The organism is Phreatobacter sp. (genome assembly GCF_051860605.1).
In the GTDB taxonomy this organism is placed as follows: Bacteria; Pseudomonadota; Alphaproteobacteria; order Rhizobiales; family Phreatobacteraceae; genus Phreatobacter.
In genome coordinates this window covers 1-57,671 of record NZ_JBHYDR010000004.1, presented here as the reverse complement: position 1 = coordinate 57,671, position 57,671 = coordinate 1, and the positions used below count along the sequence as shown (strand labels likewise).

Sequence of the window (57,671 nt, the reverse complement as noted above, 5' to 3'; positions counted from 1 at the left end):
CCATCGCCTCGTCGACCACGGCGCGATCGCCATAGGCCTGCCCGACCGGATCGGCGACTCGGGCGCGCGTGGCCGGCAGGGCCACGGCGACGTTCTCGAAAACCGAGAACTCGTCGAACAGGTTCATCAGCTGGAACGAGCGCGCGATCCCCCGCCGGGCGATCTCATGCGGCTTCAGGCCGGTAATGTCCTCGCCATCGAAGATCACCTGGCCACGCTCCGGGCGGTAACGGCCGGTCAGGACATTGAAGCAGGTGGTCTTGCCGGCGCCGTTCGGCCCCATGATGCCGGACAGGCGGCCAGCCTCGAAGGCCAGCGAGACATTCTCCAGTACCACCTGCCGGCCGAACCGCAGATGCAGGTTGCGGGCCTCGAACAAAGCCATGGCTCACCCTCCCTTCGTCTCGGTGGCGGGCGCCGGCAGAGGCTCGGCGGCGGCCTTCTTCCTCAGGCTGTCGAAGAAGCCGGCAATGCCGTCCGGACGGAACATGACGAGCAGGACGAAGAGCAGCCCGAACCACAGCATCCAGCTGGTGGTCCAGGCGCCGATCAGATCGCGGGCAAGCAGGAACGCCACGACGCCGATGACCGGCCCCCAATAGGAGACCAGACCACCGCCGACGAGCGTCATCATGACGATGTAGCCGGAGAAATGCAGGCTCATGACATCGGGGAAGGCCGACCGCTGGGCCATGGCGAAGAGCCCACCGGCAAGGCCGGACAGCCCGGCGGAGATGACGATGGTGGCGAATTTCACCCGCCAGACGTCGTAGCCGATGAAGCGGGCGCGCTCCTCGTTCTGCTTGATCGCCCGCACCACCCGGCCGAACGGCGAGTGGACGAGCCGCCAGAGCCCGAGCGAGACGACGACGAACACGGCAAGGACCGCATAATAGAGAGCGACATTACTGTCGGTCGGAAGCGCCACAAACACCAGATCGACCGGCAGGCGCGCGATCTTCAGGAGGCCGTCCTCGCCCCCGGTGATGGCATGCGCCTTGATGGAGATGAACCAGAAGACCTGGCCGAAGGCGATGGTCATCAGCGCGAAATAGATGCCGCGTCGGTGCGAGATGAACAGCGCCACCAGCGCACCGGCAAGGGCCGCGCCAAGCAGGGCTGCCCCCATGCAGACCCACAGGTTCGGCGCGATATTGAACTGGGCGAGGCCGAAGGCATAGGCGCCGATGCCGAAGAAGGCACCGTGGCCGAAGGACGGCAGGCCGGCATGGCCGAGGACCAGATTGAAGGCGAGCGCATAGGTCGCCCAGATCAGGATCTCCACGCCGAGATACTGATAGAGACCGACCTTCTCGATCCAGAGCGGCAGGCTCGCCAGCAGTGCCCAGGTCACCAGCATCGCGGGCGTGAAGGTCTGCACGACCGTCGGCAGGGCCGGTGCGTTGACGTTCGGCGCGGTCATGTCAGGCCTCCAGAACGCTTTTCTTGCCGAACAGGCCGCGCGCCCGGAACGTGACCACGGCGATCAGCAGCAGGTACATCGAGAGCAGCGACCATTCGGAGGCATAGGCACCCGACAGGCCGACGACCATGCCGACCAGCAGGCCGGCCATAACCGCCCCCCAGAACGAACCGACACCGCCGAGGACGATGACCAGGAAGGCCGGCACCACCGCATCCACGCCCATATGCGGGCGGATGCCCCAGATGGGCGCCATGATGACGCCTGCGAGCGCCGCCAGCATGGTTCCGAACATGAAGACCCCGGAGCGCAGCTTGCGGATGTCGATTCCGAGCGCCTGAACGATCTCGGTGTCGTGTGCGCCGGCCTTGACCATGGCGCCGAAGCGGGTGCGCTCGACCACCACCCACACGGCGGCGATGGCGAGGATCGCGAAGGCCGCCGCCCAGAAGCGGTAGCGGGACCAGATCAGGTCGAGAAAGAAGAACCCGCCGGAAATCTCGCGCGGGACGGGCAGCAGGTAGTCACGGGAGCCCCATACGGTGCGGATCAGGTCCTCCAGGACCAGCGCCAGGCCGAAGGTGAGCAACAGGCCGTAGAGCGGATCCTTGCCATAGGTGCGCCGCATCATGCGCTCGATCAGCAGGCCGAAGGGGGCAACCAGGACGGGAGCCAGCACCATCGCCGCCGTGTAGCGCCAGCCGAGAGGAACCGCGGCCCAGGCCGCCAGCATGTCGGGCGGCAGCGGCAGCCGGGGCGTGGCAATGGCATAGGCAAAATAGGCTCCCAGCGCGAAAAGCGAGCCATGCGCGAGGTTGATCTGCTCCATCAGCCCGAGGATCAGCATGAAGCCGAGCGCGATCAGGGCGAACAGAAGGCCAAGCGTCAGGCCGTTCACCAGATGCGGCAGGAGATCGAGAAACATCGGCCCGAAGCCCGTCTGCGATGGAAAAGCTGCGACAAGGGAAGCTGCGAGAAGGAAGCGGGGACGGCATTGGCGCCGTCCTCAGGATCAGGCGCCCCTGGTGCTACATCTCGTAGGTCGGCAATTGCTCGAACGGCGTCAGCTTGCACTTGCCCGGAGCGGCATCGTCGAGCGCATTCTCCGGCGCCGTCTGGGTGAGGATCTCGAACAGGTCGGTCGGGTCCGCCGGCTTGGTGTTGCGGCGAGCGAGGTAGATGGTCTGCTGGACCTGATGGGTGACCGGGTCGATATAGGCGTCGTGGTGCTGCATCCGGTCGGCCGCGCTCATCTTCAGCCCCTCGAGCGCCCGGATGATCCTCGTGTTGTTGGTCGAGCCCACCTTCTCCACGGTGCGCAGGAGTTCGCGCGTCGCCATGTAGCCGTTGTAGGAGACGTTGCCCGGCACGGGGATCGGCGAGCGCGGGAAAGCCGCCTGCCAGCGCTTGATGAAGTCCTCGACGCCCGGCAGTTGCAGCTTGTGGTACCAGGTCGTGCCGAACACGCCGAACAGCGTTTCCGGGGCGCCCCAGACATCCGGCCAGTCCTGCTGGTTGTTGATCCAGGCGGCGCGCTCCTCCAGGCGGAGGTCGGCGACCTGCTGGCGCAGCGCCTTGAGGTCGTCCCCGCCGATGGCGGTCGCGATGACATCGGGGCGCAATTGCTGGACCTTCAACAGGTAGGACGTGAAGTCACGCGTGTTCTGCGGCACCAGCAGGTTGTCGACGACCTGCCCGCCAGCGGCCTCGACCAGGGCCTTTGTGGATGCCGATGTCGAATGCCCCCAGACATAGTCGTTGGTCAGCAGCAGCCAGCGCTTGCCGATCCGCTCGACGGCGTTGCGAACCGCTGCCTTGGAGAAATTCGTGCCGTTGCCGTCCCAGACAAACTTGATGCGCGAGCAGTTCTCGCCGGCCTCGCTGGGGGCCGAGGAATTGGTGTTCATGTAGATCGTGCCGGTCTTGGCAGCGACCTGCGTGATCGCGTTCGCAACGCCCGAATGGACCGCACCAATCAGGAACGCGCACTGTTCCTGCGCTATGAACCGCTCGGCGACGCGGGTGGCGGTTGCCGGGTTGGTCTCGGTGTCGGCCGTGATCCATTCGACCTTGCGGCCGAGCACGCCGCCCCTGGCGTTGAACTCGCCGATGGCGAGCTGCATGCCGAGCAGGTCGTCGCGGCCGCTGGCGCCGAACTGCCCCGATGCGTCGCAGGTCAGGCCGAGCTTGATGGGCCTGGCGCCCTGTGCCCAGACGCGATTGTGCTTCCAGGGCCCGAAAAACGCTCCCGTGCCCGCCAGCACGGACGCCATCAGACTGCCCTGCACGATCTGGCGTCGCGAAATTCGCCGTCCGCTCATGGTCTCCTCCCTTGAGACTGGTCCTGTGACCTGAGGGCGGTTGGCCGCCCGTTCTTCTGTTCAGAATGAACATTCCATTTGACATTGTAAAGTGGAATAGTTGATCCATATCGCGAAACATGGTTTGCGCTGGGGCGGCGCCGCCCCGTCGGCGCGATGCCTGGAGACCCGACCTGATGGACCACGTCGCGCAGGGCTCGATGAGCTACGACGAGTTGCGCAGCCTCATCGCGCACCGTCATCGCGCGCTGCCGGGCCGCCTGCGCCAGATCGCCGAATTCGTGCTGGACCACCCGACCGACATTGCGCTGGGCACGGTCGCCGAAGTGGCGGAACGCACGGGCGCACAGCCCTCGGCCATCGTCCGTTTCGCGCGGGCCATCGGCTTCAACGGCTTTACCGAGATGCAGCAGGTGTTCCGGGCGCGGCTGGTGGAGGGTGTGGCGCCCAGCTACAAGGCCCGCCTCGCCCGCATGAAGGCCGACGAGCGATCAACGCTCGGGCGCAAGCCCGCTGCGGTTCTGACGCGCTTCGTGACCGAGGCGCACACCGCGCTGGACACGCTGGTTCAGTCGATCTCGGAGCGCGACCTCGAAACGGCCATCGGCATCCTCGCCAAGGCCCGCGACATCTATCTTCTCGGCCTCGGCGGCTCCTATCCGGTCGTCGCCCATCTCGCCTATGTGCTGCGCAAGCTCGGACGGCGGGTGGTGGTGCTCGACGGCATCGGCGGCAGTATCGGCGAGCAGTGCCATGCGGCGACCCCCGAGGACGCGCTGGTGGCGGTCTCCTTCCGCAACTACTATCCCGACACGGCGCGGCTGTTCCCGGAACTGGTGGCGCGCGGCATACCCGCCATCGCCATCACCGACAGCCTGCTCGGCCCCATCGTCGAGGGCGCAGACGTCGTCTTCGAGATCCATGACATGCCCGAGCCGGCGCTCAGGACGCTGGTCGCGCCGATGTGCCTCGTCCAGGCCCTTGCCGTCGGGCTCGACCTGTCCGAAGGCTGAGAGCATGTGGGGGATGATGCGATGACGGAACCGGATCAACGACCGCTCGCGGGCAAGGTGGCGCTGGTCACCGGCGCGGGGCGTGGCCTTGGCCGCGCCTTTGCCGAGCGGCTGGCGAGCCTCGGTGCGGACGTGGCGCTCCACGGCATGCGCGAGAACGGTCCGGCCGAGTATGGCGAGGGCACGACCCTGACGGCGGTCGCAGGCGAGGTCGGGGCGCTGCATGGCGTGCGGACGGTTCGTCTGCTGGGAGACCTGACGCTGGACGACAGCATCCGGTCGGTTGTTTCGGGCACCGAGGCCGCCCTCGGCCCCATCGACATCCTCGTCCACAATGCCGGCGGTGACATTGCGGCGGCCGGGGGCAAGCCGGATCCGAACGATGCGGTAGCGATCAGGCCCGACGATGTGCGGGCCGTCCTCGAGCGCAACCTCCTGTCGACGATCCTCGTCTGCCAGGCCGTAGCCCGCGGCATGATGGAGCGTCGCGTGGGGCGCATCGTCACGCTCGGATCGGTCGCGGCCTTCAAGGGGCGGACCAATGGCGCCATCTATGCGACGGCCAAGGCCGGCGTGGTGCATTTCACCCGCTGCCTCGCCGACCAGCTTCGCCCCTACGACGTTACGGTCAACTGCATCGCGCCCGGCGATACCCGCACCGGCCGGTTTCTCGGCACCCGCGCGGTCGATCCCGGACGTCTCGCCGAGACCGGCACGCTCGACCGTGTCGCGACGGTCGACGAGGTCGCCCGGGTCGTGGAAATCTTCGCCGGCCCGCTCGGCGCCTTCGTGTCGGGCCAGGTGCTCCGTGTCGATGGCGGCGGCCAGGCCTGGCCCGCCTGAGGGCCCGGCGTCACGCCAAACGAACACGACAGACAAACGGGAGAGAACGTCATGAGCTACGCCACGCTGAAGCACTATATCGACGGCCAGTGGGTCGAACCGACCGGCGGGCGGGAGCAGGATGTGGTCAATCCTGCCACAAACCAGCCGATCGGCCGGCTGGGACTTGCCTCCCGCGCCGATCTCGACAAGGCGATCGCGGCCGCCGAGCGCGGCTTCCGCCAGTGGCGGAGCGTGTCCGCCTTCGAGCGTGGCAAGATCCTGCGCAAGGCCGCCGAACTGGTGCGGGCACGCGCCGAGGAGATCGCGACCATCCTGACGCAGGAACAGGGCAAGGTCATCGCCGAGGCACGGCTGGAAGTGCTCAGCGCGGCCGACATCATCGACTGGTTCGCCGGCGAGGGACAGCGCGCCTATGGCCGCCTCATCCCCGCGCGCGCCGACGGCGTGCGCAACATGGTGATCCTGGAGCCGATCGGTCCGGTTGCCGGCTTCGCACCATGGAACTTCCCGGTCACCCAGGCGGTGCGCAAGATCGCCGCGGCGCTCGCGGCCGGCTGCTCGATCATCCTGAAATGCCCGGAGGAGACGCCGGGCTCGCCCATCGGCCTGGTCGGCTGCTTCCACGATGCCGGAGTGCCGGCGGGCGTCATCAACCTTGTCTACGGCGTTCCCGCCGAGATTTCCGAGTATCTGATCCCGCACCCGTCCATCCGTAAGGTCTCGTTCACGGGCTCGGTCTCCGTCGGCAAGCACCTCAACGCGCTGGCCGCCAGTCACATGAAGCGCGCGACGATGGAGCTTGGCGGCCACGCACCGGTCCTCGTCTTCGACGATGCGGATGTCGCCCATGCGGCCAAGCTGATGGCGGCCTTCAAGTACCGCAATGCCGGACAGGTCTGCGTCTCGCCGACCCGCTTCTTCGTCCACGAGAAGGTCTATGACAATTTCGTCGCGGACTTCACCGGCATCGCGTCGGGCCTGAAGGTCGGAGCTGGCCTCGACCCGACGACCAATATGGGGCCGCTGGCCAATCCGCGGCGCGTCAATGCGATGGAGGCCTTCGTCGCCGATGCCGAGGAGAAGGGCGCGCGGATTGCAACCGGCGGCAGCCGCGTCGGCAACGAGGGCAACTTCTTCCAGCCGACCGTCCTGACCGACATCCCCGAGAATGCCCGTGTCCTGTCCGAGGAGCCCTTCGGCCCGCTCGCCCTGATGCTGCGCTTCAAGGACACGGACGAGGTGCTGTCGCGTGCCAACGCGCTGCCCTTCGGCCTTGCCAGCTATGCCTTCACGAAGAACGGCAACACGGCAACCAAGGTCGCCGATGCGCTTGAGAGCGGCATGGTCACGATCAACCATTTCGGCATCGCGCTGCCCGAGACGCCGTTCGGGGGTGTCAAGGATTCCGGCTTCGGTCACGAGGGCGGGATCGAGGGGTTGCAGGTCTATATGCAGGCGAAATTCGTCAGCCATATGGGATAGCCGGCGCCCGGACGGGGCCCGAACCGCCTGCGATGATTTGGCGCAAGCGCCCGGCCGGAATGATGTCCGGTTTCGTGGGTTGTCTCCGTCGGTTGCTGAAACCGCCGGAGGCGTCTTGGTCCCGCTTCGCGTTGTCGTGGCCCCGTCGGGCTTCAAGGAATGCCTTGGCGCCGAGGCAGTCACGCGCGCGATCGCGCGCGGCATCCTGAGCGCCTGCCCGACGGCCGATGTTGTCGAGGTGCCGCTCATCGATGGCGGCGAGGGCTTTGCAAGGGCCCTTGTCGGCATGACGGCTGGCACATTGCGCTCGTCGCAGGTGGATGGCCCGCTGGGCTCGCCTGTCGAGGCGGTCTGGGGCTTTGTCGGCGGCACAGACCAGAGAACGGCCGTCATCGACATGGCGTCCGCAGCGGGGCTTTCCCTGGTGCCTCGGGATCGTCGCGACCCGCTCTCGACCTGCACATTCGGCGTTGGCCAGTTGATCAGGGCCGCTCTCGATGCGGGCGCACGCCACATCATCGTCGGGTGCGGCGATTCCGGGACGAATGATGCCGGTGCCGGAATGGCGGCGGCGCTCGGCGTCAGGCTGCTGGACCGCCGGGGCCAGCCCATTCGCAGGGGCGCACAGGGGCTGCTCGACCTTGCCGACATCGACATGACCGGCCTCGACCCGCGCATCGCCGAAACACTGATCGAGGTGTCCTGCAACCTGGACAACCTGCTGCTTGGCCCGCGGGGCGTGGCACGCATCTATGGCCCCCAGAAGGGTGCACCAGCCGATGCGGTGGGACATCTGGAAATCGGTCTCGGCCGGTTCGCGGCGGTCGCCCGGCAGGCGCTCGGCATCGACTTGGCAGCGCTCGCCGGCGCCGGAGCCTCAGGCGGCCTCGGAGCAGGCCTTGCGGCCTTTCTCGGCGCCCGCCTGGTCTCCCGCTACGACATCCTGTCCCGGTTCCTCGATATCGATCGCCATATCGAGGGAGCCGACCTGGTCTTCACCGCGGAGGGCGGACTGGATGCCGGCAGCGCCGCCGGCAAGATTCCCGGCGAGGTCGGCCGCCGGGCCCGCAGCATGGGCATTCCCGTTATCGCACTTGTCGGCACGATCGGCGCCGAGGCGGAGATCGTGCGCGACCACGGCATCGGTGCCTATTTCACGACCGTTCAGGCGCCGTGCGCGCTCGACGAGGCCATGGCCGGGGCCGAGGACCAGATCGAGCGCTGCGCAGACAATGTCATGCGCACCGTCATGATGGCGTTCCAGGTCGCGGCATCTGCGACCGCGCGCAGCAAAGCCTCGGCCGGACGGCTTGCCGCCGGTCCAGCTCAGTAGAGATTGGTCGTATAGGCGATCTCGAGGCGCTGGTTTGCCGCCTCCGCGTCGATGCCCTGAATCTGGTCGGCAAGCACCGTGCCGAGCCGCGGGAAGGCGTCCCGAGCGATCCGTTTGTCCGGATTCCACAGATCGGCGCGCAGCAACGAGCGGCCGCAATGGAAATAGGCCTGCTCGACCGTGACCTCGAGCGCCGAGTCAGGCACGATCCGGTCCCTGATCGCCATGGACTGGAGCACGGCCGGGTCGGTGACGATGCGGGCCTTGCCATTGACGCGAAGGGTCTCGTTGAGCCCCGGAACCAGAAACAGCAGGCCGACATCCGGCCGCTCCAGCACGTTCTGCAGCGTATCCAGGATGTTGTTGCCGCGCCGGTCGGGCAGAAGAAGCGTGTGGTCGTCCACGACATGGACGAAGCCCGGTGCGTCGCCGCGGGGAGAGCAATCCGTGCCAGCCGGGCCGGTGCTCGCGATGGTCAGGAACGGCGACAGCGCAATGAACCGGCGGCAATGGGCATCCAGCCGGTCGAGGACCTTTTTCTGCGTCACCTCGGCCGGCTGGTCATAGACCCGGCGCAGGGCTTCGGTGTCGTCGATCGTGCCCGCCAGAGCGGTCGATCCGTCGCTGCAATTGCCATCGCCCATGACACCTCCCCTTCAAATCTCTTGCCCCACCGAGGGCAGCACAGGCGGGCAAGGCCGGTCAACGTGGCGGGGCCAACATCCGAAGCGGAGCGGCCTGCCGCCAGCCGCCCCCGCCAGGGTGTGCGGCAAGGCGTGATCGGCGAGCCTTAGCATGCGACCGACCGTCGCGCAGCGTGCGGTGCAACACGCTGCAGCCGGACCGCCCGTGCGGCCTGCATGTCGGCTGCTGCCAAACCAGGCCTCCCGCCGGGCCGCGCGGATGCCTAAGTTCCGCGCCATGTCCGCGATCATCTCCGTCCGAAATCTGTCAAAGCGCTACAGCTCCGGCTTCGAGGCGCTGAAAGGTGTCGATCTCGACATCGAGAAGGGCGAGATCTTCGCTCTTCTCGGTCCGAATGGCGCCGGCAAGACCACCCTGATTTCCGCGATCTGCGGCATCGTCAGGCCGAGCGGCGGCTCGGTCGCGGTCAGCGGCCACGACATTGCCCGCGACTATCGGGCTGCACGGGCGCTGATCGGGCTCGTGCCGCAGGAACTGACGACCGACGCTTTCGAATCGGTCTGGGCAACGGTCAGTTTTTCCCGGGGTCTGTTCGGCAAGGCCGCCGATCCGGCGCTGATCGAGCGAATCCTGAAAGACCTGTCCCTCTGGGACAAGAAGGACTCAAAGATCATGACGCTGTCGGGCGGCATGAAGCGGCGCGTCATGATCGCGAAGGCCCTCTCGCACGAACCCTCCATCCTGTTTCTCGACGAGCCGACGGCAGGGGTCGATGTCGAACTCCGGCGCGACATGTGGCAACTGGTCCGGCGTCTGCGCGAAGGCGGTGCGACCATCATCCTCACCACCCACTACATCGAGGAGGCCGAGGAAATGGCCGACCGAGTGGGGGTGATCTCGAAGGGTGAGATCATTCTGGTGGAGCAGAAGACCGAGCTGATGCGCAAGCTCGGCAAGAAACAGTTGGCCGTCGATCTTCAGTCTGCGATCGGGACGATCCCCGAAACCCTGTCCGGCTATGACCTGACCCTGTCTGAAGATGGACGAAAGCTCGTCTATACATACGATACCATGGCCGAGCGCACCGGCATCACGGCGCTTCTGCAGGCCCTGGCGGCCGCGGGCCTGCGCCTCAGGGACCTGCAGACGAGCCAGAACTCGCTGGAGGACATTTTCGTCAGCCTCGTGAGCGAGCGGTCATGAATCTCCACGCCGTCAAGGCCATCTACCTGTTCGAGATGGCGCGCACCTGGCGCACGCTCTGGCAGAGCATCGTTTCGCCGGTCATCTCGACATCGCTCTATTTCGTGGTCTTCGGCGCGGCCATCGGCTCGCGCATGGCCGAGATCGATGGCGTCGCCTATGGCGCCTTCATCGTTCCGGGCCTGATCATGCTGTCGCTGCTGACCCAGAGCATTTCGAACGCCTCGTTCGGCATTTATTTCCCGCGCTTCACGGGCACGATCTACGAAGTGCTGTCGGCGCCGGTCTCCGCCGCGGAGGTCGTCATCGCCTATGTCGGCGCTGCCGCCACCAAATCGGTGCTGCTGGGTCTCATCATCCTGGCCACTGCGGCGCTTTTCGTGCCGCTGAGGATCGAGCATCCCGTGTGGATGATCGGCTTTCTGGTGCTCACCGCCGTGACCTTCAGCCTGTTCGGATTCATCATCGGAATCTGGGCCGAGGGCTTTGAACAGCTTCAGTTCATTCCCATGCTGGTGGTGACGCCGCTGACGTTCCTTGGCGGAACCTTCTATTCCATCGACATGCTGCCGCCGGTCTGGCGCACGGTCAGCCTGCTCAACCCGGTGGTCTATCTGGTCTCGGGATTCCGCTGGAGCTTCTACGGCACATCGGAGGTTGGCATTGCCGTCAGCCTCGCCATGACGCTCGCGCTTCTTGGCCTGTGCGTTGCCGTCACCGCCTGGATCTTCCGCACCGGCTATCGCCTGAAGGCCTGAGTCGCGGATCGCGCTACCGCACTGCAGCAGCGTTTCTGGTCTTGACAAGACCCGTCGGCGCAATGGACCGTCGCTCTGTAGAATAACCGATTAAGAACCGCGAGATTGCGGCTGGTCGGGAACGCCAGGGGGAATGCCAAATGAAGATCAAGGGTTTGATCGCCGCAATTGCGGCGATAGCGCTGACGTTTGCGGTCACCACCGCGGATGCGCAGGATCGCAGGGTCAGATTGCAGGTGGCGGGAGCCTTCCCGTCGTCGACAGGACTTCTGGGCCCGACGCAGCAATATCTCGTCAACACGCTCCGGGCGATCTCCGGAAATTCGATCGACGCGCGCTTCTTCGAGCCGGGCGCTCTCGTCCCGGCCGGACAATATCTCGATGCGGTCGCCAACGGCTCGCTCGATTCGGCGTGGACGGTCGGCGGTTTCTGGACGGGCAAGGACATCACCTTCGCGCTCTTTGCGTCGGTGCCGTTCGGTCCGGAGGCCGGCGAATACCTCGCCTGGATGCGCCATGGCGGCGGCAACCAGCTGATGGAGGAGCTCTACACCAAGTACGGCATCGGCAAGGTGCTGCTCTGCGGCCTGATCTCCCCGGAGGCATCCGGCTGGTTCCGGCGAGCCATCAATGGACCCGAGGATCTGCGCGGCCTGAAAATGCGCTTCTTCGGCCTCGGCGCCAACGTCATGCAGCGGCTCGGGGTTGCCACCCAGCTCCTGCAGGCGGGCGAGATCTTCCAGGCCCTTCAGCTTGGGACGATCGATGCGACCGAGTTCTCCATGCCGGTCATGGACCTGACGCTCGGCTTCCACCAGGTGGCGAAGTTCTACTACTTCCCCGGCTGGCACCAGATGTCGACGCTGAACACGCTGATCATCTCCAAGCAGAAGTGGGCCGAATTCTCGGACACGCAGAAGCGCCAGATCGAGGTGGCCTGCGATTCCACCATGCTGCGCCAGTTCGCCGAGGGCGAGGCGGTGCAGGGTGCGGCCATGCGCGAAATCCAGTCCAAGGGCGTGGAGATCCGCTACTGGTCGAAGGACATGCTCGACCTGTTCCGCAAGACCTGGGAGCAGGTTGCAGCCGAACTCGTCAACACCAATCCGGAGTTCAAGCGGGCCTGGGAGAGCTACACCCGGTTCCGCGCCGAATATGCCATCTGGAAGCAGCACGGCTATCTGAGGGATTGATCCCTCGGGTCCTTGCGGGGGCGGCACGACTGCCCCCGCACCTGCCCTTCTTGCCGAACCTTGCATCGCAGGACAGTCCCTGAGCGCGCCACGCCAGCGGACGCCCGTGCCAGCGTGGCCATTCCGGGAGTGATGAGATGCGCCGCCTGCTTGGCGTCAGCAATGCTATTGATGCGGTCCTGAAGTCGGTTGCCCATGTCGGGGCCTGGTTCTTCATCGCCTGTATCGTCACGATCTGCTTTGACGTCATCACGCGCAAGGCAGGCTTCCAGCTCAATCTGTTCGGCATCGACCTGGGCTCCACGCGCCTGCAGGAACTGGAATGGCATTTCCACGCCGTCCTGTTCCTCACCTGGCTGGGCTACGCCTATATCCGCAATGCCCATGTGCGCATCGACGTGTTCACCGGTCATCTCGACCAGCGCCGGCAAGCCCGGCTTGAGCTGATCGGCTGCATCATCTTTGCCCTGCCCTATCTGTTCGTCGCTCTGCCTTTCGCCCACGAGTTCTTCGTGCAGTCGTTCCGCCAGATGGAAGGTTCGAATGCGCCGAACGGGCTGCCCTACCGGTTCGTCATCAAGGGCTTCCTCTATTACGGGTTCCTGTCGGTCCTGGCCGCCGTCATTTCGGTGATGCTCCGCCGCATCGTCTTCCTGTGGGGACCGCCGCCGCTCGCCGATGAGGCGCTCCACATCCCGGCGAAGGCGTGAGGCAGGACCATGTGGGACTTCTTCATCGACCACCTCGCCATCCTGATGTTCTTCACGCTCATCGGGGTCATGTTCGTCGGCTATCCGGTTGCCTTCGTGCTCGGTGCCACCGGTGTCTTCTTCGCCCTGCTGGGCATCTGGGGCGGCGTGTTCCGCCCCGTCCAGTTCGCCTCGCTGCTGCCGCGGGTCTATTCACAGGCGGTCGAGAACCAGGTTCTGGTCGCCATTCCCATGTTCATCTTCATGGGGACGATGCTCGAACGATCACGGGTCGCCGAGCAACTCCTGCACACGCTGCAGGTGCTGCTCCGGCGCGTGCCGGGCGGGCTTGCCCTGTCGGTTACCCTGCTCGGCACGATCATGGCGGCCACCACCGGCATTGTCGGCGCCTCGGTGGTGATGCTCACCCTCATCGCCCTGCCGGTCATGCTGGAGCGCGGCTACCAGAAGGAACTGTCGGTCGGCACCATCGCCTCGGCCGGAACCCTCGGCATCCTGATCCCGCCCTCGATCATGCTCGTCATCATGGGCGACCTGATGTCGATCCCCGTGGGCACGCTGTTCGCCGGCGCCTTCCTGCCGGGCCTGCTGCTCTCGGCGCTCTATGTCATCTACATCATCGCCCTTGCCTGGTGGCGGCCGCACCTTGCTCCGCCGCTCGGCGCGAACGAGGGACCGCAGACGGCAGGCGAGCTGTGGTCGCTGACCTGGCGCACCTTCATCCCGCCGGCGGCTTTGATCTGTCTCGTGCTCGGCTCCATCTTCGCCGGCTGGGCCACGCCGACGGAAGCCTCCGGTGTCGGCTGCGCGGGCGCCATTCTGCTGGCCATCTTCAACAAGCAGTTCAGCCTGAAGATCCTGCGCGAGGTGATGCATTCCTCGGCGCTGACCAATGCCATGGTCTTCTTCATCATCTTCGGCGCCACCCTGTTCGCCTATGTCTTCCGGGCACTCGGCGGCGACGATATCGTCGTGGACGTGCTCAAGGCCGTGGGCATCACGACCGGTTGGGAGATCCTGATCTTCGTGATGATCCTCGTGTTCATCATGGGCTTCTTCTTCGACTGGATCGAGATCTGCCTCATCGTCCTGCCGATCTTCGGACCGATCATCGGCAATGCCGATTTCGGCACCTTCGTGCAGGGCAAGCAGGTGGTGCTGGCCTGGTTTGCCATCCTGATGTCGATCAACATGCAGTCGGCCTTCCTCACACCGCCGTTCGGATTTGCCCTGTTCTACATGAAGGGGGCGGTGCCGGCGGGCGTGACGATGGGCCACATCTACCGCGGCATCATCCCCTTCGTGGCGATCCAGATGCTGGGTGTCGCGATCTGCATCGCATTCCCCGATTTCGTGCTGTGGCTGCCACGCTACTGGGGCTTCCTGCAATGAGCACGGCTCCCATGCCGCCTGACGCGCTTGCGCGATTTCGCACATAGTGGATTCATCTCTCTGAAAGTGGAGAGACGGGATTCACCATGGCGGGCAGGCGAAGGCGGGCGACGGGCCCGGTCGGGATCGGCCACAATGGCGGGCCGCCGCTGGAAGAGAAGCGGAGCCCGCCCTGGGGCAAGGGCGACCCGCATCGCTTCCTGACCTGGAGCCGGGCCTCCAAGGCAGCCTGGAAGCCGAAGTCCCGCGACGTCGCGCTGTTCCGCCTGGGCCGGGCTGAAAAGCTCGGCCTGACCTATGAGGAATACACGCTCGAAGTGCTCGAACGCGGGCGTTTCCTGCAGGAAGAGGACGGCGAGCAGATCGCCGCCATCAAGGCCGGGCGCCGCAGCCGCAGACCGCGCATGTCGGCTCCCCGCAAGCGGGACTTAACCTGACCCCCGGCGGCGTGGCAGGTTGGCCGGAAGGGGAGCCCTTGCATGACCGTCCTGTCCGAACTCGATGCCTTCGCCCTTGGGGCCGCCTTTCGCCGGCGCACATTGTCGCCGGTCGATGTGGCAACCGATGCTCTCGACCGGGCCGAGGCGAGCCAGGCCACGATCAACGCCTTCGTCACGATCGACCGCGAGCGCACGCTCGGCTGGGCGCGCGAATCGGAAGCCCGCTGGATGCGCGGGGACCCGCTGGGGCCCTTCGACGGCGTTGGCGTGACCATCAAGGACAATATGGCGGTTGCCGGCTGGCCGAGCCTCAAGGGATCGGCCGTCACGCCGAAGGAGCCGGTGACGTTCGATGCGCCCGTGACGGCGCGCTGCCGGGAGGCGGGTCTTGTCATCCTCGGCACCACGACCATGCCGGAGTTCGGCTGGATCGGCCTGTCGACATCACCGCTCACCGGCCATACCCGCAATCCCTGGAACCTTGAGCGGACGGCCGGCGGCTCGACCTCCGGCGGCGCGGCGGCAGCGGCGCTCGGCATCGGCCGCTTCCATCTCGGCTCCGACGGCCTCGGCTCCATCCGCATTCCGGCCGCCTATTGCGGCGTTTCGGGCATCAAGCCGAGCTTCGGGCGGGTACCGGCCTACCCCATCTCGGTGATGGGCGAACTCGCCCATCTCGGCCCGATCGCCCGCGATGTCCGGGAGGTCGCGGCCCTGCTCTCCATCCTGTCGGGACCGGATGCGCGCGACCCGATGGCGTGGAACACGCCGGCCCCCGACTACACGATCGGGACGGCGGACGGGGTCAGGGGTCTGCGCATCGCCTATTCGCCCCGCCTTGGCTTCGCGACCAAGGTCGACCCGGCCGTCGAGAAGGCCGTGGCCGAGGCGGCCCGGGTGTTCGAGAATCTCGGCGCCACCGTGGACCAGGTCGATCCGCCCGTAGAGGACCCGGCGCCCATCGCCTGGGACATCTGGAACGCCGGCGCAGCACTTGCGCTGGCCGCGTTCACGCCCGTGCAGCGGGCCCAGATGGATCCGGGTCTGGTGGCCTGTGCCCAGACGGGCGCGGCCATGCCGGCCACCGCCCTGATCGAGGCCCTGCTCTACCGCCGCACCCAGGTTGTCGTCGCGATGGCCGCCTTCCACGAGCGCTACGACCTCCTCCTCTCCCCGACCATGCCGACGGGCGCGATCCCGCTCGGCGCGGACCTGCCGCCACCCGGCTTCGCCGGCCAGGACGCCTGGGGACCCCTGTGGACCGACTGGTGTCCGTTCACGCCGCCCTTCAACGTCACCCAGCAGCCGGCGGGTACCGTCCCCTGCGGCCTCGATGCCGATGGACTGCCCGTCGGCCTGCAGATCGTCGGGCCGAAGCGCCGCGACGACCTCGTTCTGAGGGCGATGCGGGCTTTTGAGGCCGCGCGCCCGCCCGCGCGCGTCCACATGTCGCACAGCCGGTCCTAACCCGCGGGCAAATGCTCGGAAAATGCGCGACCGTTGCCCGTGCAACGGGATTGACACCGCTTCGTCAGGCGTCGTCTGATCCAGCCTTCCGACGGCCGGGCCGGACCCGGCGCGTGGAGTTCCAGGGGAGAGTCGTCATGAAATCCGTCAAATTGTCCCGCCGCACCGTGATGGCCGGCGCTGCCGCCGCCGGTGCCATGGCGAGCACCTCGGGCGCCTCGGCCCAGGGCGCGGCAAATGTCCTGCGCGTGGTGATGCACTCGGACCTGCGCATCGTCGATCCGATCTGGACGACCGCCTACATCGTCCGCAACCACGGCTACATGATCTACGACACGCTCTTCGCGCTCGACGCCAAGGGCGAGGTGCAGCCGCAGATGGTCGATCGCTACACCGTCAGCGACGACAAGCTGACCTACACGTTCACCCTGCGCGACGGCCTGATGTGGCATGACAACCAGCCCGTCACCACCGCGGACATCATTCCCTCCATCCGCCGCTGGGCGGCGCGCGACCCGCTCGGCCAGACCGTGAACGGCTTCATCGCCACCATGGAGGCAAAGGATCCCAAGACTTTCGAGATCAAGCTGAAGGAGCCGACCGGCCTGCTCGTCTTCGCGCTCGGCAAGCCGTCCTCGAACGTGCCCTTCATGATGCCGAAGCGCGTCGCCGAGACCGACCCGAACAGCCAGATCACCGAGTTCGTCGGCTCGGGACCTTTCGTGTTCCAGCGCGATGAGTGGAAGCCCGGCGACCGTGCCGTCTACACCAAGTTTGCGGGCTACAAGCCGCGTTCGGAGCCGGCCTCGAGCCTCGCCGGCGGCAAGGTGGTCAAGGTCGACCGCGTCGAGTGGCGGGTCATCAGCGACCAGCAGCAGGCCGTCAACGCCCTGCTCGCCGGCGAGATCGACATCATCGAATCGCCCAGCCACGACCTCTATCCGCTGCTGAAGGCGGACAGCAACGTGAAGATCGTGAACTGGAACCCGCTGGGCAACCAGTACACGATGCGCTTCAACCACACGACCGCTCCTTTCAACAACCAGAAGATCCGCCAGGCGGTGCTCTATGCACTGAACCAGGAGGACTTCCTGAAGGCGACCATCGGCGACCCCGAATACTACAAGGTCTGCAAGGGCATGTTCATCTGCGGCACGCCGCTGGAGTCGACCGCCGGCATGGAGGACAAGCTGGAATCGAACTTCGCGAAGGCGCGCCAGCTCCTCCAGGAGGCCGGCTACAACCGCGAGCCGGTGGTGCTGCTGCACTCGACCGACCTGCAGGTGCTGACCAACCTGGCGCCGGTGGCCAAGTCGCTGCTGGAGCGCGCCGGCTTCGTCGTCGACATGCAGTCCATGGACTGGCAGACGGTGGTTGCCCGCCGCGTGAAGCGCGACCCGCCGACGCAGGGCGGCTGGAGCGCCATGCTCACCTCGTGGGTTGCGGCCGACATTCTCAACCCGGTCATGGCCGGCTTCTTCAATGCCTCGGGCGACAAGGCGGCCTTCGGCTGGCCGAACGATCCGGAGATGGAGGCGCTGCGTGCCCGCTTTGCCCGCGCCGGCACCCCGGCCGAGCAGAAGCAGATCGCCGAGGCGGTCCAGCGGCGTGCTTCCGAAAATCCGACCCACATCCATCTTGGACAGTGGTACGGAGCGGGCGCCACGCGCTCCAACATCTCGGGCTGGCTGGAAACCCCTGCTCCGGTGTTCTGGAACATCGAGAAGTCTCGCGGCGCGTAAGCCCGTAAACCAAACGGCGGCCGGACGTCCGGCCGCCGTTTCCTTTTGCTTGGGGACCAGATCGGCCCAACCATGCTGTCGTATATTCTCAGACGTCTCGCGGCGACCGTGCCGGTGCTGTTCACCGTCGCCGTGATGGTGTTCCTCATGCTGCGGCTGACGCCCGGCGACCCCGCCGCGATCATCGCCGGCGACAATGCCTCGACCCAGCAGATTCTGGAGATTCGCCAGAAGCTCGGCCTCGAGCAGCCCATTCTCCAGCAGTTCTTCATCTGGCTGGGCAACCTTTTCCGCGGCGATCTCGGCGAGAGCTTCTTCTTCCGCAAGACGATCGTCGAGCTGATCTCGGAGCGGATCGAGCCGACGCTGTCGCTCGCCGTTCTGACCATCGTCCTGGCGGTGGTCATCGCCATCCCGCTCGGGGTGCTGGCCGCCTACAAGCAGGGCACGTGGATCGACCGCGTGGTCATGGGCTTCTCGGTGATCGGCTTCTCGGTGCCGGTCTTCGTCATCGGCTACCTGCTCGTCTATGTCTTTGCCATCAAGCTCGGCTGGTTCCCCGTCCAGGGCTACCAGCGGATCGGCAATGGCGTCGGACCGTGGTTCCGCAGCCTGGTCCTGCCGGCGCTCACGCTTTCGGTGATCTACGTGGCACTGATCGCGCGCATGACCCGCACCAGCGTGCTGGAGGTCCTGTCCGAGGATTACATCCGCACTGCGCGCGCCAAGGGCCAGACCGAGATGAAGGTGCTGTTCGCCCATGCGCTGAAAAACGCCGCCGTGCCGATCGCCACCGTGGTCGGCATCGGCGTCGCCCTGCTCATCGGCGGCGTCGTGGTGACGGAGAGCGTGTTCTCGATCCCCGGGCTCGGCCGTCTGACGGTCGATGCCGTGCTCGCCCGGGACTTCCCCGTCATCCAGGCGATCATCCTCGCCTTTTCCTTCGTCTATGTCCTGATCAACCTGATCGTCGATCTGTCCTACACGATCTTCGATCCGAGGATCCGCTATTGACCGCCCCCGCATCCACCACGCCGATTCCCGAAGCCGTCGACGCTCCGGCACCGGCCAAGCCGACCGTCTGGAAGAAGATCCGGCGCAATCCGGCCGTCGTCACCGGCTCGATCATCGTGCTGATCATGGTGTTCATCGGCCTGATCGCGCCGCTGATCGCCACATCCGACCCGTCGGCGATCAATCCGGGCGCGCGCAACCGCCTGCCGATGATGGAGAGCACCTCGCGCGCAGACGACGGCACGCGCGTGACGACGACGCATTACATGGGCACCGATACGCTCGGTCGCGATGTGTTCTCACGCGTTATCTACGGCGCACGGGTCTCCATCTTCATCGGCATCGCCGTGGCGGTCCTGTCGATCAGCATCGGCCTGGTCGTCGGCCTGCTCGCCGGCTATTTCCGGATGCTCGACAGCATCATCATGCGGGTCATGGATGGCTTGATGGCGATTCCGGCCATCCTGCTCGCAATCGCCGTCGTGTCTCTGTCGAGAGCCGGGCTGCTCTCCGTCATCATAGCCATCGTGGTCCCGGAGGTGCCGCGCGTCGTGCGGCTTGTGCGCTCGGTCGTGCTGTCCGTCCGCGAAGAGCCCTATGTCGAGGCTGCCATCATGTCCGGCACCCCGACACCGCTCCTGCTGATCCGCCACATCCTGCCCAACACGATCGCTCCGCTGATCGTGCAGGGAACCTTCATCTGCGCCTCGGCGATCCTGGTGGAAGCCATCCTGTCCTTCCTCGGCATCGGTATCCCGCCGGAAATCCCGACCTGGGGCAACATCATGGCAGAGGGCCGGCAGTTGTTCCGCGTCTTCCCGCACAACATCCTCTATCCGGGCATTTTCCTCGCCCTCACCGTGCTTGCCGTGAACATGCTGGGCGATGGCCTGCGCGACACGCTCGATCCGAAAATGGAGAAGCGCGGATGAGCGTTCCGATCCTCGATATCCGCAACCTGACGGTGGACCTGCCGAAGGGTGCGGACCGCCGCCATGCGGTGGAGAATGTCTCCTTCTCGGTCAGTCCGGGCGAGATCGTCTGCGTGGTCGGCGAATCCGGCTCGGGAAAGTCGGTCACCGCCCATTCGGTCATGGGGCTGCTGCCCAAGGGCCAACTCGCGGCGACCGGTGGCGAGATCCTGCTGGCCGGCGAGGACATGCTGAAAGCCTCGGCCAGCCGCCTCAGGGCGCTGCGCGGCACGCGCATGTCAATGATCTTCCAGGAGCCGATGACGGCTCTCAACCCGGTCGTCACCTGCGGCGCGCAGATCGACGAGGTCCTGCAGATCCATACCGGTCTCGGCGTTTCCGAGCGCAAGGAAAAGGTGCTGGCGGTGATGGATTCGGTCCGCCTGCCGGACCCGTCCAAGATCTTCGACGCCTATCCGCACCAGCTGTCCGGCGGCCAGCGCCAGCGCATCATGATCGCCCAGGCGCTGGTGCTCGATCCGGCGCTGCTGATCGCCGACGAACCGACCACGGCCCTCGACGTGACCACGCAGGCCCAGATCCTGAAGCTGGTGGCCGAGATGCAGGAGCGGCGCGGCACGGGCGTGCTGTTCATCACCCACGATTTCGGCGTCGTCGCCGAGATTGCCCATCGGGTGGTGGTCATGCAGCACGGCCATGTGGTGGAAACCGGCACGGCCGAGGAGGTGCTGAAGCACCCGCAGCATCCCTATACCCAGATGCTCATCAATGCCGTGCCGACGCTCACCCCTCCGGTCCGCGAGACCCTGACCGGCACGGTCGCGCTGGAAACGGTGAAGCTGACCAAGATTTATGGCGGCGGCGGCTTCTTCCAGAAGGTCCGCGAGGTCAAGGCGGCGACCGATGTCGATATCCAGATCCGCCGCGGCGAGACGCTCGGCATCGTCGGCGAATCGGGTTCGGGCAAGTCGACGGTTGCCCGCTGCATCGCCCGGCTGATCGACCCGACATCCGGCACGATCCGCGTGGGCGACCTTGATGTGGCGACCTTGTCCCAGCGCGAATTGCGGCCGCATCGCAAACATTGCCAGATCGTCTTCCAGGACCCCTACCGCTCGCTCAATCCCCGCCGTTCGGTGGGGGCCTCCATTCTCGAGGGACCGATGAATTTCGGCGTGTCCCCGGCCCAGGCCATGGCCAAGGCGCGCGACCTGATGAAACTGGTCGGCCTGTCACCCGATGCGCTGGATCGCTATCCGCACCAGTTCTCCGGCGGCCAGCGCCAGCGCATCTGCATCGCCCGGGCGCTTGCGATGGAGCCGGAGGTGCTGATCGCCGACGAGGCGGTGTCGGCTCTCGACGTGTCGGTGCAGGCTCAGGTGCTCGACCTGCTCGACGACGTGCGCAAGCAGTTCAACCTCGCCGTCCTGTTCATCACCCACGACCTGCGCGTCGCCGCCCAGATCTGCGACCGGATCGTGGTGATGCAGAACGGCGTGGTGGTCGAGCACGGCAAGACATCCGAGGTCTTCGGCAATCCCCAGCACGACTATACCAAGGCATTGTTCGAGGCAGCTCCCGGCCGCAATTTCGAGTTTGCCAGGGTCGCGTGACGGATGGCCTGACAGGGCCGCGGCGGCGTGGAATAGTGCCCCATGCGCCGCGCCCTGACTGCCTTCATCGCCTTTCTCCTCACAGGCTCACTGAGCCTGCAGGCCGCCGGACAGCCGGTCGATCCGGACATTCTGCGCAGCCTCGCCGGTTCCTGGCTGGTTGCGCCGATCAACGGCGCGCCGGGCTGCCGGGTGAGGCTCGGAGCGGAGCCGGCCATCGGGGGCCATGCGCTTGAGCTTGAACCCGATTGCGCGGCAAAGGTGCCGGCCATCGCTTCTGCCGCTGCCTGGCACCCGGTGGGCGGGCTCACCCTGATCAGCGCCACGCGCCAGCCGCTGCTGCGCTTCACCGAAAACGAGGACGCCTCCTATTCCGCCCCCGAGCCGGCCCCCGGCTACGTGCTGGTGCGCGCGCCGGCCGGCGTCGACCGGGTCGCGAATGCGGGGGATGCCTTCGGCGACTGGGTGATGCGCCGGCCCGATGGCGAGGTCATCTGCCGCGTCCATCTGTCGAACCGTCCGCCTCCGGGCGGCCAGGAAAGCTATGCGGTGCGAGTCACCGCGCAGGGCTGCCAGACTGCCGTCACCCGCCTGAGGCTCGCCTCCTGGCGGGTCGAGGCTCCGAAGCTGGTGCTCTACGGCCTCGACGGCAACAGCCTGTCGTTCCTGCGGACGGCGACCGGCTTCATGAAGGACCCGGCCGAGGGAGGCCGGCCGCTGCTGCTCGAACGGGCCGGGAGGTGACACGATGGCGGGGACGCAGATTCCGGCCGCAACGCTTGCCCGACGGATCGCCGCCGCGCGCGGGACCGCCGAAGCCGATCTCGTCATCCGCGACGTGCGCCTGTTCGACCTCGTCACCGGCAACCTGTTCGCCACCGACATTGCCATTGTCGGCGACACCATCGTCGGCACCTATGGCGACTATCGCGGCACGACCGTCATCGAGGGCCGGGGCCGCATCGCCGTGCCCGGCTTCATCGACACGCATCTGCATGTCGAATCCTCGCTTGTCACGCCCATGGAGTTCGACCGTTGCGTCGCCCGCCACGGCGTCACGACCGCCATCTGCGATCCGCACGAGATTGCCAATGTGCTCGGCCGCGCGGCCCTCGACTACATGCTGGAGGGAGCGAGCCGCACGGTCATGGACCTCAGGGTGCAGCTCTCGTCCTGCGTGCCGGCGACGCATCTCGAGACATCCGGGGCAAGGCTGGATGCCGAAGACCTGATCCCCTATCGCGACCACCCACGGGTGATCGGGCTTGCCGAGTTCATGAACTTTCCCGGCATTGTCCATGCGGACGCGGCGTGCCTGGCCAAGGTGGAGGCCTTTTCCGACCGGCACATCGACGGTCACGCGCCGCTTCTCGGCGGCCTCGACCTCAACGCCTACATCGCGGCCGGCATCCGCACCGACCACGAGACAACCGGTGCCGACGAGGCGCTGGAGAAGATCCAGAAGGGCATGACGGTGCTGATCCGCGAGGGATCGGTGTCCAAGGACCTGCACGCCCTTGCCCCCCTCCTCACGGTGCAGACCTCGCCGTTCCTCGCCTTCTGCACGGACGACCGCAATCCGCTCGATATCGCCGAGGAGGGCCATCTCGACTTCATCATCCGCACGGCCATCCGGCTCGGCGTGCCGCCGCTTGCCGCCTACCGCTCGGCCTCGCTGACGGCGGCCACCGCCTTCGGGCTCAGGGACCGCGGCCTGATCGCGCCGGGCAAGCGCGCCGATATCGTGCTGCTGGACGACCTGGAGGCCTGCGCGGTCTCCACAGTTCTGGCCGGCGGCGTGCTGGTCGGGCCCGAGGCCTATGCGGAGCGCGCGCCGGTGGCGCCGGTCGGCCTCGACAGCATGAAGGCGCGGCGGGTGACGCCAGCCGATTTCCGGGTGCCGGGCACCGGCACCTCCGTCCCGGTGATCGGCGTCATACCGGGCATGATCATCACCGAGCACCTGACCATGGACCTGCCGGCGGCCGATGGTGGGGTGCTGTGCGACTTCGACAAGGACGCTGTGAAGGTCGCGGTGGTGGCCCGCCACGGCATCAACGACAATATCGGCCGCGGCTTCGTCCACGGCTTCGGCCTGCAGCGCGGCGCGATCGCCTCCTCGGTCGGCCATGACAGCCACAACATCTGCGTGGTCGGCGCAGACGATGCCGACATGGCAACGGCCGTGAACCGGCTGGTCGCCATCCGCGGCGGCTTCGTCGTGGTCGAAGGCGGCAAGGTGCTGGCCGAACTGTCGCTGCCCATTGCCGGCCTGATGAGCGACAGGCCGTTCGAGGACCTGATCGAGCCGCTGAAGGCCCTGCGCGCAGCGGCAACCGGCCTTGGCGTCGTGCTGGCCGAGCCGTTCCTGCAGGTCGCCTTCCTGCCGCTGCCGGTCATCCCGCATCTGAAGATCAGCGACCGCGGCATGGTCGATGTCGACCGGTTCCAACTGATCGGCTGAGACGGGCGCTGCACGTCGGCTTTTGCATCCTTCGAGGCTCGCGCTTCGCGCTCGCACCTCAGGATGAGGAGGTTTGGTGCATTGCGCGGAGGCTATCCGGGTCTCGACGGTCGAGCATGGATCGACCCGGATGCAAGATGCGCCCCTCCTCATCCTGAGGTGCGAGCGACAGCGAGCCTCGAAGGACGCATCTGCGGCCATGCCGCGCCGGACTGAAGCGTCCGCAGAAATCGGGTGGAGAGATCGGGTGTCCTGACCCCCTGAGGCCATGCGAGGGCTCGTGCCGGAGACCCGCCATGACCCAAAGCCAGCCTCGCACGAGCCCGGCCCGCCTCGGCCCGACCTTTGCCCGCCTGTTCGCCACAGCCGGCCTGGTCCAGTCGGCCGACCAGATCGCCCTTGCCGCCCTGCCCATCACCGCCGTCCTGCTGCTTGGCGCAGGTCCCGGCCTCGTCGGCGCGCTGGTGGCGGCCCAGACCGCCGCCTGGCTTGTCGTCTCGCTGCCGGCAGGGGTCGTCGTCGACCGCTGGCCGCGCTCGCACGTCCTTGTCGCGGCGCTCATGCTCTGCCTTGCCGGCTCGCTCGCGGCGGTAGCGGCCGCCGCCCTGGGCAGTCCGCTGCTGCTGGGCGCCGCCGTGTTCATCGGCGCGGCCGGCACCGTGACCTTCGTGCTGGTGCAGATCGGCCTCGTTCCGGTCCTGGTCGAACCCGCAGGCCTCCCGCGTGCGAATGCCCGCATCGAGCTGGCCCGCGCGCTGGCGGCCACGGCCGCGCCCTTCGTCGTCGGCTGGCTGGCAACCCGCGTGTCGCCGCTTGCCGGCTACCCGCTCGCCGCGCTGCTGGCTCTGGCCGCCCTTTTCGCCGCCACGACCCTGCGACTGCCGGCCGCTCCGCATTCGCCGGCGGCCCGTCCTCCGGTTCTCGCCGCCATCGCGGACGGCGCGCGTTTCGTGGCCGCCGAGCCGGTCCTGCGGGCCATCGGGCTCTGTGCCATCTTCTGGAACTTCGCCTTCATGGCCCTGCTGGCGGTGTTCCTGCCCTTCGCGCTCGCCCGCCTCGGCACCGACGCCGCCGGCGCGGGACTGGCGCTCGGCGCCAACGGCATGGGCATGATCCTGGGGGCTGCCGCCGCGCCTTTCGTCTTCGCCCGCGTGGAACCGCGCGCCGTCCTGGTCTTCGGACCGGTCTCGTCGGTCGTCGGGGCGCTGATCATGGTCGCCTCACCCGGCCTTGGCGGACTGGCCGCCGCAGGCCTTGCCTTCGGCCTCATCGGCTTCGGCCCGGTTCTCTGGCTGGTCATGCAGACCTCGGTGCGCCAGCTGGTCACGCCGCCAGCCCTGATGGGCCGGGTGACGGCGACCATCCAGGTGGCGATCTACGGCATTCGGCCGGTCGGGGCGCTGGCGGGCGGCCTTGCCGGCCAGTTCGCCGGCTTCGAGGCCGCGCTGGCTCTCGTCGCGGTCGCCTTCGCCGCTTCAGCGCTGGTGGCGCTGGCCTCACCGCTCGCCAGGATGCGCGCCCTGCCCGCGCCCGCGACCGCATGACAGGCGGGCTATGACGAGCGGATGCTTGGCGCCTTCCGGGCTTTGGCCTAAGACACCTGATCCGTTTCGCTTGAGGACCACGCCATGGCTGTTGCCCAGCTTCACCCCGCCACCGGCTATGTGAAGGACAACGAGGAGTTCAACTGGGAAGACCCGCTGAACCTCGACGCCCTCCTGACCGAGGAGGAGCGCATGGTGCAGGAGACCGCCCGCACCTATTGCCAGGAAAAGCTGCTGCCGCGCGTCACGTCCGCCTTCCTGGACGAACGCTTCGACCGCGAGATCATGACCGAGATGGGCGAGCTTGGACTGCTCGGCTCGACGCTGCCCTCCGAATATGGCGGCGCCGACCTCGGCTATGTCGCCTACGGGCTCATCGCCCGCGAGGTCGAGAGGGTCGATTCCGGCTATCGCTCGGCGTGTTCGGTGCAGTCCTCCCTCGTCATGTATCCGATCTACGCCTATGGCTCCGAGGAGCAGCGCAAGAAGTACCTGCCGAAGCTCGCCTCGGGCGAATGGGTCGGCTGCTTCGGCCTGACCGAGCCCGATGCCGGGTCCGACCCCGCCGGCATGAAGACGCGTGCCGTGAAGGTGGACGGCGGCTACGTGCTCAAGGGCTCGAAGATGTGGATCACCAACTCGCCGATCGCCGATGTCGCGGTCGTCTGGGCCAAGACCGACGATGCCATTCGCGGCTTCGTCGTCGAGCGCGGCATGAAGGGCTTCTCCACCCCGAAGATCGAGGGCAAGGTGTCGCTGCGCGCCTCGGTGACCGGCGAGATCGTCCTGGATGACGTGTTCGTGCCGGCGGAGAACATGCTGCCCAATGCGCGCGGCCTGTCCGGCCCGTTCGGCTGTCTCAACCGGGCCCGCTATGGCATCGCCTGGGGCGCCATGGGGGCTGCCGAGGACTGCTGGCACCGCGCACGGCAGTACACGCTCGACCGCAAGCAGTTCGGCAAGCCGCTGGCCGCGACCCAGCTCGTGCAGAAGAAGCTCGCCGACATGCAGACCGAGATCACCCTCGGCCTGCACGGCGCGCTGCGCCTCGGCCGCCTGATGGAGGAGCACAACTTCGCTCCGCAGGCCATCTCGCTGATGAAGCGGAACAATTGCGGCAAGGCGCTGGACATCGCCCGGCTCGCCCGCGACATGCACGGCGGCAACGGCATTTCGGCCGAGTATCACGTCATCCGCCACATGGTGAACCTGGAGACGGTCAACACCTATGAGGGCGCCCACGACGTCCACGCGCTGATCCTCGGCCGCGCACAGACCGGCATCCAGGCCTTCTTCTGATCGTTGCGGCCGTCTGATGGTGCAGAGCCCGGCCTTCGTGCCGGGCTTTGTCGTTCAAGGGTGCTCCCGGATGGCCCCGCCCTCACCGTCGCTGGGGCCTTGCCCGCGGCTCGACCTGGATCGACATCAGATAGGCGACGATGGCCGCCGCCCGCTCGGCCGAGAACACGAATTCCGGCATGGCCGGATGGCCCGAGGTGAAGCCTTCGGCAAGCGCCTCCTCCAGCACATCGACCGGATAGCGGCGCGAGAGCTCACGGAACAGCGGAGCGTTGGGGTAGCGGCTGGCATCGTCCCGGCCGACGCCGTGGCACAGCGCGCAGTGCTGGCGCAGCAGCGCCTCGCCGCGCTGGATCAGCACGCGATCGCGGGCTGCGCCCGACTGGGCAAGCACCGGCTGAGCGAGGGCCAGCATGGCAAGGACGGCGATGAGGGCAACGGGGCGGGAAAGGGGGACCATGGCGGCCTCGGCAGGCGGGGATGACGCCACCCTGCGCCACCTGCCCGCCCGCCGCCTTGCGATCGATCAAGCCGCGAGCGCCACGAGTTCCGCCGTCAGCACCGAGCGGGAATCGGCAAAGGGCGCGATCACCGTGAAATGGTTCGCCCCCGGCATGACGAGGATCTTGGTCTCGGCCCCCATCGCGGCCCAGCATTCGGCCAGCATCCGGCTCTGGCGGTGATACTCGGAGGATTCGGCGCCTCCCACCACGGCAGTCACCCTCAGGCCCTCCGGCGGGGTCCAGGTGACCGGCGACAGCCGGGAGGCATCGCCCGGCTCCATGCCCAACGCCTTGTTGACGAAGGTCTTCATCAGGGGCGCGAGGTGGAACAGCCCCGATACCGGCATGGCTGCGGCGATCATCGGTTGGGCTTCACCGATCCACGGCCAGTTCGCGCCAGCTAGGCACGCGGCCAGGTGGCCGCCGGCAGAATGGCCGAAGGGCAGCACCTTGCGGCCGGTCCGTCGATCCAGTTCGCGCGCGCAGGCGATGGCCTGATCGACGATCTCGCCGAGCTTCACCTGCGGGCAGAGGTCATAGCTCATCACCGCCACGTCCAGCCCGTGGGCATTGGCGCCGGCCGCCATGTGGCTGAACGAGCTCTTGTCCAGCGCCTGCCAGTAGCCGCCATGGATGAACAGCAGCACCGGGGCCCCTTCGCGCGCGCCGGCTGCCGGGAAGAGGTCGAAGCGGTGGCGCTCGCCGGTGCCGTAGGGCTGGTCGAGGGCGGCATCCGGCCGCGCCGCGCGGAAGGCGCTGGCGTCCGTTGCCCAGCCGGCCATGATCGCCGGATGGTCGGGCACCATGGCGCGGTTGTTGTACTCGGCGTCGAGATGGGGTCCGGGCATGGTCATGCCCCGGTCGGGCGGCATGAGGGCAGCGTGAATTGACCGGGCAGCCGCGTCGGCCTACGGCTCACCGCTCCCGACCTCCCGGCGCATTCGTCATGGCATCGATCAAGCAAAAGGCAGCCCTCGCATCCATTGCGGTCACGGTCGCACTGACCGTGGCCAAGGCCGTCGTCGGCTTCGCCTCGGGGTCCATCGCGATTCTGGCGGAGGCGGCCCACGGGCTGGTCGACACGGCGGCGACGCTGCTCACCTTCTACGCCGTGCGGCTCGCCGACAAGCCTGCCGACGAGGACCACCCCTACGGCCATGGCAAGGTGGAATCGATCGCGGCGCTGGCCGAGACCGCCTTCCTGTTCCTGGTCTCCGGAATCGTGGTGACGGAGGCCGTGCGCCGGCTCCTGGACGGGGGCCAGCCCGTTGAGGTCACCCCCTGGCTCGCCGGATTCCTGGTGCTGGTGATCGCCGTCGACTTCTGGCGCGTGCGCGTGCTCTCGCGCCTCGCCCAGGAGACCGGCAGCCATGCGCTCGAATCGGGTGCGCTGCATTTCGCCGCCGACATGGGCGCGTCGACCGTGGTGCTGATCGGCCTCGGCTTCGTCTGGCTCGGCTATCCCAAGGCCGATGCCATCGCCGCCATCGCGGTCGCGATCCTCATCTGCGCCATGAGCTGGCGGCTCGGCCGGCGCACCATCGACACGCTGATGGACCGCGCCCCGACGGGCGCCAGCCAGGCGCTGGCCGAAGCGGTCGATCAGGTCCCAGGCGTCGTCTCCGTCGATCGGGTTCGCCTGCGCGAGGTGGGCAACGAGACGCTGGCCGAGATCGCGGTGAACGTGAACCGCACCCTGCCGCTGCACCGGGTCGCGGCCATCAAGTCGGCGATCGCCTCTGCCGCCGAGGCGGCGCGGCCAAACACCCAGACCACCGTCACCACCAATGCGGTGGCGCTCGACGACGAGACGGTGATGGAGCGCGTCCACCTCACCGCGCGCCTTCAGGGGCTGGCCGTCCACCACATCACGATCCACCATGTCGGCGAGCGCCTGTCGGTCGGGCTCGACCTGGAGGTCGATGGCGCCCTGTCGCTGGGCGAGGCCCACACCATCGCCAGCCACCTCGAACAGGCCGTGCGCGAGGAACTCGGCGAGGATGTGGAGGTGGAGACGCATATCGAGCCGCTGCAGGTCGAGATGCTGACCGGTGCCGACTGTCCGCCCGAGACGGTGGCGCACCTGGCCGGTGCGCTGAAGACCTTCGCGGCGGAAGAGGGACCGATCACCGATGTCCACAGCGTCCGCGTCCGGCGCACGCCGCAGGGCCTCGTCGCGGTGTTCCATTGCCGCGCCGACCCGGCGCTGTCCATCGGCGAGGTCCATGAGGCGGTCGACCGGATCGAGCGGCGCTTCCGGCGGGCCCATCCGGAAATCGTGCGGGTGGTCGGCCATGCCGAGCCGCGGCGGCCCCTTCCCTCCTGAGCCAAGCGGCCATAGGGTCGGCCCCCTCCACCAACCATCAGGGATGCCCCAGACGATGCGCAGCGACGTGGCCAGGCCGGTCCGGCTCTCCGACTACCGCGTGCCCGACCATGTGGTGACAAGCGTCCGCCTCGACGTGTCCCTGCACCCGACGCGCACGCGTGTGGTGGCCGAACTGGCCGTCGAGCGACACCCCGAGGGCCGGCCCGACGCGCCGCTGGTGTTCGACGGCGACGGCATCGCCCTCGTCTCGCTCGCCCTCGACGGCGAGGCGCTCGAGGCGAGCCGCTACGAGGCAACGCCGGATGCGCTGACCCTTGCCAGCCCGCCCGCCGGCCCTTTCCGCCTGACCATCGTCACCGAGGTGAACCCGGAGGCCAACAGCCAGCTGATGGGGCTCTATCGCTCCTCCGGCACCTGGTGCACCCAATGCGAGGCCGAGGGCTTCCGGCGCATCACCTATTTCCCAGACCGACCGGACGTGCTCGCGGTCTATACCGTGCGGCTGGAAGCGGAGAAGGCCGAGGCGCCCGTGCTGCTCGCCAACGGCAACCTGGTGGAGGCCGGCGACCTGCCCGGCGGGCGGCACTATGCCGTCTGGCACGACCCGCATCCCAAGCCCAGCTACCTGTTCGCCATGGTCGGCGGCATCCTGTCCTGCGCGTCCGACAGCTTCACCACGCGCTCCGGCCGCAAGGTGGCGCTCAACATCTATGTCGAGCCCGGCAAGCAGGACAATTGCGCCTATGCCATGGACGCGCTGAAGCGCTCCATGCGCTGGGACGAAGAGGCCTATGGCTGCGAATACGACCTCGACGTGTTCAACATCGTGGCGGTTTCCGACTTCAACATGGGGGCGATGGAGAACAAGGGCCTCAACATCTTCAACGACAAATATGTGATGGCCCTGCCGGACACCGCGACCGACCAGGACTATGCCGCCATCGAGGCGATCATCGCCCACGAATATTTCCACAACTGGACCGGCAACCGGATCACCTGCCGCGACTGGTTCCAGCTCTGCCTGAAGGAGGGTCTGACCGTCTTCCGCGACCAGGAGTTCTCCGCCGACATGCGCTCGCGCGCGGTGGAGCGGATCGCCGATGTCAGGCTGCTCAAGAGCCACCAGTTCCCGGAGGATGCCGGGCCGCTGGCACATCCGGTTCGCCCGGAAATCTATCACGAGATCAACAACTTCTATACGGCGACCGTCTACGAGAAGGGCGCCGAGGTCATCCGTGCGCTGAAGGTGCTGATCGGCCCGGAGGCGTTCCGGCGCGGCATGGACCTCTATCTGGAGCGCCACGATGGCGATGCCGCGACGGCGGAGGATTTCGTTGCCTGTTTCGCCGAGGCGAGCGGCCGCGACCTCAAGCAGTTCTTCCTCTGGTATCGCCAGTCGGGCACGCCGGAAGTCGCGGTCGCGACCCGCCACGACCCGGTTGCCGGCACCTTCACCCTCGACATCACGCAGAGCCTCAGGCCCACCCCCGGGCAGCCCGACAAGCAGCCCATGGTCATTCCGCTCGCGCTTGGCCTGATCGGGGCGAACGGCGAGGACCGGCCGCTTCTGACCGATGACGGCGAGACCGTGCCCGGCGTCATCGCCCTGACCGAGGCCCGGCACCGGTTCGTCTTTTCCGGCCATCCGACGCGGCCGGTCCTGTCGATCAACCGCGGCTTTTCGGCCCCGATCATCCTGAAGGCCGACCTGTCGGCCGATGACCTTGCCTTCCTGGCCCGCCATGACGCCGACGCCTGCAATCGCTGGCAGGCGATCCAGACGCTGGCGACGACCGCGCTCGTGGCAGCCGGCCGGCCGGGCGCGCCGCCCGCGGCGGTGGAGCCGCTGGCGGGCGTGCTGCAATCGGTGCTGGAGCGCGCCGATGCCGATCCGGCCTTCGCGGCCCAGGCGCTGGCGCTGCCCTCGGAGGCCGATATCGCCCGCGAGATCGGCGCCGATGTCGATCCCGACGCCATCCTCGCCGCCCGGCGCGGCCTGCGCGCGGCGCTGGCCGGGCGCCTCGGCCCTGCACTGGATACGGTGATCCACAGCTTCACTCCCGCCGGTCCTTTCTCTCCCGATTCGACCTCGGCCGGCCGGCGCGCGCTCGTCAATGTCGCGCTCGACCTCGCCGCGGCTGGCGGCGGCGAAGACCGGTTGGCGGCGGTCGCCGAGCGGCTCGGGCGTGCCGACAACATGACCGACCGCCTGGCAGCGCTCGCCATCCTCGCCCAGCACGCCGGTGCGCGGCGCGAGGCCGCACTCGACGCCTTCCGCGACCGCTATCGCGGCAATGCCCTGATCCTCGACAAGTGGCTGGCGCTGCAGGCTTCCATCCCCGAAGCCGGCACGCTCGACCGGGTGCGGGCGCTGATGACGGGGCCGGATTTCTCCGCCACCAATCCCAACCGGCTGCGTTCGCTGGTCGGCAGCTTCGCCACCGCCAATGCCACCCAGTTCAACCGCGCGGACGGGGCCGGTTATGCCTTCCTCGCCGATGTCGTGCTCGAAACCGACAGGCGCAATCCGCAGGTCGCCGCACGGCTCCTGTCGGCGTTTCGCTCGTGGCGCGCCATGGAGCCGGTCCGGCGGGCAAAGGCCGAGGCCGAACTGCGGCGGATCGCGGCCGTCTCGCCCCTGTCGGCCGATGTCGCCGATATCGTCCAGCGTTCGCTCGGCTGACGGTCCGGACGCCCGATCAGACCACCGATAGGACCGGACTAGGCTCCAATCGGCGTTAACCAAATATTTCCGATTGCCCGAGTCCGCGACTCTAGACAGCCCCCGGGCAAATCGATTCTTATGCCCGTGATTCGGCGGGGCTGGGGCTTCTCTCCGGGCAGATTTTCAAGACTTTTCGGCGGGGAGAACCGGCGATGGAGCGCGATATGGCGCCCAGCGCGGAAGCGCGGATTCATGCTTCGGGACTGAGGGGCTTTGCACAGCCCATCGACGCCTCGCTCGAATCACGACTGACGCCTTACGAGCCGCTGCTGCGGCGGCTGGTTCCGTTCCTCATCATGGCGTTCCTGCTGGTGGTCGGCGCCGCCGCCGCCCTGCAGATCCACAACAGCCGGAACGAGACGCTTGCCGGACTGCGCGCCGACCTGACGACGGCCGCGGCCGCCGTCGATGCGGACCTCAATCACCGCATCAGCCTGACGGGCACGGATGCGGCCGCTGCGGTGCAGGTCGCACTCGAACTCACCGCCTCGCGTCTCGCCCCCCAGGCGGGCAGGCTGATCCTCGCCGAGGCACCGGACGGCACCATTGCGGCGGTCTCGCCGCCGGCACTGCGCGGCCAGCTGGTTGGGCGGCCACTCTCGTCCGTCCTGACAATCGGCGAGGCGGCCAACGGCTCCGTGCGCGAGGCCCGCATGACGGACAGCGCCACCGCCTATGTGGTGGTGCGCCCCCTGCGCGAACCCATGGCGCGGCTCTACGTGGTCCAGACCGTCGGTGCGGCGCTCGCGCAGTGGTGGCGGGCGTCGCTGCTGACCGGCACATTGTTCGCCACGACGGGCCTGCTGCTCTTCATCATCGGCATCGCCTTCCATATCCAGACCATGCGGGCAGCGACCGCCGACATGATCAACCAGAACGCCCGGACCACCATCGATGCGGCCCTGCAGAGCGGCAGTTGCGGCCTGTGGGACTGGGAGATCGGCACCGACCGGATGTACTGGTCGGCCTCGATGTTCGAGCTGCTCGGGATGGCCGGCCGAGAGGGCGTGGTGACGCTGGCCGAACTGGAGCCGCTGCTGCATCCCGACGACGGCTATCTCTCCGGCATCGCCTCGATGACCGAAGTCGATGTCAGCATCACCGTCGACCTGCAGTTCCGCATGCGCCATGCCGATGGCCGCTGGCTGTGGTTCCGGGCGCGCGGCCGGGGCCTGTCGGTTGCCGGCGTCGCCCATCCCCGCTTCGTCGGCATCGTGGTCGACATCACCGAGCAGATCGCGCTGGCCGAACGGAACGCGGCCCGCGACCAGCGCGTGCGGGAGGCCATCGAGACCATTTCCGAAGCCTTCGTGGTGTGTGACGACCAGGAACGGATCGTCGTCTGCAATTCCAAGTTCCGCGAGCTGAACGGACTGACGGAGGAGAATTCCCGGCCCGGCACGCGCTATCAGGATGCCCTCGCCCGCGGCGGCGGCATCCAGGTCATCGACGGCCGCGTCCTGGCGACCGGCAATGGCGAGGGCGCCCGCGACCTCGAGGTGGAACTGGCCGACGGACGCTGGCTGCAGATCAGCGAACGGCGCACGGAATGCGGCGGCTATGTCTCGGTCGGCACCGACATCACCGCGCTGAAGCTTCACGAATCGCAGATCATCGCCAGCGAGCAGCGCCTGCGCTCCACGGTTTCGGACCTCCAGCGCAGCCAGTATGCGCTGGAAATGCAGACCCAGCAGCTGGCAGAGCTGGCCGAGAAATATTCCGAGCAGAAGAACCAGGCCGAGGAAGCCAGCCGCGCCAAGTCCGAGTTCCTGGCCAATATGAGCCACGAGCTGCGCACGCCGCTCAATGCCATCATCGGCTTCTCCGAAGTCATGAAGGACGGTCATTTCGGCCCGATCGGCGCCCCGAAATACCTCGAATATGCCCATGACATTCACGACAGCGGCTGCTTCCTGCTGTCCGTGATCGACGACATCCTCGACATGTCGCGCATCGAGGCCGGCCGCCTCAAGCTGGCGCCGGAACCGATCTGCCTCGACGAGACGCTGGACGAGACCATGCGGGTCATCGGCAAGCTGGCCGGCGACAAGCAGATCCTCATCGAGGCGGAGATTCCCGACGGGCTGGGGCTGGTCGCCGACCGGCGGGCGATCAAGCAGATCGCGCTGAACCTCTTGTCCAATGCGGTGAAGTTCACCCCGGCCGGCGGCATGATCTCGGTCCGGGCCCGTAAGATCCGCGGCGTCATCACGCTCGCCATCGAGGATACCGGCGTCGGCATCCCCCGCAACGCGATCCGCAATCTCGGGCGGCCCTTCGAACAGGTCCAGAGCCAGTTCGTCAAGAATCACAATGGCTCGGGACTGGGTCTGGCCATCGCCAAATCGCTCGCCGAGATGCATGGCGGATCATTGAAGATCCGCTCCGCTGTGGGCCGCGGCACCACCGTCCTGGTCCGCCTGCCCGAATGCGAGCCCTCCCCTGCCACCCAGCCGGCCTGATCAGACCGGACCGACGATCCTCTCGAACACCTGCCTGACCGCCGTCTGCACCTCGCCCACATGCGCGTCGAGCGTTGCAAAATCCGGCAGCTCGCCCGCCCTGGCGAGCAATTGCCTGAGGCCCGGCGCCGCCGTCTCGGGATCGAACCCGTCCACAAGGCAGAGCCGGATGATCTGGGTGAGGCGCTGGTAGAGCCGGCAGGCCGCCCGCAGCGTGTCGCCGTCGGCCGGCGTCAGGAACTCGGCGGCGGTTGCCTTGTCGAGCACCCGCGCGGTGTTGGTGTCGAGTATGTCGGGGTGCTTGTGACCGTGAACGAGTTGCAGCGCCTGGGCGATGAACTCGATGTCGACGAGGCCGCCGCGGGCATATTTCAGGTCCCACCGGCTGTCCTCGCCCTTGTCCTCGGCGATCGCCCGGCGCATGTCGGCAATATCGGCGAGCGTCTTGCGCGCAGTGCGTTTCAGGGTGAGCACCTGCCGGATGGCCTTGTCCACCTCCACCGCAAAGCCCGGCGAGGCCGAGATCACCCGCGCGCGCGTCAGCGCCATATGCTCCCAGGTCCAGGCCTCCTTGAGCTGATAGGCGCGGAACCCGTCGAGATGGGTCGCCACCGGGCCTGAACGACCGGAGGGTCGCAGGCGCAGGTCCACCTCGTAGAGCACGCCCTCGCTGGTGGGGGCCGACAGGGCGCTGATCAGGCGCTGCGTCAGGCGCGAGAAATAGTGGCTGCCGACCAGCGGCCGCGGCCCGTCCGAGGCATTCTCCTTGGGGTCGTGGTCGTAAAGCAGGATCAGGTCGAGATCGGACCCGGCTGTCATCTCCCGTCCGCCGAGTTTTCCCATGGCGATGACGGCGGTGCGCATGCCGGGAATGGTGCCGTGGGCCTCGATCACCCGCTTCGTCACATGGCGATGCAGGGCGACGATGAGTTGCTCGGCAAGGCGGGCGAAGGCCTGGCCGGCAGCCTCCGCCGAGACCGTTCCGGCGAGCACCCGCACGGCGGTGAGGAACAGCTGCTCCTGGCCGAAGATGCGCGCCCGGTCGAGCAGCTCTTCCGGATGGCGGGCCAGCGACAGCGTTTCGGCCAGGCGACGGGCCAGTTCCTTCTCGCCCGGAAGGTCGTCGAAGAAGGCCGGCTCCAGCAGGGCATCGAGGACATGGGCGCGACGGCCGAGGAGATCGGCAAGGCGTGGCGCCGACCCGAGAATCTGCGAGACGAGCTCCAGCATGTCCGGATGGGCCCGCAGGATCGCCAGGAGCTCGATGGGCTGCGAATGGCGCGTCAGCAGGCGGTCGAAGGCCCTCAGCCCGAGATCGGCATCGACCGTGCGCGACAGCGCGTCGATCAGCGCGGGCGCGAGTTCGGCAACGCGCTCGCGGGCCTCCTTCGCCCTCAGGCCCCCCTTTCGCGCCTGCTGCCAGGCGAGCACGGTGGAGGCCGCCTCCCCCGGCTCGGAGAAGCCCATGTCGCGCAGGGCGGCAAGCGTCGAGGGTCTGGGAGGGCTGGATCCAAGATCCACCGTGCCCTTCACCTCGGCCAGCGGCGGCAGGCTCTCGAACAGGCGCGCATAGGCGGCCTCCACGGGCTTCAGCTGCTCGACAAGAGCCTCCGCAAAGGCTGAGCGGTCCTTGTAGCCGAGGAAGCGGGCAATGCGCTCCACGCCCTCCGCCTCCTCGGGCAGGCTGTGGGTCTGCTCGTCGGCGACCATCTGCAGGCGATGCTCGACACCGCGCAGGAAGCGGTAGGCGACCGACAGTTCGTCGCGCGTGCGCTCGCTGACCCAGCCCTGGCCGGCCAGCAGATCGAGCCCGCCGATGGTCTGGCGCACGCGCAGCGCCGGATTGCGGCCGCCGGCGATCAGCTGCTGGCTCTGGACGAAGAACTCGATCTCGCGGATGCCGCCGCGACCGAGCTTGATGTTGTGCCCCTCGACGGCCAGCACGTCATGGCCGCGGAAGGCGTGGATCTGCCGCTTCATGGCGTGGATGTCGGCCACGGCCGCGTAATCGAGATATTTGCGCCAGATGAACGGCTGGATCTCGGCGAGAAGCGCCTCGCCCGCGACGATGTCGCCGGCGCAGGGCCGCGCCTTGATGAAGGCCGAGCGCTCCCAGGTCTGCCCCAGCGTCTCGTAGTAGTGCAAGGCGGCCGGCGTCGAGATCGCCACCGCCGTGGCGCCGGGATCGGGGCGCAGGCGCAGATCCGTGCGGAACACATAGCCGTCGGCCGTGCGCTCCTGAAGGATGCGCACAAGGCGCTGGGTCAACCGCACATAGACCTGCTGCGGCTCTCGGCCGGCCTTCATCGGCGCCTTGTCGGGGTCGAAGAAGACGATGAGGTCAATGTCGGAGGAATAGTTGAGCTCGCCCGCGCCGTGCTTGCCCATGGCCAGCACGATATAGCCGCTGTCGGCCTCCGGGGCGGCCGGGTCCTTCGGCTTCAGCGTGCCGTTGCCGGCAAGCTCGCGCATCAGGTGGGCGACCGTCTCGCCGACAGCCAGGTCCGCCGTGCGGGTCAGGGCCGCCGTCACCTGCTCCAGCGACCAGACGCCCGCGATGTCGCAGAGCGCGGCGAGGAAGGCGACCGCCGACCGGAACGTGCGCAGAACCGAGCCGATCGCCTCGTCGCTCCCCGCTGCACGGCAGGCCGCCTGCGCCTCGGCCGCCAGTGCCTCGAAATGGGTGCCGGGCGGAAGCAGCAGCGAATCGCGCAGCAGCTCGGGCCGGTGCGTGGCAATCGCCGACAGGAACGGCGAATGGGCCAGGATGCCGGCCACCAGCGCGCGCACCCTGGCTGGCTTGAGGACCTTCTCCAGCTCGGCGGCGACCGCGCGATCCTCGATTCCGCCGAGATAATCGGCCAGCAGCCGTGATGCCGCCGCCCCTTTCGGCAGGACGGGCGCATGAACAACGCGCGGGCCAAGCGGCTGGTCGTCGTCAGGAACGGATACTGGCTGGGCTCTGGTCATCGCCCAATCGTGGCAGACGCAGCGCCACCCGCAACCCCGGCCGATTGTCGCCGAGTTCCAGCCGTCCGCCATGCAGCCCCGCCACCGCCGCGGCGAGGCTCAGCCCGAGGCCGGAGCCGGGCCGCGAGCGCGCGGTTTCCAGCCTGACGAAACGGTCGATGACGCGGTCGCGGTCGGCCTCCGCAATGCCGGGTCCGCGATCGGCGACGACCAGCACCGCCTCGGTGCCCTCGACCGTCACCGTGACCGACACGTCCGGCGGCTGGCCGTCGATCGTGCCGTGCTTGAGGGCGTTGTCGACGAGATTGGCCACCACCTGGCCGAGCAGTTCGCGGTTGGCCTGCACGACGGCCGGGGTGACCGCCACGGCAAGACCGCCGCCGGCCTCCTCGGCCACCGGTTCGTAGAGTTCGGCGACCCCGCTGGCGATCTCGGCAAGGTCCAGCGGCTCCATGCCCTCGCGCTGGTTCCCGGCCTCGGCGCGCGCGATCATCAGCAGGGCATTGAAAGTGCGGATCAGTCCGTCGGAATCCTCGATGATGCCGGCAAGCGCCGCCCGGTTCGCCTCCTGGTCGCCGTCGCGCCTGAGCGCGTCCTCGGCGCGGTTCCTGAGGCGCGTCAGCGGCGTCTTGAGGTCGTGGGCGATGTTGTCGGAAACCTCCTTCATGCCGCTCATCAGCGCCTCGATGCGGCCGAGCATGGCATTGACGGCATCGGCGAGGCGGTCGAGCTCGTCGCGCGTGCCGGCAATCGGCAGCCGGCCGGTCAGGTCGCCGTCCATGATCCGCCGCGACATGTCGGTCATGGCGTCCACGCGCTTGAGCACGCGGCGGGTGACGAAATAGGCCCCCGCGAGCCCCAGCAGCAGCGCGATCACGAGGGTCAGCCGGAACCCGCGACCGAAGATCTCGCGCATCCGGTCGCGCTCGTCGAGATCGCGTCCGACCAGCAGGCGGAACCCTCCCGGCAGGCCATAGACCTGGGCGATGGCCCGGTGCGGCGAGGTGGCCGCCGTCTCGTCCGGCCGGCGATAGTCGGTCTCGATCCAGCCTGCGCGCTCCAGCGTGCCGGCCGGCAGTTCCCCGATATTGCCGCCGATGGTCTCGCCGGTGAAGCTCGCCACCAGATAGAGCGAGGCGCCCGGCCGGCGGGCGCGCTCCTCCACCACCTCGACCAGCCGGCGGATGCCGCCCACCGCATATTGCTCGGCAAGGCCGCGCACCTCCGCCTCGACCGTCTCGGTGATCTGGTCGGTGACGAGGCGCTGGGTGGCAAAGCCCAGCCAGCCGATGACCAGCCCGGCATAGAGGACGAAGACCAGGAGATAGGCTGCAAGGATCTTGAACGCCGTCGTGCGGAGCAGCGTGCGCAGTCGTGTCACGCGCGCACCGTGTAGCCCGCACCCCGGACGGTGTGGATCAGGGGACGTTCGAAGCCCCTGTCGATCTTGGAGCGCAGCCGCGAGACATGGACATCGATGACATTGGTCTGCGGATCGAAATGATAGTCCCAGACATGTTCGAGCAGCATGGTGCGGGTGACGACCTGCCCGGCATTCTTCATCAGATATTCGAGCAGGCGGAACTCGCGCGGCTGAAGGACGATTTCCGAGCCGTTGCGGGAGACGCGGTGGGACAGCCGGTCCAGCTCCAGATCGGCGACGCGATAGACCGTCTCGGGAGCGCCCGACGTGCGCCGGCGCGACAGCACCTCGACGCGCGCCAGCAGTTCGGAGAAGGAATAGGGCTTGGGCAGGTAGTCGTCGCCGCCGGCCCTGAGGCCCTTCACCCGGTCGTCGACCTGGCCGAGGGCGGACAGGATGAGCACCGGCGCCTCCCGGCCCGAGGCGCGCAGTTCGCCGATCACCGACAGGCCGTCGCGCTTCGGCAGCATGCGGTCCACGACCAGCACGTCGTAGGGACCGTCAAGGGCCATGGCCAGACCCTCCTCGCCATCGGCGGCGTGGTCGGCGACATGGCCGGCTTCCCGGAAAGCCTTGACGAGATAGGCGGCCGCGTCGCGGTCGTCCTCGATGATCAGAATCCGCATGGATCGCATGTTACACGGGCTCGCAAACCCTGCGCCAGACAAGCCGGGCCGCGCCGGAGCGCCGCCAACAGGGAAACGAGGCGGCCAGGGGTCAGTCCTGGCCGCCTCGCTCGAGACAATCCGGCCGGCGGGGGGCGACTGGGGATGCCGGTCCGGATCATCAATGGGTCGCGGCGGGCGCGGGAAAGGTTCATGCGCCCGCCGCATTTTTTTCAGCCACGCCCGATCGGGATGGCCACGAAGTGCTGGCGCTCGCCGGAGCGGACCCGCAGGAGCACCGTGTTGCGGCCCTCCGTGCGGGAATTGGCCAGGGCCTCGCGCATCTCGCGGATGTTCGACACCGTGCGGCCGGCAACGTCGAGGATCACGTCGCCCTCGCGGATGCCGCGCTGGCCGGCGGGACCCGACGGATCGACCTCGGTGACGACGAGGCCGCCGCCGCGGTTGCGCGCGGGCTCAACCGAGAGGCCGAGACGCGGGGCATCAGGGGCCTGGGGCGTCGCACCGAATTCGCCGCCGCGGTCCGAACCACCGCGCCGCTGGCGCAGATCGTCGCCGCGCGAGGCCTGGCGGGCATCTTCCAGCCGGCCCAGCGTCATGGTCACGGTGCGCTCGGCGCCGTCACGCATGACCGTCAGGCGCACCTCGGTGCCGGGGCGGACGCCGGCGATGCGGCGCGACAGCTCGCGGGCATTGCGGATCGGCTCGCCATTGACCCCGACGATGACGTCGGAGGGCTTCAGGTCCGAGGAGGCGGCCGGGCTGTCCGGCTGGATGCCGGCCACCAGCGCGCCCTCCGGCTTGGACAACCTGAGGCCTTCGGCAATCTCCGGCGTGACCTGCTGGATCTGCACGCCGATCCAGCCCCGCTGCACCGAACCGTGCTCGCGCAGGGAGGCGATGACGTTCTGCGTCGTCTCCGCGGGGATGGCGAAGGCGATGCCGACATTGCCGCCCGAGGGCGAGTAGATGGCGGTGTTGACGCCGATCACGTCGCCATTGGCGTTGAAGGTCGGCCCGCCCGAATTGCCGCGGTTCACCGCCGCGTCGATCTGCAGGAAGTCGTCATAGGGGCCGGAGCCGATGTCGCGGCCACGGGCCGAGACAATGCCGGCCGTGACCGTGCCGCCGAGCCCGAACGGATTGCCGACGGCGATCACCCAGTCACCGACGCGCGGCGCCTGCGGGGCGAAGCGCACGAAGGGGAAATCGGTGCCCTCGGCCTTCAGCAGGGCGAGGTCGGTGCGCTGGTCGGTGCCGATGACGCGGGCGCGCAGGGTGCGGCCACCGTCCATGACCACCTCGACCTCGGTGGCGTCACGCACGACGTGGTTGTTGGTGACGATGTAGCCATCGGCCGAAATGAAGAAGCCGGAGCCCTGGGCCACGGCGCGCGGGCCGCCACGCGGACCGCCGGGACCGCCCCAGCGCGGGCCGCCCGGACCCGGATTGCCGAAGCGCGGGCTGTCGGGACCCGGATTGCCGGGACCGAAGCGCGGATCGTTGCGGAACTGGTCGCCGAAGCGGCGCATGAAGCGCTCCATCGACTGGCCGTCGTCGTCCTGGCCGGGCAGGTCGCGGAAGGTCATCTGCGAGCTGGCCGCGGGCGCGCGGGTGACACGGACCGCAACGACGGCCGGCTTCACGCGCTCGACCATGTCGGCGAAGGAGAAGGGCTGGCTCTGGGGGGCGCCCTGGGCGATGGCGCTCGACAGGAAGGGCGCGGGGGCCGGCAGGAGCGTGAGGGCGCCGACGCCGAGCGCCGCCGCGGCGGCGGTGCCCAGGAATGCGGCACGCAGGCGATTGGTCATGATGGTCTCCATCCAGATCGGGGGCACGGTGATCCCATGCATGGGCGCACCATGGCCGAGGCCGGATTACGCCACCCTGTCGGGGAGATTACGATTTGGTAAGGTTGTCAGGCCCCGCCGGGCCGGCACGATCAGGAGCGCAGGGCCCTGTCGAGCTTTGCCTGCTCCTCCGCCGTGAGCGGGGCGGGCTCGGCCGGCGGCTCGCGGCGGCGCCGGCGCAGGACCAGCACCAGATAGGCAGCTCCGCCGAGCAGGAAGGCGGCCGGCGCACCCCACAGAACCAGCGTGTGCCAGGCAAGGCGCGGGCGCAGCAGCACGAACTCGCCGTAGCGCGCCACCAGGAAGTCGAGCACCTGCCGGTCGGAATCGCCGGCGCTCAGCCGCTCGCGCACCAGAACGCGCAGGTCGCGGGCGAGCGGGGCGTCGGAATCGTCGATCGACTGGTTCTGGCAGACGAGGCAGCGCAGGTCCTGCGACAGCGCCCGCGCGCGCGCCTCCAGCGCCGGGTCGGGCAGACGCTCGCCGGGCAGCGCGGCCATCGACGGCGTCGCCGGCAGGACCAGCGACAGCGCCAGCAGCAGGATCGCGAGGGCGCGGGTCATGGCCTCACTCCGCCGGCTGGACGGCAGGCGGACGGGCCGCCGCCGGTCGCGGCGCGCCGACCCTCAGGCGGCGGTCGGACAGCGACAGAATACCGCCGAAGATCATGACCAGCGTGCCGAGCCAGATCAGCAGCACCATGGGCTTGTAGAACAGCCGCAGCGCGATGGAGCCGCCCTCCCCGACATCGCCGGGCGAGACATAGAGCTGTGAAACACCCCGCGTCCACAGCGCCGCCTCGGTGGTCGGCATGTTGCGCGCGGTATAGACCCGCTTGGCCGGCTCCAGCGTGCCGACGAAGACGCCGCCCTCGCGCAGCGACAGGCGGGCGACGAGATCGCGATAGTTCGCCCCCTGGACCGGAGCCAGGCCCTCCAGCCGTACCTCGTAGCCGGCGATGGAGGCCGTCTCGCCCGGACGCATCTGGACGATCTGCTCCTGCTTGTAGGCCGTCTCGCCGACGATGCCGAGCAGCATGACCCCGACCCCGGCATGGGCAAAGGCCGTGCCCCAGATGGAGCGCGGCAGGCCGCGGGCGCGGGCGAGGCTGGTTGCGGCCGGTGCCCGGAACAGCTGGGTGCGCTCGATGATGTCGAGGAAGGCGCCGACGATGATATAGGCGGCAAGGCCGATGAAGACCGGCGCCAGCACCGGCCCGCCGGCCGTCGCGGCCGCCAGGATCATCGCGGCAAGCCCCGCCCCGAAGGCGAGCATCAGCCGCTGGGCGACGCCGAAAAGGTCGCCGCGCTTCCACGGCAGGAACGGGCCGAACACCATGGCCAGCAGGAGCGGCACCATGAGCGGGCCGAAGGTGAGGTTGAAGAAGGGCGGGCCGACCGAAATCTTGGCGCCGGTCAGCGTTTCCAGCGCCAGCGGATACAGCGTGCCGACGAAGACGGCGGCGCAGCCCGCGCTCAGGAACAGGTTGTTGAAGACCAGCGCGCCCTCGCGCGAGACTGGCGCGAAGATGCCGCCCTGCTTCAGGAGCGGTGCGCGCCAGGCATAGAGAGCCAGCGAGCCGCCGATGAAGGCGACCAGGATCGCCAGGATGAAGACGCCGCGCTCGGGATCCACCGCGAAGGCATGAACCGAGGTCAGCACGCCCGAGCGCACCAGGAAGGTGCCGAGCAGCGACAGCGAGAAGGTGAGGATGGCCAGCAGCACCGTCCAGACCTTCAGGGCCTCGCGCCGCTCCATGACCACGGCCGAGTGCAGCAGCGCCGTGCCCGCCAGCCAGGGCATGAGCGAGGCGTTCTCCACCGGGTCCCAGAACCACCAGCCGCCCCAGCCGAGCTCGTAATAGGCCCAGTAGGAGCCCATGGAGATGCCGGCGGTGAGGAAGATCCAGGCGGTCAGCGTCCAGGGCCGCACCCAGCGCGCCCAGGCCGCGTCGATCCGGCCCTCGATGAGGGCGGCAACCGCGAAGGCGAACGACATGGAGAAGCCGACATAGCCGATGTAGAGCAGCGGCGGATGGATGGCGAGGCCGACATCCTGCAGCAGCGGGTTGAGGTCGCGGCCCTCGATCGGCGCCGGCACCACCCGCGCGAACGGGTTCGACGTCTTGAGCATGAACAGGAGGAAGGCCGCGGTGATCCAGCCCTGCACGGCCAGCACATTGGCTTTCAGCGACAGCGGCAGGTTGCGCCCGAACAGCGCCACCAGGGCGGAAAACAGGGCCAGGATCAGCACCCAGAGCAGCAGCGAGCCCTCGTGGTTCCCCCAGACGCCGGAGATCTTGTAGATCAGCGGCTTGGTGGAATGGCTGTTCTGGAGGACGTTCTGGACCGAGAAGTCGGAGACCAGATAGGCGTGGGTCAGGGCGGCGAAGGACAGCGCCACGAAGGCGAACTGTCCGAGCGCCAGCGGCCCGGCCGTTCCCATCAGCACGGCATCGTTTTTCCGCGCGCCCCAGATCGGCACCACCGACTGGATGAGGGCAAGTCCCAGCGCCAGAACCAGCGCGAAATGACCGATCTCAGGCGACATCAGCGCGTGCCTCCCGCAGCCGGTGCGCCGGCCGGCGTCGCATTGGGGTTGGGGGCCGGGTCACCCGGCTTCCAGTGGCCCTGCCGCTTGAGGCTGTCGGCCACCTCCCGCGGCATGTAGTTCTCGTCGTGGCGGGCCAGAACGCTGTCGGCGCGGAACCGGCCGCCCGGCTCCAGCACGCCCTCGGTGACCACCCCCTGCCCCTCGCGGAACAGGTCCGGCAGCACGCCCCGATAGGCCACCTGCATGGTCGCCCGCCCGTCGGTGACGACGAAGGCCACCTCCATGTTCTCGCCGCGCCGGACCGAGCCGGATTCGACCAGCCCGCCGAGGCGGAAGCGGGTGCCGGGCTGGACATTCTTCTCCACGACGTCGGTCGGCGAATGGAACAGGGTGATGGATCCGGACAGGGCATAGAGGACGAGGCCGGCGGCAATGGTCAGCACCGCGCCCATCGCGCCGATCAGGATCAGCCGCCGCTGCTTGCGGGTCATGCCGCCTGATGGCCGGCCACCCGACCAGGAGCTTCCTGTCGCCGTCATCCGCCGATCCCCAGTTCGCGCATCAGCGCGTCGAGACGGGTCATCTTGTCAGTCTCTGCGCCAAAATGCTCGCGCGCCTTTGCCGCGGCCTCGCGGGCCCGCGCACCCTCGCCGAGCACGGCGTAGGAACGCACCAGCCGCAGCCAGCCCTCGAAATCGCTGCCGTCGGCGGCAAGGCGCGCCGCCAGGCCGTCGACCATGCCGCGGATGGCTCCCGACGTGACCTGCGGCGGTGGCGCGGCGGGCGCCGCCGCCTGCGGGCCCGTGGCCGGCGGAGCGGTCGGCGGCGTCTGCGATGCCTCAGGCGACGAGCCGTCCAGACGGGCGATCTCCCGCCTCAGGAGATCGAGCCAGGGCGCGCCCTGCGGCGCGACGCTGACAAGGCGCGCCCAGATGCGCCGCGCCTCCTCCGGCTTGCCATCCTGTTCGGCGGCAAGGCCGAGGAAATAGCCGGCCTTGGGATGGTCGGGCTCGAGGGCCAGGGCGCGGGCGATGCCGGCCTTGGCCTCGACGGTAACGACGCCCTGGGCCTGGACGATCTGCGCCTCGGCAAGGTCGGTCTCGCGGTCGGCGGTAGAGCCGAGCAGGCGCAAGGCATTGGACCGCGCCCGCACGGCATCGGGGATGCGGCCCATCAGCAGATAGACCGGAGCGATCACCTCCCAGCCGCGACCGTCTTCCGGACGGGTCGACAGATGCGCCTCGATGCGGGCGACCAGGCTGGCATAGTCATTGCGGTCGGGCACGCCCTGCAGCCGCTGGGCCAGCGGCTGGGCCGGCACGCCGGGCTGGCCGCCGAGGCCGTAGCCGACCGCAGCAACCAGCGGCAGCACGACAAAGGCGGCGACGGCCACGATGCGGCGCCGGCGCGTGCCGTCGCTGCCGGCTGCGCGGCCTTCCTGCGCGTCCGCCGCGATCAGGCGGCGCGAGACCTCGATGCGCGCCGCGCTGGCCTCGGACTTGCCGATCAGTCCGGCGGCAAGGTCCCTGTCGATCTCGGCGAGCTGGTCGCGATAGACCTGCGCGCCCGAGCCCGAGGTCGCCGCAACCCGGCTCCCTGCCCGCGCCAGCGGCGCGAGCACGAGGACGATGGCGGCGGCGGTCATCGCGGCGAAGACAATCCAGACGGTCAAGGCGGCGGCGGGTCCAGATCAGGAGGACGGAATGCAGCCACAGACTGCCATCCGGTGTCGCGGAGAGATAGAGCAGCGACGGGATCGCGACAATGCGTCGGAGGTCACGCCCGCGCGATCTTGATCCAGATCAGCGGCTCACCGCCCGTTCTTGCCGCTCTGGATCGCAACATCGGCCGCCTTCTGCAGGAGTTGCGCGTAACTCGGCCCGAAGATGCGGGCGGAAAAGCGCACCGCCGCATCGATCTGGCTGATCTTCAGCGCGCGGTCGATATCGGGCTGCTGGCGGATGTTTTCCATCAGCTGGGTCAGCGTCGGATCGAGATGGGCCTGGATTTCCGAATGGACGCGCAGGGTGAGTTCGTTGAGCGCGATCTCGGAGGCATAGGTGCGGCAGGTCGCCAGGAGGTCGAGGCGGGTCTCGAGCTCGGCGACCGTGTCGGGCGGGATCGGCGCCATCGGCTGGTCGCCCTTCTGGCGCGGCCGCAGCAGCCGCCGCACCTGACCGGGCAGGCTGTCGAGTTCGGCTGTCAGGAGGCTGGCAAGCTCCGCGCGCAGTTTGGCCAGCCGGCGCTGCCAGGGCCCGTCCCCCGCCAGATGCATGTCGGTGCGCAGCGAGCGCGCGGTATCGTGGAACTCCTTGACCGCCCGCGCCAGCGCCGCGAAGCGGAGTTCGCGAACCGCGGTCGTCGCCCGGATGGACGCCCGTTCCAGTTCGCAGATGACAAGATCGACCGCCGACCGGTAGGGGCTCGCGGCGATCTTCGAGGGGTCGTCGGATTCGGCGATCGAGACCGCCAGCCGGACCACCTGCGCCCGCTGGGACAGGCGGTTCTGGATCAGCGCCAGGCAATAGGGGATGAGATCGGGCCGGCTGGCGAGAACCGGGTCGAGGATCGCCCGGGCATTGGCCAGCCCCTCCTCGGCGAGGTTGCGGATCGTCGGCGGCAGCTTCGACACCGGCATCGTCATTGCCGCATGGTCGGTGAGGATGCGCAGGATATCCGGCAGTTCCCTGAGGATGCGCTCCTCGTTCAGCCGGCCGATCAGTTTCTGGTGGGCCTGGGCATTGCGGGCGGCATGATCCAGCGCGGCCGAGATCGCCGGTACGGCGCGGGCGAGGAATTCGCCGACCAGCAGGGACAGCGCCGTGTCGTCGTCTCCTGCCTCGTCCGCCGCCTCGGCGAAGGCGGCCGCGTCGGCCGGCAGCAGGTCACGCGCAAGCCAGGTCCAGACCGGTGCAAGCGAGGCCCTGGCGATCCGGCCGGCGACGCGGGTCTCGACCACCTCGTCGATCAGGAAGGGTTCGAGCGGCCGGAACAGCGCGCGGGCGCCTGCCGCCTCGCGGCGGGCGATCTCCTCGGCATTGGCCGGGGGGCGCGGGCGGGAGGCCAGCTGAGGCTCCGGGGCCGGGCCGCGGATGGCCGCGATGATGAGATCGCCGCCGGGCACATCCTCGCCGCGCCGGCGCGCGTTCTCGATCTCGCGCACCAGCATGGTCTTGGCCGTGTCGGGGAGCGCACCCAGATAGGTTCTCAACCGCTCCAGCGGCGAAGGAGCGGCCGCGCGGTCCCCTCGATCAGCGGAGGCAGGCTGGGTCATCAGGACCCGACCTTACGGCAACACCGTTAAGAAGAGGTGGCAGCCCCGGCCGCCGGAGGGCGCGGGGCCTGCCGGATCGCGGCTTTTGCCTGCGATCAGCCGACCGGCGTCCAGCTGCCGTCCGGGTTGCGGCAGGCGGTGCCGACGGCGGTCTGCGGCCGGCCCTGGATGTAGATCGTGTGGGTGTATTCGCGGCAATAGACGGCCCCGCGATAATAGGTGCGGCCCGGCTCGACATAGCCATAGGCCTTCTCGCTGCGCCATTCGGAGCGGCGGCCCTCGACCCAGACCACGCGCTCGGCCTCCATGGCGCGGGCGCGGTCCTGTTCGTCGAGATCGCGGCCGATGGCATTGCCGATGAGGCCGCCAATGGCCGCGCCGGCAATGCCGGCGGCCAGACGTTCGCCCGGACCACCGCCGAACTGCGAGCCGATCAACGCGCCGGTGACGGCACCGATGGCCGTGCCGGACTGTTCACGGGTTTCACAGCCGGCAACGGCCAGGCCGATGACGGCGGTCGCGGCGACGAGACGGAGGCGCGAGGGGCGAAGGCTCATGGCGGATTCCACAGGGACGATGGCATCGGAATCGCCCACTTGAGGAGCGGGCGACGGGACGCGGCGGAACAAGCCTCCCGATTGCGGCGAAAGCCGGGCAGTCGGGCGGCCTGTCAGGCCGGCAGATCGTCAGGCGGTGGGCAGGCGGATCGCCGCCCGCACGCCGCCCTGCGGCGAGACCGACAGCGCCAGGTGCCCGCCATAGAGGCCGGCAAGGTCCGAGACGATGGACAGGCCAAGGCCCGAGCCAGGCTTGGTCTCGTCCAGCCTGCGGCCCCGGCGCACCACCTCATCGCGCTCGGCGGCGGTCAGGCCCGGCCCGTCATCGTCGATCATGATGGTGGCGAAGGTCCGCTCGGAGAGAGGCTCGCCCGGCTCGCGCACGGCGGTGACCTGCACGGCGCCTTTCGCCCATTTGCAGGCATTGTCGACGAGATTGCCGACCATCTCCTCGAAATCCTGCCGCTCGCCGCGAAAGGCCAGCCCCTCGGGCAGGTCGACCGCGATGGCAAGGTCCCGCCCCCGGTGGATCTTCTCCATGGTGCGCGCCAGCGCCTCGACCACCGGGCGGATCTCGACGACGCCGGAAACCACCCGCGCCCGCGCGGCAGCCCGCGCCCGGTCGAGGTGGTGGCCGACCTGGTCGCGCATGATCCGCGCCTGCTCGCTCACCTTCTGCGCCAGCATGTCGTCCCGGCCGGCGGCCTCGTTCTGGATCACCGAGAGCGGTGTCTTGAGGGCATGGGCGAGGTTGCCGACATGGGTGCGGGCACGGTCCACGATGGCGCGGTTGTCGTCGATCAGCGCATTGACCTCGAGGGCCAGCGGGGCGATCTCGACCGGGAACGAACCCTCCAGCCGCTCGCGCTCGCCGGCACGGATCGCGGCCAGCCCGCCGACCAGGCGCTGCAGCGGGGCAAGGCCGACGCGCACCTGGAACAGCGACGCCAGCGCCATGCCGAGGGCGAGCAGCACCAGCGCGATGATGAGGGTGAGATTGAACTCGCGCAGCGCCATCGTGATGTCGTCGGCGGGGCCGGCCACCAGCACGACGAAATCGCCGTCCTCGCCAAGCTCGATGGTGCGCTCGACCGCGCGCAGGCGCAGGTTGTTCGGCCCCTCCACATAGCCCTCGCTCGAGCGGGTCGGGCCGGCCTCGCTGGTCTCCGAGCCGAGCCGCGGCAGGCGGCCGTCGAACAGCGAGCGGGAAGCGCGCACCTCGTTGCGGCCGGCATCGAAGCGGGTGATCTGCCAGTACCAGCCGGACTGCGGCAGCTCGAACAGCGGCTCGCCGAGATTGGCGCCGATGGTGGTCTGCGGGTCATCGACCACGCCGGCAATGTCGGCGATCAGCAGCTTCACATAGACGCCGAGGCGGCGGTCGAAGCCACGCTCCACCGCCGTGCGGTTGACCGCCGCCAGCACGATGCCGGTAATCGTCAGCAGGACGACGGCAAAGGCCAGCGCCAGCAGCAGCAGGCGCCGCGCCAGCGAGGGAGCGCGGGCAGCGGCGATCATGGTTTCAGCCCGGGCCGGGCGGCTGCAGGATATAGCCGAGGCCGCGCACGGTCTGGATCACATCGACGCCCAGCTTCTTGCGCAGGCGCCCGATGAAAACCTCGATCGTGTTGGAATCGCGGTCGAAATCCTGATCGTAGATGTGCTCGACCAGTTCGGTGCGCGAGACCACCTTGCCCTGCTGGTGCATGAGATAGGCGAGCAGCCGGTATTCGTGCGAGGTCAGCTTGACCGGATTGCCGTCGACCGTGACGCGGCCGGCGCGGGCATCGAGCCTGACCGGCCCGCAGGTGAACTCGTTGGTCGCCTGGCCGGCCACGCGCCTGAGCAGTGCGCGCAGGCGCGCCAGCACCTCCTCCATGTGGAACGGCTTGGCGACATAGTCGTCGGCGCCGGCATCGAAGCCCTGCACCTTGTCCGACCAGCGATCGCGGGCGGTGAGGATCAGCACAGGCATGGTGCGGCCCGAGCGGCGCCATTGTTCCAGCACCGAGATGCCGTCCATCTTGGGCAGGCCGATATCGAGCACGACGGCGTCATAGGGCTCGCTGTCGCCGAGATAATAGGCCTCCTCGCCGTCGAAGGCCTTGTCGACGGCATAGCCGGCATCGGTCAGCGCGGAGGTGATCTGGCGGTTGAGGTCGGGATCGTCTTCGACGACGAGCAGGCGCACGGCTCTCGGTCTCCTGGGCGAAGGCTTCGGTCAGCGCGCCTGGTCGAGATGGCCGCTGCGGGCATCGAGTCGAAGCCGCATGACCTTGCCACGCCGGTCGACCACTGTCAGCAGGTAGACGAGATTGCCGCCCGAGCGGCACAGGCGGGCCCTGACCACCTCGCCGCGATGTTCGGGCCGCAATTGCCGCGTGATCTGGCCGAGCGGCACCGCCTGCCCGGCCTGCACTGCCTGCCGGCGCTCGGGCGGCGACAGGCAGGCCTGCGCACAGGCAGGCCCCGCCATCATGGCCAGGGCGAGAGCGAGAGCGAGGCGGCGCGTCAGGGTCATCTCACGCAGGGTGCTGGCTCGCACGCGAGGTCAGGAGCACGCGAGGACTGGGATCGGGAAGGCGTCCGCTCCGGCGGGTGCGGCACTGGACGGCACCCTTAGGGGGACGGTCTGAACGGCGGATGAATGGCCGTTCATCAAGACGTGAGCTTCCGTGTCGCGGCAACCCGGAACACGAGGGTTCCGACGAAGGCGAGGCCGGTGGCCACCTGCAACAGGGCCTCGGTGAGCGCGCCCTTGTCGATCAGCGCGGTCTCGACGCCGAGGATGGAGGCCAGGAGGCAGCCGAAGCCGACGAGGCTCGACCAGACGGTGCGGCTCAGAAGAATGGGTTTCAGGTCGGTCATGGCAGGTCCTTCTCTCAAGGGATGGCGGGGGGTGGGGCATGTCCGCGGCCGGGCACCGCCCTAAGGCCTGAGCGCCGCCACGGCTGGCTGGCCAGGTCCGGCGGTTGCCGAGATCTGGCTGACGCGCAGTTGGAGAACCGTCTGGGGACCGCCGAAATCGGCGGTCTCGTCGGAGGCCGGATAGAGGAAGGCGGGCGTGGCGGTTTCGGCAGAGCGCCGGACCGTGCCGCCCCCGTCGAGGATCGCGACGCCATAGCGCTCGGTCGCCTCGGCGAGCGGCACGTCGGGCAGGTCCCAGGCATCGCCGCCGATGCGCGTGCGCCGCAGCCATCCGAAGGTGACGCCGTCCGCACCGCGCCGGGCCGACAGGTGGACCGGCGCGAGCGGGGCGAGCGCTGCCAGCCCCGCCGTCGCCTCCACCTCCGCCACGGCCGGATCGGCGGCGAGCAGCACCGCCGACCCGACCCGGTAGCGGAACGGCCGGCCGATCAGGTCGAGGCCCGTGCCGAGCGGCACCATCGGACCGTCGAGCAGGACCACGCGCGCGCCCGGCGCGACCGGGCCGATCCGGTGCTCGGTGCCCTGCTGGCCGCGGATCAGGTGACCAAGTGCGTAGGTTCGCTCGGCGACCAGCACGGCATCGCGGAACTGGACGATCTCCCAGCCGTCCGGGTGCTCGACCGCCAGCGCATTGGCGCCGGCCAGTACCTCGGCCTCCGGCCGTCCGGTCAGCGCGCCGGCGACGAGTTCCACGGTCAGAGACGCACCCCGGTCCCAGCGCCAGGGCCAGCCGGGGCCGAGGGCGGACAGCGTCCGGCCCATGGTCGCGCGCCGTTCGAGAACCGCCACGCGCTCGTCGCCCAGCCCCTCACCGCCCCGCCAGACCGCATGGGGACCCCGCCAGGGATCGGCCGCCGCAGCCAGCCATTGCAGCACCGGCGGATCGGCATCGGCGAGGGTCGGCAGATCGAGCACGGCGACCATCGGGCGGGCATGGCCGGGCGGCAGGGCGAAGTCGCGGGCGAGCGACGGCAGTCGCCGGGTCCTGACCGGCGCCGCGAGGCTCCCGGCCTCTGCCCGGCGCATCAGCGTGCCCTCAAGCCGGGCGAGGCGGACGTCGAGGGCCCGCCCACCGTCGTCGAGCCGCACCACGTCGCCCGGCTCCAGGGCGATCAGCGAGGGCGGCAGGGCGAAGGCCGCCTGCTCGCGGCCCGACCAGAGCGCGTGCAGCAGCGCCTCGGCGCGCACCGCTATGTCGGCGGGATCGGCGGCCGCGGCGAGCGCCGTCACCGCCACGCGGCGGCTGGCGCCGGTCAGCCGGCGGCTGGTCACGGCGGTGGCACGGAAATCGGCATCCGGCTCGTTGAAGGCGATCGACAGTTCGGCGGGCAGGTCGTCGTCCTGCCGGCGGGTCAGCGCGAGCGGCGGGGCGCCGTCCTCCTCGACCAGCCGGTCGGACGGAACGGTGCCGGCCGGCGCGGCTGCACTGGAGGAGAAGACCAGCCGGTCGCCGCGGGTCACCAGATCGACGCCGAACACGCGGGCGAGCGGCTCCAGCGCATCGCGGGCACTCACCGGCCGGTCGACGACGAAGCCGTCGAGAACGCCCTCGACGCCCGAAACCTCCACCGCGCTGGCCTCCTCTGCGCCGATCCCGTGATCGGCGAGGACGGCGCGGATGAGGTCGCCCACGGGCGCTGCGCCCAGCCGGCCGTTCAGCCAGTGGCCGGTCTCCCAGTTCGGCCCGTCGGCCCACACATCGCCGGCGCGTGGGAAGGCCGGCCAGGGCCGGGCATCCCAGGCCCAGAGCGCGATGGCGTCCGGGTCGATCATCCGCCCGCCATAGAGGGGCGAGACCGGATTGTCGGCATCGGCCGCGCCGAAGGCGGGGTCGAGCCGGCCGAGCACGGCCTCCAGCGCCCGGCGCTGGACGAGGTCGTCGCGGCCGCCATTGGAGAAGGGCGGCAGGCCGCTCTCGCTCGATTTCGGATCGGGAAAGACCGAGGGGCGGTTGGCGCCGCGATCCACCGCCGGCACGCCGAACTCGGTCAGCCAGACCGGCTTCGACATCGGCACCCAGGCGGTCGGCGCGGTTTCCACGCCGGCGATGCGCGCGACATGCGGCTCGCTCCACCAGGCGCGGATGTCCTTCTGCCGGTGGACCCAGGGCTTGCCGAGACCGTCGGTGATCGGCGTGCGGATGCCCGCCGCCCGGTCGGCATCGGAGGCATAGAACCAGTCGAAGGCCTCGCCGGCGGTGAGGCCCGCCGCCAGCGCCGAAGCGTCCCATGGCGAGCCCGGCGTGTCGTCGCGGTGGTCGGCGAGCGGGGCATAGAGGTCGATGCCGACCGCGTCGATGTCCGGGCTTGCCCAGAGCGGATCGAGCGGAAAGACGAGGTCGTCGCCGCGCTGGTGGGCGCCATATTCGGTCCAGTCGGCGGCATAGGTGAGCACCGTCTCCGGGAGCAGCGCGCGCACCTCGCCGGCAAGCTCCACGAGGCCGGCGACGAAGGGATGGTCCGCGTCCGACCGCACCCGCGACAGCCCGATCATCTCCGACCCGATGGCAAAGGCATGGACCCCGCCGGCCGCCGCACAGAGCCCGGCGAGATGCAGGACGAAGCGGCGATAGCGCCATTCGGCCGGGCCCGAATAGGTCACGGTGCCGGCGCTGACCGCAAAATCCTCCGCCGTGGCCGTGCCGAGGAAGTCCGCCACCTCATCGGCCGCCACTGTCGTGCCGTCCGGCGTGCCGGGCCGGCCGGGGGCTGGCGTCACGGTGATACGGCCGCGCCAGGGATGGGCCGGCTGCGCGGCGGCGCCGCTCCACGGGTCCGGGAGGTCATTGCCCGGCGGAATGTCCATCATGACGAAGGGGATGAGCGTCACGGCGAGCCCGCGCGCGGTCATCTCGGCAATCGCGCGGATCACCGTGGCGTCCGAGGGCGAGCCGCCATAGGCCGGCGCACCGTCTGCCTCGGTGACCAGGCGGGCCGTGGCGCGGGTCTCCCCCGCCACGCTCCAGACAAGGCCCGTGACCTCCTTGTCGCGCCGCTCGACGGCCGGGCGGATGGTGCAGGTGCCGGCCCGCAGGTCGTCGCCGAACCAGGCGACCACCAGCGAGACGGACCGCAGGTTCGGGCAGAGCGCCTGCAATTCGTCCAGCGAGGCCACGAAATCGGAGGCATCCCGCGTCGTGTGGCGCGTCTCCGGGGCCGCCCGGCCGAAGCCGAATTCGCGCGCGTGGACCCCCGGCTCGTAGCCGAACTCGGTGGCGCCGGGAATGATGACGGCTGCCCGGATGCGCTGCTCCAGCAGACCGACCGGGCGGATCACCTCGAAGGCCAGTTGCGGAATGCGGCTGCCATAGGGGTCGAGGTCCATTTGCTCGAACACGACATGGGCAAGGCCGCGATAGGCCGGCGTGCCGCCTGCCCCCTCGGCGGCGACGATCAGCGGATCGGCCTCCTGGTCCTCCGTGCCGCGGTGGACGCGGAAGGTGACGGTGGACTGGTCGAGTTCGCGGCCGTCGGCCCAGATCCGGCCGATGCCGGCGATCGGCCCCTCGCAGAGCCCGACGGCGAAACTCGCCGTGTAGCTGTAGCTGCGCGGCCGCGCGCCACCCTTGCCGCCGCCGGAGGCATGTTCGGTGAGCCTCGTCGCCCAGATCACCTGACCTGCGACGCGCATGCGGCCATAGACGCGCGGCACCGGCGCGCCCTCCGTGGAGGACAGGACGTCGAGTTCCTTCAGCCGCGGCCCGTCCGGCGCGCGCGGCCCGAACAGGGCGCGGTCGATGACGGCCCCGGCCACGGCGCCGGCCAGCCGGCCGGCCAGCGCGCCGGTGGCGCCGAACGTGCCGCCGAGCGCGGCACCGGCAAGGGAGAGAACCAGCGCGGCCATCAGGGCGTCTCCTCAAGGTGGGGATAGGCGAAGCAGAAGGCGATGCGCCGCCGCCACCAGGGGGCGAAGGCGACCTCGGCGACGGCTGCGCCGTCATGGGCGTGGATGAAGGTGGTCGGCCCGCTCAGGATGGCGCAGTGCCGGGCCGGCAGGTGCGGGCGCCAGCGCAGCAGCACCACGTCGCCCGGTCCGGCCTGTTCGGGGTCCAGCGCCGCAAGGTAGCGCCCGGCCGCCTCGGCCAGCGCCTCCTGGCCGAGGGTCTCGGCTCCGTCGGGCGAATAGGGCGGCACGAAACAGGGCTCCGGGCCGATCAGGTCACGCCAGACGCCGCGCACCAGCCCGAGGCAGTCGCAGCCGAGGCCGCGCAGGGACGCCTGGTGGCGGTAGGGCGTGCCGATCCACGCGCGGGCGGCCGCGACGATCTGTTCGCGTGTGGGCATGGGGATAACCGGGGGTGGAGGGTGTGGAAGAGCGATGGAGAGGCTGTGGAAGGGCTGTGGGCGGTCCGCGTGTCGGACCCTCGCCCCACCCGCACCCTCCCCGCTCCGCGGAGAGGGGGACGACGGTGTCGCGGCCATTCATCGACCGTCGCGCCGGGCCCGACCGTTGAGGAGGGGATTCGCGTCGAAGTCCCCCTCTCGGCGCGCAGCACGGGGAGGGTGCGGGTGGGGCCGACGACAGGTGCCCGCCGGACCAGCTCAGCCGCCCTCGCCCGGCAGCGGCACCGAGACGATGCGGTCGATGCCCGGCATGTGCGGGAAGCCGCGGAAATTCGCGGCATTGGCGAAACGGTCGCGGCAGGTGGCGAAGCGCTTGTCGCATCCGGCCGTGACCTGCACCTGATCGCCCGGTGCGACCGGTTCCGGAGGCGGCTGCCAATGCGACAGGCGCAGCCCGTCGGTCACCGGCGTTTCCCCGGCGATCTCGACGGCAAAGCCCGCCGCCGCGCCGGTCAGCACGACCAGCCGGCCGCCGGTCAGGTCGCCCGGGCCGAAATCGTCCAGCCCGGTGCAGGTGAGGCCCGTCGCATCGGCGGCGATCACCGTCGCTTCCGCAGTCAATCCGGACAGGTCCACGCCGCAGAAGCCATCGCCGAGGCTGGCGGCGCAGCGCGGCGTGTAGAGCCGGCCCCTCTCGGCGTCGAGCGCCTGGGCCGGCGAGCGCAGTTCGGCCCGGAAGGCATGGCCCTCGCGGGTGATGTCGCCGAGGGTCATGACCTGCAGCAGGACCGACAGGCCGGGCTCGGACCAGTCGGCGAGATGCACCTCCACCCGCGCGCCGTCATAGCGCCCGGCGCGGATATCGGCGGCCGTGATCGCCGCATCGACGAGCGCACCGGCAATCTCGCCGGACCCGACCGCGAAGCCGAGCTTCTCGGCGGCAGCCGCCGCGTCGAAACCGGCGGCCGCGCGGCAGGTGACGCCGTTCACGTCGAGATCGCGGTCATGGTCGGTGAAACCCAGCACCATGCCGTCGCGACGGCGCAGGATCCATGCGATGGCAAGCGTCGTGCAGCCCGTATCGAGACGGTCCTGCAGGGCGGAGGAAAGGGTGCGCATGAAACGCCTCGGGCTGGTCGATGGGCGGGCGGGCGGGCATTTTTGGATGCCGGTGATTGCTCCGGAGAACGGAGAACGATCTGCAACGCCCCACCCGCACCCTCCCCGCTTCGCGGAGAGGGGGACTTCGACCGCGTGCCGCATCCCGGCCGTGGGGCCTGGCGCGACGGGTGCAGGATCGGGTGCAACGCCGTAGTCCCCCTCTCCGCGAAGCGGGGAGGGTGCGGGTGGGGCCGATGGTGCCACGCTTGCGCCGTGACGGGCCGCCCTCACACCCTGATCTCGATCAGCGGGATGGACGGGATCTCGCCGGCCGCGAAGGAGGTGAGGTTGACCTCCAGCCGGTCGGTGTCGAAGCGCACCGGCACGTCGAACAGGAAGCCGGCGGTGATGGCGGCGCCCTCCCCCGGCGGGCTGGCAAAGGTCACCAGCCCGGTCGCCGGATCGAGGGCGAAGTCCTCCGTCTCCACGCCGCCGATCGCGACGCGAACCGTGGCCGCCACAGGCTTGACGATCGGCCGCACATAGGCAGCCGGCCCCGCGCCATAGGTCCTGGCGAGGGCGAACGCGACCGTCTCGCCATCGCCCGTGCCGATCGGCTGATCGGTCGGCGAGGGCGCGGCGCCCGGTGGGCCGGAGGCGTGGTCCAGCGGGTCGCGGAAGCGGAAGCCGTGGAGGCGGCCGCGCCGCTCCTCGAAGAAGGCCACCACCGCCTGCAGACCCCCCAGCGTCTTGACGCCGTAGCCGGCATCGTAGCGGCGGCGGGAATGGGCCCAGCGGGCGTTACGCTCCTCCCGGCCGGAGCCGAGGCGGACGATGTCGGTCAGCCGTTCCGGCCCGCCCGAGGCGCCGAGCGCCACGTCGAGCGGAAACAGCACCTCGTGAAAGGGGCTCATGGTTCCTCCGTTTGATCTCGGGCAGGGCCAGTTGATCGCGGGCAAGGCAAGGGCTGGCGGGAGCGGCGGTCACCCGCATCCGGGGCTTTGCGTCCTTCGAGGCTCGCTCGCGCTCGCACCTCAGGATGAGGAGGGGGAGTGGATTGCACGACCGGCGCGTTGATGGGCGGCGGACGCGCGTCATCCGCCACTGATGCCAAACTCCACCATCCTCATCCTGAGGTGCGAGCGCGACGCGCGAGCCTCGAAGGACGCACGACCGGCGTGCAGACCCGTGGCCCATCAGACGGTCCGGGCCCCACCCTTACCCTCCCCGCGTCGCGGCGTGGGGGGGGTTGG

47 protein-coding genes (1 of these 47 running past the window's edge) are annotated in these 57,671 nt (G+C 68.9%); 22 read left to right on the top strand and 25 right to left on the bottom strand.

The annotated features are described in order from the left end of the window. From ACTIFS_RS08135 to ACTIFS_RS08120, 4 genes are all read right to left on the bottom strand, one after another. Positions 1 to 385: the 5' portion of an ABC transporter ATP-binding protein gene (locus ACTIFS_RS08135; protein ID WP_439573577.1), read on the bottom strand. The gene continues 359 nt to the left of window position 1, outside the view; the window shows 385 of its 744 coding nt (coding positions 1-385); it begins with the start codon at positions 383 to 385; the stop codon falls past the left edge of the window. Positions 386 to 388: 3 nt separating this feature from the next. Then, positions 389 to 1,423 (bottom strand): branched-chain amino acid ABC transporter permease, encoded by a 1,035-nt coding sequence (locus ACTIFS_RS08130; protein ID WP_439573576.1) that lies wholly within the window; start codon positions 1,421 to 1,423, stop codon positions 389 to 391. A gap of 1 nt (position 1,424) precedes the next feature. Further along, complete coding sequence (locus ACTIFS_RS08125) at positions 1,425 to 2,348, bottom strand: branched-chain amino acid ABC transporter permease (protein WP_439573575.1); 924 nt, start codon at positions 2,346 to 2,348, stop codon at positions 1,425 to 1,427. A 103-nt stretch (positions 2,349 to 2,451) separates the two neighbouring features. Next, positions 2,452 to 3,744 carry an ABC transporter substrate-binding protein gene (locus ACTIFS_RS08120; RefSeq protein ID WP_439573574.1) on the bottom strand — a complete coding sequence of 431 codons (1,293 nt, stop codon included), beginning with the start codon at positions 3,742 to 3,744 and terminating at the stop codon, positions 2,452 to 2,454. Positions 3,745 to 3,920: 176 nt separating this feature from the next. Between ACTIFS_RS08120 and ACTIFS_RS08115 the strand changes: the two genes are divergently transcribed. The 4 genes from ACTIFS_RS08115 (at position 3,921) to ACTIFS_RS08100 (ending at position 8,418) form a co-directional block, all read left to right on the top strand. Then, a complete protein-coding gene (locus tag ACTIFS_RS08115; RefSeq protein WP_439573573.1) occupies positions 3,921 to 4,757 on the top strand; it encodes a MurR/RpiR family transcriptional regulator in 837 nt (278 codons plus the stop codon). Between the two features lie 21 nt (positions 4,758 to 4,778). Beyond that, positions 4,779 to 5,600, top strand: coding sequence for an SDR family NAD(P)-dependent oxidoreductase (locus ACTIFS_RS08110; RefSeq protein WP_439573572.1), 822 nt, complete (start codon positions 4,779 to 4,781; stop codon positions 5,598 to 5,600). 51 nt (positions 5,601 to 5,651) lie between these two features. Beyond that, the gene (locus ACTIFS_RS08105; protein ID WP_439573571.1) at positions 5,652 to 7,085 is read left to right on the top strand and encodes an NAD-dependent succinate-semialdehyde dehydrogenase; all 1,434 of its coding nucleotides are present in this window, start codon (positions 5,652 to 5,654) and stop codon (positions 7,083 to 7,085) included. A 115-nt stretch (positions 7,086 to 7,200) separates the two neighbouring features. Beyond that, positions 7,201 to 8,418 carry a glycerate kinase family protein gene (locus ACTIFS_RS08100; protein ID WP_439573570.1) on the top strand — a complete coding sequence of 406 codons (1,218 nt, stop codon included), beginning with the start codon at positions 7,201 to 7,203 and terminating at the stop codon, positions 8,416 to 8,418. Here the strand turns inward: ACTIFS_RS08100 and ACTIFS_RS08095 are convergent. Beyond that, complete coding sequence (locus ACTIFS_RS08095; protein ID WP_439573569.1) at positions 8,412 to 9,062, bottom strand: pyridoxamine 5'-phosphate oxidase family protein; 651 nt, start codon at positions 9,060 to 9,062, stop codon at positions 8,412 to 8,414. The two genes, ACTIFS_RS08100 and ACTIFS_RS08095, sit on opposite strands and share 7 nt — an antisense overlap. A 277-nt stretch (positions 9,063 to 9,339) precedes the next feature. On the opposite strand from ACTIFS_RS08095, the gene ACTIFS_RS08090 reads away from it, so the two are divergent. From ACTIFS_RS08090 to ACTIFS_RS08020, 15 genes are all read left to right on the top strand, one after another. Next, on the top strand, positions 9,340 to 10,266 hold the full coding sequence (locus ACTIFS_RS08090) for an ABC transporter ATP-binding protein (protein ID WP_439573568.1): 927 nt from the start codon (positions 9,340 to 9,342) through the stop codon (positions 10,264 to 10,266). Then, entirely contained in the window at positions 10,263 to 11,024 is a 762-nt protein-coding gene (locus ACTIFS_RS08085) for an ABC transporter permease (RefSeq protein ID WP_439573567.1), read from the top strand. The genes ACTIFS_RS08090 and ACTIFS_RS08085 overlap by 4 nt, the downstream gene beginning before the upstream one ends. Positions 11,025 to 11,164: 140 nt before the next feature. Next, on the top strand, positions 11,165 to 12,217 hold the full coding sequence (locus ACTIFS_RS08080) for a TRAP transporter substrate-binding protein (protein ID WP_439573566.1): 1,053 nt from the start codon (positions 11,165 to 11,167) through the stop codon (positions 12,215 to 12,217). 137 nt (positions 12,218 to 12,354) lie between these two features. Beyond that, the gene (locus tag ACTIFS_RS08075; RefSeq protein ID WP_439573565.1) at positions 12,355 to 12,927 is read left to right on the top strand and encodes a TRAP transporter small permease subunit; all 573 of its coding nucleotides are present in this window, start codon (positions 12,355 to 12,357) and stop codon (positions 12,925 to 12,927) included. Between the two features lie 9 nt (positions 12,928 to 12,936). Then, complete coding sequence (locus ACTIFS_RS08070; RefSeq protein ID WP_439573564.1) at positions 12,937 to 14,319, top strand: TRAP transporter large permease; 1,383 nt, start codon at positions 12,937 to 12,939, stop codon at positions 14,317 to 14,319. A gap of 86 nt (positions 14,320 to 14,405) precedes the next feature. Next, positions 14,406 to 14,756 (top strand): hypothetical protein, encoded by a 351-nt coding sequence (locus tag ACTIFS_RS08065; protein ID WP_439573563.1) that lies wholly within the window; start codon positions 14,406 to 14,408, stop codon positions 14,754 to 14,756. Positions 14,757 to 14,798: 42 nt separating this feature from the next. After that, entirely contained in the window at positions 14,799 to 16,226 is a 1,428-nt protein-coding gene (locus ACTIFS_RS08060; protein ID WP_439573562.1) for an amidase, read from the top strand. 137 nt (positions 16,227 to 16,363) lie between these two features. Further along, positions 16,364 to 17,968, top strand: coding sequence for an ABC transporter substrate-binding protein (locus ACTIFS_RS08055; RefSeq protein ID WP_439573561.1), 1,605 nt, complete (start codon positions 16,364 to 16,366; stop codon positions 17,966 to 17,968). 72 nt (positions 17,969 to 18,040) lie between these two features. Then, positions 18,041 to 18,982, top strand: coding sequence for an ABC transporter permease (locus ACTIFS_RS08050; protein ID WP_439573560.1), 942 nt, complete (start codon positions 18,041 to 18,043; stop codon positions 18,980 to 18,982). Further along, a complete protein-coding gene (locus ACTIFS_RS08045) occupies positions 18,979 to 19,914 on the top strand; it encodes an ABC transporter permease (RefSeq protein WP_439573559.1) in 936 nt (311 codons plus the stop codon). Before ACTIFS_RS08050 ends, ACTIFS_RS08045 begins: the two co-directional genes overlap by 4 nt. Continuing rightward, a complete protein-coding gene (locus ACTIFS_RS08040) occupies positions 19,911 to 21,527 on the top strand; it encodes an ABC transporter ATP-binding protein (RefSeq protein ID WP_439573558.1) in 1,617 nt (538 codons plus the stop codon). Before ACTIFS_RS08045 ends, ACTIFS_RS08040 begins: the two co-directional genes overlap by 4 nt. A gap of 42 nt (positions 21,528 to 21,569) precedes the next feature. After that, entirely contained in the window at positions 21,570 to 22,271 is a 702-nt protein-coding gene (locus tag ACTIFS_RS08035) for an AprI/Inh family metalloprotease inhibitor (RefSeq protein WP_439573557.1), read from the top strand. Between the two features lie 4 nt (positions 22,272 to 22,275). After that, complete coding sequence (gene ade / locus ACTIFS_RS08030; protein WP_439573556.1) at positions 22,276 to 23,991, top strand: adenine deaminase; 1,716 nt, start codon at positions 22,276 to 22,278, stop codon at positions 23,989 to 23,991. A 296-nt stretch (positions 23,992 to 24,287) separates the two neighbouring features. Beyond that, complete coding sequence (locus tag ACTIFS_RS08025) at positions 24,288 to 25,535, top strand: MFS transporter (RefSeq protein WP_439573555.1); 1,248 nt, start codon at positions 24,288 to 24,290, stop codon at positions 25,533 to 25,535. A gap of 84 nt (positions 25,536 to 25,619) precedes the next feature. Beyond that, positions 25,620 to 26,834: an acyl-CoA dehydrogenase gene (locus tag ACTIFS_RS08020; protein ID WP_439573554.1), complete on the top strand. Its 1,215-nt coding sequence runs from the start codon at positions 25,620 to 25,622 to the stop codon at positions 26,832 to 26,834. Positions 26,835 to 26,916: 82 nt separating this feature from the next. On the opposite strand, the gene ACTIFS_RS08015 is transcribed toward ACTIFS_RS08020, so the two are convergent. After that, positions 26,917 to 27,294: a c-type cytochrome gene (locus tag ACTIFS_RS08015; protein ID WP_439573553.1), complete on the bottom strand. Its 378-nt coding sequence runs from the start codon at positions 27,292 to 27,294 to the stop codon at positions 26,917 to 26,919. Between the two features lie 66 nt (positions 27,295 to 27,360). Next, positions 27,361 to 28,191, bottom strand: coding sequence for an alpha/beta hydrolase (locus ACTIFS_RS08010; protein ID WP_439573552.1), 831 nt, complete (start codon positions 28,189 to 28,191; stop codon positions 27,361 to 27,363). A 92-nt stretch (positions 28,192 to 28,283) separates the two neighbouring features. Between ACTIFS_RS08010 and ACTIFS_RS08005 the strand changes: the two genes are divergently transcribed. The 3 genes from ACTIFS_RS08005 to ACTIFS_RS07995 all read left to right on the top strand — a co-directional run bounded on the left by ACTIFS_RS08005 (position 28,284) and on the right by ACTIFS_RS07995 (position 34,853). Beyond that, the gene (locus ACTIFS_RS08005) at positions 28,284 to 29,663 is read left to right on the top strand and encodes a cation diffusion facilitator family transporter (protein WP_439573551.1); all 1,380 of its coding nucleotides are present in this window, start codon (positions 28,284 to 28,286) and stop codon (positions 29,661 to 29,663) included. Between the two features lie 55 nt (positions 29,664 to 29,718). Beyond that, positions 29,719 to 32,349 (top strand): aminopeptidase N, encoded by a 2,631-nt coding sequence (gene pepN, locus ACTIFS_RS08000; RefSeq protein ID WP_439573550.1) that lies wholly within the window; start codon positions 29,719 to 29,721, stop codon positions 32,347 to 32,349. A gap of 194 nt (positions 32,350 to 32,543) precedes the next feature. Beyond that, positions 32,544 to 34,853 carry a PAS domain-containing sensor histidine kinase gene (locus ACTIFS_RS07995; RefSeq protein ID WP_439573549.1) on the top strand — a complete coding sequence of 770 codons (2,310 nt, stop codon included), beginning with the start codon at positions 32,544 to 32,546 and terminating at the stop codon, positions 34,851 to 34,853. Here the strand turns inward: ACTIFS_RS07995 and ACTIFS_RS07990 are convergent, their stop codons facing one another. The 18 genes from ACTIFS_RS07990 to ACTIFS_RS07905 all read right to left on the bottom strand — a co-directional run bounded on the left by ACTIFS_RS07990 (position 34,854) and on the right by ACTIFS_RS07905 (position 57,332). Beyond that, the gene (locus ACTIFS_RS07990) at positions 34,854 to 37,823 is read right to left on the bottom strand and encodes a bifunctional [glutamine synthetase] adenylyltransferase/[glutamine synthetase]-adenylyl-L-tyrosine phosphorylase (protein WP_439573548.1); all 2,970 of its coding nucleotides are present in this window, start codon (positions 37,821 to 37,823) and stop codon (positions 34,854 to 34,856) included. Further along, on the bottom strand, positions 37,792 to 39,204 hold the full coding sequence (locus ACTIFS_RS07985) for a sensor histidine kinase (protein WP_439573547.1): 1,413 nt from the start codon (positions 39,202 to 39,204) through the stop codon (positions 37,792 to 37,794). Before ACTIFS_RS07985 ends, ACTIFS_RS07990 begins: the two co-directional genes overlap by 32 nt. Next, entirely contained in the window at positions 39,201 to 39,872 is a 672-nt protein-coding gene (locus tag ACTIFS_RS07980; RefSeq protein WP_439573546.1) for a response regulator transcription factor, read from the bottom strand. The genes ACTIFS_RS07985 and ACTIFS_RS07980 overlap by 4 nt, the downstream gene beginning before the upstream one ends. Positions 39,873 to 40,084: 212 nt before the next feature. After that, complete coding sequence (locus ACTIFS_RS07975; protein ID WP_439573545.1) at positions 40,085 to 41,683, bottom strand: Do family serine endopeptidase; 1,599 nt, start codon at positions 41,681 to 41,683, stop codon at positions 40,085 to 40,087. Positions 41,684 to 41,814: 131 nt separating this feature from the next. Beyond that, the gene (locus ACTIFS_RS07970; protein ID WP_439573544.1) at positions 41,815 to 42,285 is read right to left on the bottom strand and encodes a cytochrome c-type biogenesis protein; all 471 of its coding nucleotides are present in this window, start codon (positions 42,283 to 42,285) and stop codon (positions 41,815 to 41,817) included. A gap of 4 nt (positions 42,286 to 42,289) precedes the next feature. Continuing rightward, positions 42,290 to 44,272 (bottom strand): heme lyase CcmF/NrfE family subunit, encoded by a 1,983-nt coding sequence (locus ACTIFS_RS07965; protein ID WP_439573543.1) that lies wholly within the window; start codon positions 44,270 to 44,272, stop codon positions 42,290 to 42,292. Then, complete coding sequence (gene ccmE / locus ACTIFS_RS07960) at positions 44,272 to 44,766, bottom strand: cytochrome c maturation protein CcmE (protein ID WP_439573901.1); 495 nt, start codon at positions 44,764 to 44,766, stop codon at positions 44,272 to 44,274. Before ccmE ends, ACTIFS_RS07965 begins: the two co-directional genes overlap by 1 nt. Before the next feature lie 44 nt (positions 44,767 to 44,810). Beyond that, entirely contained in the window at positions 44,811 to 45,947 is a 1,137-nt protein-coding gene (gene ccmI / locus ACTIFS_RS07955) for a c-type cytochrome biogenesis protein CcmI (RefSeq protein ID WP_439573542.1), read from the bottom strand. A 138-nt stretch (positions 45,948 to 46,085) separates the two neighbouring features. After that, positions 46,086 to 47,549 (bottom strand): hypothetical protein, encoded by a 1,464-nt coding sequence (locus tag ACTIFS_RS07950; RefSeq protein WP_439573541.1) that lies wholly within the window; start codon positions 47,547 to 47,549, stop codon positions 46,086 to 46,088. Positions 47,550 to 47,644: 95 nt separating this feature from the next. After that, positions 47,645 to 48,106 carry a glycine zipper 2TM domain-containing protein gene (locus tag ACTIFS_RS07945; protein ID WP_439573540.1) on the bottom strand — a complete coding sequence of 154 codons (462 nt, stop codon included), beginning with the start codon at positions 48,104 to 48,106 and terminating at the stop codon, positions 47,645 to 47,647. Positions 48,107 to 48,235: 129 nt separating this feature from the next. Next, positions 48,236 to 49,624, bottom strand: coding sequence for a sensor histidine kinase (locus ACTIFS_RS07940; RefSeq protein WP_439573539.1), 1,389 nt, complete (start codon positions 49,622 to 49,624; stop codon positions 48,236 to 48,238). 4 nt (positions 49,625 to 49,628) lie between these two features. Beyond that, the gene (locus ACTIFS_RS07935) at positions 49,629 to 50,297 is read right to left on the bottom strand and encodes a response regulator transcription factor (protein WP_439573538.1); all 669 of its coding nucleotides are present in this window, start codon (positions 50,295 to 50,297) and stop codon (positions 49,629 to 49,631) included. 30 nt (positions 50,298 to 50,327) lie between these two features. Beyond that, positions 50,328 to 50,627, bottom strand: coding sequence for a PepSY domain-containing protein (locus ACTIFS_RS07930; RefSeq protein ID WP_439573537.1), 300 nt, complete (start codon positions 50,625 to 50,627; stop codon positions 50,328 to 50,330). A 137-nt stretch (positions 50,628 to 50,764) separates the two neighbouring features. Beyond that, positions 50,765 to 50,974: a hypothetical protein gene (locus tag ACTIFS_RS07925; RefSeq protein WP_439573536.1), complete on the bottom strand. Its 210-nt coding sequence runs from the start codon at positions 50,972 to 50,974 to the stop codon at positions 50,765 to 50,767. A 60-nt stretch (positions 50,975 to 51,034) separates the two neighbouring features. After that, a complete protein-coding gene (locus ACTIFS_RS07920) occupies positions 51,035 to 54,877 on the bottom strand; it encodes a baseplate multidomain protein megatron (protein WP_439573535.1) in 3,843 nt (1,280 codons plus the stop codon). After that, complete coding sequence (locus ACTIFS_RS07915) at positions 54,877 to 55,317, bottom strand: peptidase P60 (RefSeq protein WP_439573534.1); 441 nt, start codon at positions 55,315 to 55,317, stop codon at positions 54,877 to 54,879. Before ACTIFS_RS07915 ends, ACTIFS_RS07920 begins: the two co-directional genes overlap by 1 nt. Positions 55,318 to 55,575: 258 nt before the next feature. Continuing rightward, the gene (locus ACTIFS_RS07910; RefSeq protein WP_439573533.1) at positions 55,576 to 56,436 is read right to left on the bottom strand and encodes a DUF2163 domain-containing protein; all 861 of its coding nucleotides are present in this window, start codon (positions 56,434 to 56,436) and stop codon (positions 55,576 to 55,578) included. 269 nt (positions 56,437 to 56,705) lie between these two features. Next, complete coding sequence (locus ACTIFS_RS07905; RefSeq protein WP_439573532.1) at positions 56,706 to 57,332, bottom strand: phage distal tail protein, Rcc01695 family; 627 nt, start codon at positions 57,330 to 57,332, stop codon at positions 56,706 to 56,708. Positions 57,333 to 57,671 lie beyond the last annotated feature (339 nt).

Bases quoted from the DNA above. Each gene is read 5' to 3' on its own strand.
- ACTIFS_RS08130 (WP_439573576.1), bottom strand. From the start codon at position 1,423: ATGACCGCGCCGAACGTCAACGCACCGGCCCTGCCGACGGTCGTGCAG.
- ACTIFS_RS08125 (WP_439573575.1), bottom strand. From the start codon at position 2,348: ATGTTTCTCGATCTCCTGCCGCATCTGGTGAACGGCCTGACGCTTGGC.
- ACTIFS_RS08120 (WP_439573574.1), bottom strand. From the start codon at position 3,744: ATGAGCGGACGGCGAATTTCGCGACGCCAGATCGTGCAGGGCAGTCTG.
- ACTIFS_RS08115 (WP_439573573.1), top strand. From the start codon at position 3,921: ATGGACCACGTCGCGCAGGGCTCGATGAGCTACGACGAGTTGCGCAGC.
- ACTIFS_RS08110 (WP_439573572.1), top strand. From the start codon at position 4,779: ATGACGGAACCGGATCAACGACCGCTCGCGGGCAAGGTGGCGCTGGTC.
- ACTIFS_RS08105 (WP_439573571.1), top strand. From the start codon at position 5,652: ATGAGCTACGCCACGCTGAAGCACTATATCGACGGCCAGTGGGTCGAA.
- ACTIFS_RS08095 (WP_439573569.1), bottom strand. From the start codon at position 9,062: ATGGGCGATGGCAATTGCAGCGACGGATCGACCGCTCTGGCGGGCACG.
- ACTIFS_RS08090 (WP_439573568.1), top strand. From the start codon at position 9,340: ATGTCCGCGATCATCTCCGTCCGAAATCTGTCAAAGCGCTACAGCTCC.
- ACTIFS_RS08085 (WP_439573567.1), top strand. From the start codon at position 10,263: ATGAATCTCCACGCCGTCAAGGCCATCTACCTGTTCGAGATGGCGCGC.
- ACTIFS_RS08080 (WP_439573566.1), top strand. From the start codon at position 11,165: ATGAAGATCAAGGGTTTGATCGCCGCAATTGCGGCGATAGCGCTGACG.
- ACTIFS_RS08075 (WP_439573565.1), top strand. From the start codon at position 12,355: ATGCGCCGCCTGCTTGGCGTCAGCAATGCTATTGATGCGGTCCTGAAG.
- ACTIFS_RS08070 (WP_439573564.1), top strand. From the start codon at position 12,937: ATGTGGGACTTCTTCATCGACCACCTCGCCATCCTGATGTTCTTCACG.
- ACTIFS_RS08065 (WP_439573563.1), top strand. From the start codon at position 14,406: ATGGCGGGCAGGCGAAGGCGGGCGACGGGCCCGGTCGGGATCGGCCAC.
- ACTIFS_RS08060 (WP_439573562.1), top strand. From the start codon at position 14,799: ATGACCGTCCTGTCCGAACTCGATGCCTTCGCCCTTGGGGCCGCCTTT.
- ACTIFS_RS08055 (WP_439573561.1), top strand. From the start codon at position 16,364: ATGAAATCCGTCAAATTGTCCCGCCGCACCGTGATGGCCGGCGCTGCC.
- ACTIFS_RS08050 (WP_439573560.1), top strand. From the start codon at position 18,041: ATGCTGTCGTATATTCTCAGACGTCTCGCGGCGACCGTGCCGGTGCTG.
- ACTIFS_RS08040 (WP_439573558.1), top strand. From the start codon at position 19,911: ATGAGCGTTCCGATCCTCGATATCCGCAACCTGACGGTGGACCTGCCG.
- ACTIFS_RS08035 (WP_439573557.1), top strand. From the start codon at position 21,570: ATGCGCCGCGCCCTGACTGCCTTCATCGCCTTTCTCCTCACAGGCTCA.
- ade (WP_439573556.1), top strand. From the start codon at position 22,276: ATGGCGGGGACGCAGATTCCGGCCGCAACGCTTGCCCGACGGATCGCC.
- ACTIFS_RS08025 (WP_439573555.1), top strand. From the start codon at position 24,288: ATGACCCAAAGCCAGCCTCGCACGAGCCCGGCCCGCCTCGGCCCGACC.
- ACTIFS_RS08020 (WP_439573554.1), top strand. From the start codon at position 25,620: ATGGCTGTTGCCCAGCTTCACCCCGCCACCGGCTATGTGAAGGACAAC.
- ACTIFS_RS08015 (WP_439573553.1), bottom strand. From the start codon at position 27,294: ATGGTCCCCCTTTCCCGCCCCGTTGCCCTCATCGCCGTCCTTGCCATG.
- ACTIFS_RS08010 (WP_439573552.1), bottom strand. From the start codon at position 28,191: ATGACCATGCCCGGACCCCATCTCGACGCCGAGTACAACAACCGCGCC.
- ACTIFS_RS08005 (WP_439573551.1), top strand. From the start codon at position 28,284: ATGGCATCGATCAAGCAAAAGGCAGCCCTCGCATCCATTGCGGTCACG.
- pepN (WP_439573550.1), top strand. From the start codon at position 29,719: ATGCGCAGCGACGTGGCCAGGCCGGTCCGGCTCTCCGACTACCGCGTG.
- ACTIFS_RS07995 (WP_439573549.1), top strand. From the start codon at position 32,544: ATGGAGCGCGATATGGCGCCCAGCGCGGAAGCGCGGATTCATGCTTCG.
- ACTIFS_RS07990 (WP_439573548.1), bottom strand. From the start codon at position 37,823: ATGACCAGAGCCCAGCCAGTATCCGTTCCTGACGACGACCAGCCGCTT.
- ACTIFS_RS07980 (WP_439573546.1), bottom strand. From the start codon at position 39,872: ATGCGGATTCTGATCATCGAGGACGACCGCGACGCGGCCGCCTATCTC.
- ACTIFS_RS07975 (WP_439573545.1), bottom strand. From the start codon at position 41,683: ATGACCAATCGCCTGCGTGCCGCATTCCTGGGCACCGCCGCCGCGGCG.
- ACTIFS_RS07970 (WP_439573544.1), bottom strand. From the start codon at position 42,285: ATGACCCGCGCCCTCGCGATCCTGCTGCTGGCGCTGTCGCTGGTCCTG.
- ACTIFS_RS07965 (WP_439573543.1), bottom strand. From the start codon at position 44,272: ATGTCGCCTGAGATCGGTCATTTCGCGCTGGTTCTGGCGCTGGGACTT.
- ccmE (WP_439573901.1), bottom strand. From the start codon at position 44,766: ATGACCCGCAAGCAGCGGCGGCTGATCCTGATCGGCGCGATGGGCGCG.
- ACTIFS_RS07950 (WP_439573541.1), bottom strand. From the start codon at position 47,549: ATGACCCAGCCTGCCTCCGCTGATCGAGGGGACCGCGCGGCCGCTCCT.
- ACTIFS_RS07945 (WP_439573540.1), bottom strand. From the start codon at position 48,106: ATGAGCCTTCGCCCCTCGCGCCTCCGTCTCGTCGCCGCGACCGCCGTC.
- ACTIFS_RS07940 (WP_439573539.1), bottom strand. From the start codon at position 49,624: ATGATCGCCGCTGCCCGCGCTCCCTCGCTGGCGCGGCGCCTGCTGCTG.
- ACTIFS_RS07930 (WP_439573537.1), bottom strand. From the start codon at position 50,627: ATGACCCTGACGCGCCGCCTCGCTCTCGCTCTCGCCCTGGCCATGATG.
- ACTIFS_RS07925 (WP_439573536.1), bottom strand. From the start codon at position 50,974: ATGACCGACCTGAAACCCATTCTTCTGAGCCGCACCGTCTGGTCGAGC.
- ACTIFS_RS07920 (WP_439573535.1), bottom strand. From the start codon at position 54,877: ATGGCCGCGCTGGTTCTCTCCCTTGCCGGTGCCGCGCTCGGCGGCACG.
- ACTIFS_RS07915 (WP_439573534.1), bottom strand. From the start codon at position 55,317: ATGCCCACACGCGAACAGATCGTCGCGGCCGCCCGCGCGTGGATCGGC.
- ACTIFS_RS07910 (WP_439573533.1), bottom strand. From the start codon at position 56,436: ATGCGCACCCTTTCCTCCGCCCTGCAGGACCGTCTCGATACGGGCTGC.
- ACTIFS_RS07905 (WP_439573532.1), bottom strand. From the start codon at position 57,332: ATGAGCCCCTTTCACGAGGTGCTGTTTCCGCTCGACGTGGCGCTCGGC.